Origin of the sequence: Prochlorococcus marinus XMU1419 (assembly GCF_017695955.1) — a bacterium.
Lineage (GTDB): Bacteria > Cyanobacteriota > Cyanobacteriia > PCC-6307 > Cyanobiaceae > Prochlorococcus_A > Prochlorococcus_A marinus_AD.
In genome coordinates, this window is record NZ_JAAORO010000001.1 from 401,435 (window position 1) to 458,474 (window position 57,040).

64 protein-coding genes and 2 tRNA genes (2 of these 66 cut by a window edge) are annotated in these 57,040 nt (G+C 31.9%); 32 read left to right on the top strand and 34 right to left on the bottom strand.

Annotated elements, in window-relative coordinates; genetic code table 11:
* The 5 genes in view from topA to HA151_RS02310 are tightly spaced (at most 20 nt apart) and all read left to right on the top strand, a layout consistent with a single transcriptional unit that may run on beyond the window.
* Positions 1-2,381, top strand: partial view of a type I DNA topoisomerase gene (gene topA / locus HA151_RS02290; RefSeq protein WP_209105902.1) — the 3' portion only. The gene continues 226 nt to the left of window position 1, outside the view; 2,381 of the gene's 2,607 nt are visible here — the last part of the coding sequence; its start codon lies beyond the left edge, outside the window; its stop codon occupies positions 2,379-2,381.
* Positions 2,382-2,388: 7 nt separating this feature from the next.
* Complete coding sequence (locus tag HA151_RS02295) at positions 2,389-2,892, top strand: hypothetical protein (protein WP_209105903.1); 504 nt, start codon at positions 2,389-2,391, stop codon at positions 2,890-2,892.
* Between the two features lie 20 nt (positions 2,893-2,912).
* The gene (locus HA151_RS02300; RefSeq protein WP_209105904.1) at positions 2,913-3,551 is read left to right on the top strand and encodes a DUF2232 domain-containing protein; all 639 of its coding nucleotides are present in this window, start codon (positions 2,913-2,915) and stop codon (positions 3,549-3,551) included.
* 10 nt (positions 3,552-3,561) lie between these two features.
* Complete coding sequence (gene cobT / locus HA151_RS02305) at positions 3,562-4,716, top strand: nicotinate mononucleotide-dependent phosphoribosyltransferase CobT (RefSeq protein ID WP_209105905.1); 1,155 nt, start codon at positions 3,562-3,564, stop codon at positions 4,714-4,716.
* Positions 4,717-5,715, top strand: coding sequence for a hypothetical protein (locus HA151_RS02310; RefSeq protein WP_209105906.1), 999 nt, complete (start codon positions 4,717-4,719; stop codon positions 5,713-5,715).
* Here the strand turns inward: HA151_RS02310 and HA151_RS02315 are convergent.
* Entirely contained in the window at positions 5,704-6,846 is a 1,143-nt protein-coding gene (locus tag HA151_RS02315) for an aldo/keto reductase (protein WP_209105907.1), read from the bottom strand. The two genes, HA151_RS02310 and HA151_RS02315, sit on opposite strands and share 12 nt — an antisense overlap.
* A 112-nt stretch (positions 6,847-6,958) precedes the next feature.
* On the opposite strand from HA151_RS02315, the gene HA151_RS02320 reads away from it, so the two are divergent.
* Positions 6,959-7,612, top strand: coding sequence for a riboflavin synthase (locus HA151_RS02320; RefSeq protein ID WP_209105908.1), 654 nt, complete (start codon positions 6,959-6,961; stop codon positions 7,610-7,612).
* A gap of 10 nt (positions 7,613-7,622) precedes the next feature.
* Here HA151_RS02320 and HA151_RS02325 read toward each other — a convergent pair whose 3' ends face one another.
* The 4 genes from HA151_RS02325 to coxB all read right to left on the bottom strand — a co-directional run bounded on the left by HA151_RS02325 (position 7,623) and on the right by coxB (position 11,108).
* A complete protein-coding gene (locus HA151_RS02325) occupies positions 7,623-7,976 on the bottom strand; it encodes an AbrB family transcriptional regulator (protein WP_209105909.1) in 354 nt (117 codons plus the stop codon).
* Between the two features lie 97 nt (positions 7,977-8,073).
* On the bottom strand, positions 8,074-8,676 hold the full coding sequence (locus HA151_RS02330) for a cytochrome c oxidase subunit 3 (protein WP_209105910.1): 603 nt from the start codon (positions 8,674-8,676) through the stop codon (positions 8,074-8,076).
* Between the two features lie 6 nt (positions 8,677-8,682).
* Complete coding sequence (ctaD, locus tag HA151_RS02335) at positions 8,683-10,308, bottom strand: cytochrome c oxidase subunit I (RefSeq protein ID WP_209105911.1); 1,626 nt, start codon at positions 10,306-10,308, stop codon at positions 8,683-8,685.
* Positions 10,305-11,108 (bottom strand): cytochrome c oxidase subunit II, encoded by an 804-nt coding sequence (coxB, locus tag HA151_RS02340; RefSeq protein ID WP_209105912.1) that lies wholly within the window; start codon positions 11,106-11,108, stop codon positions 10,305-10,307. Before coxB ends, ctaD begins: the two co-directional genes overlap by 4 nt.
* A gap of 262 nt (positions 11,109-11,370) precedes the next feature.
* On the opposite strand from coxB, the gene HA151_RS02345 reads away from it, so the two are divergent.
* Genes HA151_RS02345 through HA151_RS02365 form a run of 5 tightly spaced genes read left to right on the top strand, consistent with a single transcriptional unit; the run spans position 11,371 to position 15,845 of the window.
* Positions 11,371-12,297: a COX15/CtaA family protein gene (locus HA151_RS02345; RefSeq protein ID WP_209105913.1), complete on the top strand. Its 927-nt coding sequence runs from the start codon at positions 11,371-11,373 to the stop codon at positions 12,295-12,297.
* Positions 12,294-13,295 carry a heme o synthase gene (locus tag HA151_RS02350; protein WP_209105914.1) on the top strand — a complete coding sequence of 334 codons (1,002 nt, stop codon included), beginning with the start codon at positions 12,294-12,296 and terminating at the stop codon, positions 13,293-13,295. Before HA151_RS02345 ends, HA151_RS02350 begins: the two co-directional genes overlap by 4 nt.
* Positions 13,296-13,334: 39 nt before the next feature.
* Complete coding sequence (locus HA151_RS02355; RefSeq protein ID WP_209105915.1) at positions 13,335-14,351, top strand: ABC transporter ATP-binding protein; 1,017 nt, start codon at positions 13,335-13,337, stop codon at positions 14,349-14,351.
* 47 nt (positions 14,352-14,398) lie between these two features.
* Complete coding sequence (locus tag HA151_RS02360; RefSeq protein ID WP_209105916.1) at positions 14,399-15,223, top strand: ABC transporter permease; 825 nt, start codon at positions 14,399-14,401, stop codon at positions 15,221-15,223.
* A gap of 7 nt (positions 15,224-15,230) precedes the next feature.
* The gene (locus tag HA151_RS02365; protein ID WP_209105917.1) at positions 15,231-15,845 is read left to right on the top strand and encodes a glycoprotein; all 615 of its coding nucleotides are present in this window, start codon (positions 15,231-15,233) and stop codon (positions 15,843-15,845) included.
* A 4-nt stretch (positions 15,846-15,849) separates the two neighbouring features.
* On the opposite strand, the gene groL is transcribed toward HA151_RS02365, so the two are convergent.
* Positions 15,850-17,595: a chaperonin GroEL gene (gene groL, locus HA151_RS02370; protein ID WP_209105918.1), complete on the bottom strand. Its 1,746-nt coding sequence runs from the start codon at positions 17,593-17,595 to the stop codon at positions 15,850-15,852.
* Positions 17,596-17,727: 132 nt separating this feature from the next.
* Between groL and HA151_RS02375 the strand changes: the two genes are divergently transcribed.
* Entirely contained in the window at positions 17,728-17,907 is a 180-nt protein-coding gene (locus tag HA151_RS02375; RefSeq protein ID WP_209105919.1) for a hypothetical protein, read from the top strand.
* On the opposite strand, the gene fabG is transcribed toward HA151_RS02375, so the two are convergent.
* Positions 17,908-18,657, bottom strand: a complete 750-nt coding sequence (gene fabG / locus HA151_RS02380; protein WP_209105920.1) for a 3-oxoacyl-[acyl-carrier-protein] reductase — start codon at positions 18,655-18,657, stop codon at positions 17,908-17,910.
* Between the two features lie 92 nt (positions 18,658-18,749).
* Between fabG and ispD the strand changes: the two genes are divergently transcribed.
* Entirely contained in the window at positions 18,750-19,421 is a 672-nt protein-coding gene (gene ispD, locus HA151_RS02385) for a 2-C-methyl-D-erythritol 4-phosphate cytidylyltransferase (protein ID WP_209105921.1), read from the top strand.
* Here the strand turns inward: ispD and HA151_RS02390 are convergent, their stop codons facing one another.
* Positions 19,422-20,291 carry an LD-carboxypeptidase gene (locus HA151_RS02390; protein WP_209105922.1) on the bottom strand — a complete coding sequence of 290 codons (870 nt, stop codon included), beginning with the start codon at positions 20,289-20,291 and terminating at the stop codon, positions 19,422-19,424.
* 9 nt (positions 20,292-20,300) lie between these two features.
* On the bottom strand, positions 20,301-21,209 hold the full coding sequence (locus tag HA151_RS02395) for a 4-hydroxybenzoate polyprenyltransferase (RefSeq protein ID WP_373922063.1): 909 nt from the start codon (positions 21,207-21,209) through the stop codon (positions 20,301-20,303).
* Positions 21,210-21,313: 104 nt separating this feature from the next.
* Here HA151_RS02395 and HA151_RS02400 point away from each other — a divergent pair, with 104 nt between their 5' ends.
* The gene (locus tag HA151_RS02400; RefSeq protein WP_209105923.1) at positions 21,314-22,909 is read left to right on the top strand and encodes a Ppx/GppA phosphatase family protein; all 1,596 of its coding nucleotides are present in this window, start codon (positions 21,314-21,316) and stop codon (positions 22,907-22,909) included.
* On the opposite strand, the gene HA151_RS02405 is transcribed toward HA151_RS02400, so the two are convergent.
* From HA151_RS02405 to petC, 5 genes are read right to left on the bottom strand one after another with little or no spacing between them, the layout of a single operon-like run.
* Positions 22,902-23,396, bottom strand: coding sequence for a helix-turn-helix domain-containing protein (locus HA151_RS02405; protein WP_209105924.1), 495 nt, complete (start codon positions 23,394-23,396; stop codon positions 22,902-22,904). The genes HA151_RS02400 and HA151_RS02405 overlap by 8 nt on opposite strands.
* A gap of 55 nt (positions 23,397-23,451) precedes the next feature.
* Entirely contained in the window at positions 23,452-24,207 is a 756-nt protein-coding gene (gene cobM, locus HA151_RS02410) for a precorrin-4 C(11)-methyltransferase (protein WP_209105925.1), read from the bottom strand.
* Positions 24,200-25,093, bottom strand: a complete 894-nt coding sequence (gene lgt / locus HA151_RS02415) for a prolipoprotein diacylglyceryl transferase (RefSeq protein WP_209105926.1) — start codon at positions 25,091-25,093, stop codon at positions 24,200-24,202. Before lgt ends, cobM begins: the two co-directional genes overlap by 8 nt.
* A 10-nt stretch (positions 25,094-25,103) precedes the next feature.
* Positions 25,104-26,036 (bottom strand): cytochrome f, encoded by a 933-nt coding sequence (gene petA, locus HA151_RS02420; protein ID WP_373922066.1) that lies wholly within the window; start codon positions 26,034-26,036, stop codon positions 25,104-25,106.
* A 24-nt stretch (positions 26,037-26,060) separates the two neighbouring features.
* A complete protein-coding gene (gene petC, locus HA151_RS02425) occupies positions 26,061-26,597 on the bottom strand; it encodes a cytochrome b6-f complex iron-sulfur subunit (RefSeq protein WP_209105928.1) in 537 nt (178 codons plus the stop codon).
* Positions 26,598-26,720: 123 nt separating this feature from the next.
* Between petC and HA151_RS02430 the strand changes: the two genes are divergently transcribed.
* A complete protein-coding gene (locus HA151_RS02430; RefSeq protein ID WP_209105929.1) occupies positions 26,721-27,038 on the top strand; it encodes a DUF3067 family protein in 318 nt (105 codons plus the stop codon).
* Here the strand turns inward: HA151_RS02430 and tatC are convergent.
* The 3 genes from tatC to HA151_RS02445 all read right to left on the bottom strand — a co-directional run bounded on the left by tatC (position 27,007) and on the right by HA151_RS02445 (position 29,831).
* Positions 27,007-27,765 (bottom strand): twin-arginine translocase subunit TatC, encoded by a 759-nt coding sequence (gene tatC, locus HA151_RS02435; RefSeq protein ID WP_209105930.1) that lies wholly within the window; start codon positions 27,763-27,765, stop codon positions 27,007-27,009. The two genes, HA151_RS02430 and tatC, sit on opposite strands and share 32 nt — an antisense overlap.
* Before the next feature lie 75 nt (positions 27,766-27,840).
* Positions 27,841-28,101 (bottom strand): hypothetical protein, encoded by a 261-nt coding sequence (locus HA151_RS02440; protein ID WP_011376025.1) that lies wholly within the window; start codon positions 28,099-28,101, stop codon positions 27,841-27,843.
* Between the two features lie 29 nt (positions 28,102-28,130).
* Positions 28,131-29,831, bottom strand: a complete 1,701-nt coding sequence (locus HA151_RS02445; RefSeq protein WP_209105931.1) for an NFACT RNA binding domain-containing protein — start codon at positions 29,829-29,831, stop codon at positions 28,131-28,133.
* Positions 29,832-29,906: 75 nt separating this feature from the next.
* Between HA151_RS02445 and gmk the strand changes: the two genes are divergently transcribed.
* A complete protein-coding gene (gene gmk, locus HA151_RS02450) occupies positions 29,907-30,461 on the top strand; it encodes a guanylate kinase (protein ID WP_209105932.1) in 555 nt (184 codons plus the stop codon).
* A gap of 21 nt (positions 30,462-30,482) precedes the next feature.
* On the opposite strand, the gene psaJ is transcribed toward gmk, so the two are convergent.
* Together psaJ and HA151_RS02460 are read right to left on the bottom strand one after the other, a co-directional pair.
* Positions 30,483-30,617 carry a photosystem I reaction center subunit IX gene (psaJ, locus tag HA151_RS02455; protein ID WP_011862490.1) on the bottom strand — a complete coding sequence of 45 codons (135 nt, stop codon included), beginning with the start codon at positions 30,615-30,617 and terminating at the stop codon, positions 30,483-30,485.
* A 30-nt stretch (positions 30,618-30,647) separates the two neighbouring features.
* Positions 30,648-31,202 carry a Photosystem I reaction center subunit III gene (locus HA151_RS02460; protein ID WP_209105933.1) on the bottom strand — a complete coding sequence of 185 codons (555 nt, stop codon included), beginning with the start codon at positions 31,200-31,202 and terminating at the stop codon, positions 30,648-30,650.
* Positions 31,203-31,276: 74 nt separating this feature from the next.
* Between HA151_RS02460 and tsaD the strand changes: the two genes are divergently transcribed.
* The 3 genes from tsaD (at position 31,277) to HA151_RS02475 (ending at position 33,888) form a co-directional block, all read left to right on the top strand.
* Positions 31,277-32,347, top strand: a complete 1,071-nt coding sequence (gene tsaD, locus HA151_RS02465; protein ID WP_209105934.1) for a tRNA (adenosine(37)-N6)-threonylcarbamoyltransferase complex transferase subunit TsaD — start codon at positions 31,277-31,279, stop codon at positions 32,345-32,347.
* Between the two features lie 5 nt (positions 32,348-32,352).
* The gene (locus tag HA151_RS02470) at positions 32,353-32,529 is read left to right on the top strand and encodes a high light inducible protein (RefSeq protein WP_209105935.1); all 177 of its coding nucleotides are present in this window, start codon (positions 32,353-32,355) and stop codon (positions 32,527-32,529) included.
* A gap of 162 nt (positions 32,530-32,691) precedes the next feature.
* Positions 32,692-33,888: a cation:proton antiporter gene (locus tag HA151_RS02475; RefSeq protein WP_209105936.1), complete on the top strand. Its 1,197-nt coding sequence runs from the start codon at positions 32,692-32,694 to the stop codon at positions 33,886-33,888.
* 2 nt (positions 33,889-33,890) lie between these two features.
* Here the strand turns inward: HA151_RS02475 and gltX are convergent, their stop codons facing one another.
* From gltX to HA151_RS02505, 6 genes are all read right to left on the bottom strand, one after another.
* The gene (gene gltX, locus HA151_RS02480) at positions 33,891-35,324 is read right to left on the bottom strand and encodes a glutamate--tRNA ligase (RefSeq protein ID WP_209105937.1); all 1,434 of its coding nucleotides are present in this window, start codon (positions 35,322-35,324) and stop codon (positions 33,891-33,893) included.
* 17 nt (positions 35,325-35,341) lie between these two features.
* Positions 35,342-35,415 (bottom strand) — tRNA-Asp (locus HA151_RS02485).
* A 147-nt stretch (positions 35,416-35,562) separates the two neighbouring features.
* Entirely contained in the window at positions 35,563-35,757 is a 195-nt protein-coding gene (locus tag HA151_RS02490; protein WP_002807701.1) for a hypothetical protein, read from the bottom strand.
* A gap of 34 nt (positions 35,758-35,791) precedes the next feature.
* Positions 35,792-35,864 (bottom strand) — tRNA-Trp (locus tag HA151_RS02495).
* A gap of 53 nt (positions 35,865-35,917) precedes the next feature.
* On the bottom strand, positions 35,918-36,388 hold the full coding sequence (gene rplS, locus HA151_RS02500) for a 50S ribosomal protein L19 (RefSeq protein ID WP_245151551.1): 471 nt from the start codon (positions 36,386-36,388) through the stop codon (positions 35,918-35,920).
* A 32-nt stretch (positions 36,389-36,420) separates the two neighbouring features.
* Positions 36,421-36,729: a PepSY domain-containing protein gene (locus tag HA151_RS02505; protein ID WP_209105938.1), complete on the bottom strand. Its 309-nt coding sequence runs from the start codon at positions 36,727-36,729 to the stop codon at positions 36,421-36,423.
* Between the two features lie 95 nt (positions 36,730-36,824).
* Here HA151_RS02505 and map point away from each other — a divergent pair, with 95 nt between their 5' ends.
* Positions 36,825-37,664: a type I methionyl aminopeptidase gene (gene map / locus HA151_RS02510; RefSeq protein ID WP_209105939.1), complete on the top strand. Its 840-nt coding sequence runs from the start codon at positions 36,825-36,827 to the stop codon at positions 37,662-37,664.
* Here map and HA151_RS02515 read toward each other — a convergent pair whose 3' ends face one another.
* Positions 37,665-38,387 carry an SDR family oxidoreductase gene (locus HA151_RS02515; protein WP_209105940.1) on the bottom strand — a complete coding sequence of 241 codons (723 nt, stop codon included), beginning with the start codon at positions 38,385-38,387 and terminating at the stop codon, positions 37,665-37,667. It lies immediately after the preceding gene.
* Positions 38,388-38,541: 154 nt separating this feature from the next.
* Here HA151_RS02515 and HA151_RS02520 point away from each other — a divergent pair, with 154 nt between their 5' ends.
* From HA151_RS02520 to HA151_RS02540, 5 genes are all read left to right on the top strand, one after another.
* Entirely contained in the window at positions 38,542-39,651 is a 1,110-nt protein-coding gene (locus HA151_RS02520; protein WP_209105941.1) for a phosphotransacetylase family protein, read from the top strand.
* 25 nt (positions 39,652-39,676) lie between these two features.
* The gene (locus tag HA151_RS02525; protein ID WP_209105942.1) at positions 39,677-40,189 is read left to right on the top strand and encodes a DNA recombination-mediator protein A; all 513 of its coding nucleotides are present in this window, start codon (positions 39,677-39,679) and stop codon (positions 40,187-40,189) included.
* Positions 40,190-40,256: 67 nt separating this feature from the next.
* Positions 40,257-40,754, top strand: coding sequence for a YajQ family cyclic di-GMP-binding protein (locus HA151_RS02530; RefSeq protein WP_209105943.1), 498 nt, complete (start codon positions 40,257-40,259; stop codon positions 40,752-40,754).
* Positions 40,755-40,779: 25 nt separating this feature from the next.
* A complete protein-coding gene (locus tag HA151_RS02535) occupies positions 40,780-40,986 on the top strand; it encodes a hypothetical protein (RefSeq protein ID WP_209105944.1) in 207 nt (68 codons plus the stop codon).
* A gap of 107 nt (positions 40,987-41,093) precedes the next feature.
* Positions 41,094-41,897 (top strand): prohibitin family protein, encoded by an 804-nt coding sequence (locus HA151_RS02540; RefSeq protein WP_011817992.1) that lies wholly within the window; start codon positions 41,094-41,096, stop codon positions 41,895-41,897.
* Positions 41,898-41,966: 69 nt separating this feature from the next.
* On the opposite strand, the gene hemL is transcribed toward HA151_RS02540, so the two are convergent.
* Together hemL and xth are read right to left on the bottom strand one after the other, a co-directional pair.
* Positions 41,967-43,268 carry a glutamate-1-semialdehyde 2,1-aminomutase gene (gene hemL, locus HA151_RS02545; protein ID WP_209105945.1) on the bottom strand — a complete coding sequence of 434 codons (1,302 nt, stop codon included), beginning with the start codon at positions 43,266-43,268 and terminating at the stop codon, positions 41,967-41,969.
* A gap of 226 nt (positions 43,269-43,494) precedes the next feature.
* A complete protein-coding gene (gene xth, locus HA151_RS02550; protein ID WP_209105946.1) occupies positions 43,495-44,343 on the bottom strand; it encodes an exodeoxyribonuclease III in 849 nt (282 codons plus the stop codon).
* A 71-nt stretch (positions 44,344-44,414) separates the two neighbouring features.
* On the opposite strand from xth, the gene HA151_RS02555 reads away from it, so the two are divergent.
* From HA151_RS02555 to HA151_RS02570, 4 genes are read left to right on the top strand one after another with little or no spacing between them, the layout of a single operon-like run.
* Entirely contained in the window at positions 44,415-44,696 is a 282-nt protein-coding gene (locus tag HA151_RS02555; RefSeq protein ID WP_209105947.1) for a hypothetical protein, read from the top strand.
* Between the two features lie 42 nt (positions 44,697-44,738).
* A complete protein-coding gene (locus HA151_RS02560) occupies positions 44,739-45,338 on the top strand; it encodes a hypothetical protein (protein WP_209105948.1) in 600 nt (199 codons plus the stop codon).
* Between the two features lie 53 nt (positions 45,339-45,391).
* Positions 45,392-46,618 (top strand): nickel pincer cofactor biosynthesis protein LarC, encoded by a 1,227-nt coding sequence (gene larC / locus HA151_RS02565; protein WP_209105949.1) that lies wholly within the window; start codon positions 45,392-45,394, stop codon positions 46,616-46,618.
* The gene (locus HA151_RS02570) at positions 46,615-47,571 is read left to right on the top strand and encodes a lysylphosphatidylglycerol synthase domain-containing protein (protein ID WP_209105950.1); all 957 of its coding nucleotides are present in this window, start codon (positions 46,615-46,617) and stop codon (positions 47,569-47,571) included. Before larC ends, HA151_RS02570 begins: the two co-directional genes overlap by 4 nt.
* Here the strand turns inward: HA151_RS02570 and HA151_RS02575 are convergent.
* Genes HA151_RS02575 through HA151_RS02590 form a run of 4 tightly spaced genes read right to left on the bottom strand, consistent with a single transcriptional unit; the run spans position 47,558 to position 50,923 of the window.
* Positions 47,558-49,105 (bottom strand): ABC transporter permease, encoded by a 1,548-nt coding sequence (locus HA151_RS02575; protein WP_209105951.1) that lies wholly within the window; start codon positions 49,103-49,105, stop codon positions 47,558-47,560. The two genes, HA151_RS02570 and HA151_RS02575, sit on opposite strands and share 14 nt — an antisense overlap.
* Before the next feature lie 17 nt (positions 49,106-49,122).
* The gene (locus tag HA151_RS02580) at positions 49,123-50,109 is read right to left on the bottom strand and encodes a CobW family GTP-binding protein (RefSeq protein WP_209105952.1); all 987 of its coding nucleotides are present in this window, start codon (positions 50,107-50,109) and stop codon (positions 49,123-49,125) included.
* A gap of 31 nt (positions 50,110-50,140) precedes the next feature.
* Positions 50,141-50,431, bottom strand: coding sequence for a 4a-hydroxytetrahydrobiopterin dehydratase (locus HA151_RS02585; RefSeq protein ID WP_209105953.1), 291 nt, complete (start codon positions 50,429-50,431; stop codon positions 50,141-50,143).
* A 36-nt stretch (positions 50,432-50,467) separates the two neighbouring features.
* Positions 50,468-50,923, bottom strand: a complete 456-nt coding sequence (locus HA151_RS02590) for a secondary thiamine-phosphate synthase enzyme YjbQ (RefSeq protein ID WP_209105954.1) — start codon at positions 50,921-50,923, stop codon at positions 50,468-50,470.
* Positions 50,924-51,030: 107 nt separating this feature from the next.
* Between HA151_RS02590 and HA151_RS02595 the strand changes: the two genes are divergently transcribed.
* Both HA151_RS02595 and HA151_RS02600 read left to right on the top strand, forming a co-directional pair.
* Positions 51,031-52,536, top strand: coding sequence for a carboxypeptidase M32 (locus HA151_RS02595; RefSeq protein ID WP_209105955.1), 1,506 nt, complete (start codon positions 51,031-51,033; stop codon positions 52,534-52,536).
* Between the two features lie 63 nt (positions 52,537-52,599).
* The gene (locus HA151_RS02600) at positions 52,600-53,187 is read left to right on the top strand and encodes an inorganic diphosphatase (protein ID WP_209105956.1); all 588 of its coding nucleotides are present in this window, start codon (positions 52,600-52,602) and stop codon (positions 53,185-53,187) included.
* 14 nt (positions 53,188-53,201) lie between these two features.
* Here the strand turns inward: HA151_RS02600 and hemC are convergent, their stop codons facing one another.
* Entirely contained in the window at positions 53,202-54,152 is a 951-nt protein-coding gene (hemC, locus tag HA151_RS02605) for a hydroxymethylbilane synthase (RefSeq protein ID WP_209105957.1), read from the bottom strand.
* Positions 54,153-54,247: 95 nt separating this feature from the next.
* The gene (gene rpoD / locus HA151_RS02610; RefSeq protein ID WP_209105958.1) at positions 54,248-55,429 is read right to left on the bottom strand and encodes an RNA polymerase sigma factor RpoD; all 1,182 of its coding nucleotides are present in this window, start codon (positions 55,427-55,429) and stop codon (positions 54,248-54,250) included.
* A gap of 322 nt (positions 55,430-55,751) precedes the next feature.
* Here rpoD and priA point away from each other — a divergent pair, with 322 nt between their 5' ends.
* A protein-coding gene (priA, locus tag HA151_RS02615) for a replication restart helicase PriA (protein WP_209105959.1) crosses the window boundary here: on the top strand, positions 55,752-57,040 show its 5' portion. Its footprint extends 988 nt past the window's final position; only the first 1,289 of its 2,277 coding nucleotides appear in the window; its start codon is at positions 55,752-55,754; the stop codon falls past the right edge of the window.

Below are 57,040 nucleotides of genomic sequence, written 5' to 3' on the forward strand. Positions count from 1 at the left end.
AGGTTGTTAAAGAGTTAAAAGATGCATTGAAAGGTGCCACCCAGCTATTACTGGCAACTGATGAAGATAGAGAGGGAGAAAGTATTAGTTGGCATCTCCTACAAATACTTAAGCCTAAAATACCAACCAAGAGAATGGTTTTTCATGAAATTACGAAAAAGGCAATTAATAAAGCTTTAGATCAAACAAGAGAAATTGATATGGAACTTGTTCAGGCTCAAGAAACAAGAAGAATCTTGGATAGGCTTTTTGGATATGAATTATCTCCTTTACTTTGGAAGAAGGTAGCTCCCCGATTATCCGCTGGTCGTGTTCAATCAGTTTCTGTAAGACTTCTTGTTAGGAGAGAGAGAGAAAGAAGATCCTTTAAAAAAGCTAGTTATTGGGGGATTAAAGCTTCCCTAGTAAAAGATAATGTTACTTTCGAAACTAAATTATTCAGTTTAAACGGTCAAAGAATTTCTAACGGTTCCGATTTCGATGAACAGACCGGTAAATTAAAAGAAGGAAATAAATCTTTAACAATTGGAGAAGAACAAGTAAACGATTTATTGAAGATTTTCTCCTCTAAGGATTGGTTAGTCTCAAAAATTGAAAAAAAACCATCTACTCGTAAGCCAGTTCCTCCATTTACAACTAGTACATTACAACAAGAAGCAAATAGGAAGCTTCGTTTGTCTGCCAGAGAAACTATGAGATGTGCACAAGGGCTATATGAGAGAGGTTTCATAACTTATATGAGAACTGATTCAGTTCATCTCTCCGAACAAGCCACAAGAGCTGCTAGAGAGTGTGTCAGTTCTATGTATGGAAGAGAATATTTATCAAACTCACCAAGACAATTTAATTCAACTGCAAGAAATGCTCAAGAAGCACATGAAGCTATTAGGCCGGCAGGTGAGGTATTTAAAACACCAAAGGAAACTAATCTAACTGGTAGAGACTTATCACTTTACGATTTAATTTGGAAAAGAACTGTTGCCAGTCAAATGGCAGAAGCCAGGTTAACAATGATTAATGCTGAAATTAGCGTAGGGGATGGATTATTTAAATCGAGCGGGAAAAGTATTGATTTCGCAGGATTTTTCAGAGCTTATGTTGAGGGAAGTGATGATCCAAGTTCATCCCTTGAACAAAAAGAAATTATTCTCCCAAACTTAACAACTGGAACATGTCTTGAAGTTACTAATAAGGAATCTACTTTTCATGAAACTAAACCTCCTGCAAGATATACAGAGGCTGCATTAGTTAAGGTTCTTGAAAAAGAAGGGATTGGAAGACCTTCTACCTATGCCAGCATTATTGGGACCATAGTTGATAGAGGTTATGCGAATATATCTTCCAATACTTTGGCTCCAACGTTTACAGCTTTTGCTGTTACTGCTCTATTAGAAGAACATTTTCCTGATCTGGTTGATACTACTTTTACCGCAAAAATGGAATCTTCATTGGATGAGATATCTTCAGGCAATCTTGAGTGGCTACCATACCTCGAAACTTTCTATAAAGGCAAAAATGGTTTGGAGGTAAAGGTTCAGAAAACAGAGGGTGATATTGATGGTAAAGCTTATAGACAAGTTGATTTCGAAGACCTTCCTTGCGTAGTCAGAATAGGCTCTAACGGACCTTGGCTAGAGGGTACAAAAATTGATGAATCTGGTAATGAAATTCAGGCTAAAGGTAATCTTCCAATGGATATTACTCCTGGAGATTTAGACATAAAACAAGTTGATCAAATCTTGAGTGGCCCATCGGATCTTGGAACTGATCCAAAAACTGGGGAAAAAGTCTTTTTAAGATTTGGCCCTTATGGACCCTACGTTCAATTGGGAAATAATGATCAAGATAAAGCTAAACCAAGAAGAGCTTCATTACCCAAAGAGCTGAAAACTGATGATCTAACTCTAGATGAGGCTCTTGTACTTTTAAGTTTGCCTAGATTGTTAGGAGTTCATCCTGAAGGAGGAGTTGTTGAGGCTGATAGAGGAAGATTTGGCCCTTATATCAAATGGATTAAAAATGAAAATGAATCTGAAAACAGATCCCTAAAGAAAGAGGATGATGTTTTTACAGTTGATATAGAACGAGCATTAGAAATTCTTGCGATGCCAAAAATGGGTAGAGGTGGTCAAGAGGTACTTAAAGACTTTGGAAAACCGAAAGAATTTAAAGAAAAAATTCAAATATTAAATGGAAGATATGGCGTCTATTTAAAATGTGGCAAAACTAATGTTTCGATTGCCAAAGATACTGACATCGAAAAATTTACCATTGATGACGCAGTATCTCTTTTAGAAGAAAAACTAAAAGATAAAAAAGGCGCAATTTTAAAAAAAACAAAGATTAGTAATAAAAAAACTACTAGGAACAAGAAAAGTTAGAAAAAATATGATTTTTAAAAAAAAAGAATTTTTTTTATTAATTTTTTTAATTTTCTTGCAATCATGTTCTGGAGGGAGGATTGGAAATTTTCTTGAAAGTAGTTTTAATGATTTAGAAAAAACAAGCAAAAATGAAGATTTACAAAATAACTTATTAAATAAAAACGATATAAATTTAGAAAAAGAAAACAAAAAATTTGGTGATAAAAAAAATAAAAAAATTAAAAAAGTAGAAAAGCCAAAAAATGTTCCAGAAAATAAAAACGATATAAATTTAGAAAAAGAAAACAAAAAATTTGGTGATAAAAAAAATAAAAAAATTAAGAATCTTTCAAAAAAAAGAAAAATTGGGCTTCAATCTTACAAAATAATATTCATTTTAAAAGATGTAGATCCAAAAGATCCCACGGAAGAGTTAAGTTCCATATTGAGTAATTCTGAGGTAAATTTTGAAATAGAAAAGATTGAACGTATCTTGGATACAAAAAATAAAACTATGAATAAAAATTAATTAAAAATATTTAACAAAAAATGAAAATAACAACAAAAACTGAAGCATTAAATATTGTCGAGACATCTTATTTAGCATCTCTTTCGTCTTTATTATGGGTTGCATTATATTATCTGCCGATTGGGGGAGCTTTATTAAGGTTGATTTTACCCCTCCCAATGATCTTGTTGCACTTGAGAAGAGGAACTAAAATTGCATCTGAAGGACTTTTAATACAATTTCTACTTTTATTCATAATTATGGGTCCTGTTAGAGGAACTTTATTTTTATTTCCTTATGGGATCTTGGCTTTTTGGTTAGGTTGGTGTTGGTTTAAAGAAAAGAGTTGGAAACTTAGTTTAACTGGGGGAGTTATTATTGGAACCCTTGGCTTCTTACTGAGAGTAATAGCATTATCTACGTTGGTTGGAGATAATCTTTGGGTATTAATTACTAGAGCTAGTTATGGTCTAATAGAAAAGTTCATTGGATTATTTAATTTACCTCTATATCCCTCAATTTTTACTATACAATTAGGTGCAATTTTATTGATAATTTTTCAAGAAATAGTTTATGTTTTAACTGTACATGTAGTTGCCTATTCTCTGTTTCCTAGATTTAAATTAACCATCCCAGATCCTCCAAGATTATTAAATAGCTTAGTTGATTTTAATAATTAAAAAAGTAAGAATGTACAGTACAGAATTAGGGATAAATTTTTTTGGTAATGAATCCAATAAAAAAAGAAAACTTAACAAGATAGAAATACTGAAAAAGAATATTAAAAATTTAAAAATTTTTCTTATAATTGCTGGCACTAATACATCTCAAATTCCAGGAATTTCCGCAGCAGGTATTAATGCAAAATCAAGGAGAACAACTGCACTCGCAGATGCCGAATTTTTGCTTGAGGGTGCTTCAAAAGATTATAAATATAAATTACCTCTTCTCAATGCAGGAGTAACTCCTGCCCTAATCAGTCATGTTTGTTCAAAGCTTATAAATATTTATCCAGTTATTGTTCCTATAGGAATAGGAGCAAAGCCTTATTTTAATCATTTGTTTGTAGAAGATAGAAATTTAGGCCCATCAAATTGTCTTACTACTGGTAAATCGATGACTAAAGAGAGAGTTTTAAATCTCTATGAAAAAGGTCTTGCGATAGGAAAATCCTTAAAACAACCAGTTTTAATTTCTGAATCTGTACCGGGGGGCACCACAACTGCTCAGGCAGTAATGGAAGCTTTTGGTTTGAAGGTATCTAATTTAGTAGGGAGTAGTTTATTTAAAGCGCCAAGAGAACTAAGAAGAAAAGTAGTTAAAAGAGGACTTTTCAATGCAAATTTTAAGGCTGATTTCGACTCTTTTGATGTTGTCGCCGCGGTAGGTGATCCTTTCCAAGCTTTCTCAATGGGTCTATTAATTGGTGCCAGGTTAGCAAAACAACTTGTAATATTGTCTGGAGGAAGTCAGATGTTAGCGGTCATTTTGCTTGTATTAGAATTTTTAGATGAAAACAAAGATGAATTTATTGAAGATGTTTTTATTGCGACAACTGGGTGGCTTGTGAAAGATAATTCTCTAAATGATTTAGTTAATCTAATTAATGAAAAATATGATGTCAAATTATTAGGTTTAGCCAGTCCTTTAAATTTCAAATCTTCAAAATACAAAGAATTGAGGGATTATGAATTAGGTCATGTAAAGGAAGGTGTAGGTGCTGGTGGAATATCATTGCTTGCTTTCTTAGATGGATTTAAAAATGAAGAAATAGTTTCATTGTGTCAACAAAATCTAGAAATGATGAAGGGCCTAGGTCAAATTGCTTTAGAGAAGGATTGCTGAATGTTTTTAAAATTTGCAACCAGAAGAGAATTTTTAAATTGTGGTAAGCTTTCGCTTTTATTTCTTTTAAACTCTTGCAGTAATTTACCTAATAAAGTAAAAATTGCATTACAAAATTCTTTTTATCCAGAATCTTTTAAAGATACAATTCCAAAAGATTGGAAGCAGGAAAAAATTAATTTTGAAAATATTCAGCTACAAAAAAATAGAAGCACAATTTTCAATTCTGACTTTACTTTAATAAATGATGGATGGATTTCTAGTATAGATTTTTCAGAATTTGAAAAAATAAATGAATATGCACTGTTCGAAAATTTGGACAAAAGATCGATAGATTTTTTGGGAAGTTTTAAACAAAATCAGAGGACTAAATTATTTCCTATTGGCGTAGTACCCTATACAATTATCATTAAAAAAAATAAAGAATTAATAAATTCAGCCAGAACATCTTGGGATTTTCTTCTTTCTAAAAAATTAACTGGGAAAATTATTTTTCCACAAAGCCCCAGAATAATATTGTCAATTGCTCAAAAAATTAATTCATCTAATTCTTTAAAAAAACTCAAAAGCCAAGCAATGTTATTTGATGATAAAAATATGCTTAATTGGCTGATTAATTCTGATGCTATTGTCGCAATAGTTCCTTATAGTCTTTGTTCAAAATATTTAAAAATAGATCCAAGGCTTTCTTTAGTTTTTCCAAGTCAAGGCGTACCTTTGATGTGGCATTTTCTACTTAGTCGATCAAATCTAAATAATGCAACATTAATTAAATGGATTAAATCTTTAGAAAATAAATCAATAGTAGATAAATTAGTAAGCCAGGGTTGGTATCTTCCATTCAATAATGATTATTTGCAAAGCAAATATAAATCTGAGATTTTCCCAATCTCAGGACCCTCTGAGAAATGTTGGGAAAATAGTTGGTCGTTTCCTATCTTGACAAATGAACAAAAAATTTATCTTAAGAATATCTGGAATGAGTCCTTATCCCCATAATCTTTTTGTAGGATTTTCATTTAATAAGTTATGAGTTTCCTTTAATAAATTTGGTATATCTAATTTACTAGGACATTTAGGAACACATTCATTACATTCTTGACAAAATGAGGAATTTTTTTCTTCCCACCAGTGGCCAGCTTTTCCTATTAAATTGTATCTTTCTTTTGAAAATTCTAATTGGCCATAACCAATAGATATATTTCTTAAACGAAGTATTTCTGGAATAGGCACTTCATTTGGACATGGGAGACAAGATCTACATTGTTCACATTTGGTTGAGTTTAATCTTTCATTAGAAACTTCCTCAATTTTATTCAGGGCGCTTTTTTCAAGTTTTGTAAGCTTCTCGAATGAGTTTCTAAGTTTATGCGCAAATTCAAAATCTTTTTTGCTTGTCGCCCCCAAGGATAAAGTTGTAATGCCTTTTGCTAGCAAAAATCGATATGCTAATTCTAATGGATGAAAAGGCTTAGAGGCCTCTATCAAAATATCACTTGGAGAATACAATCTACCGCCTTTATCAGCAGGGGATATTGCTAAAACTCCCATACCTTTTTTTATGGCTTCCTCTGCTAAAGCAATCTTAGATTGATCTAAATAATGTAAATGAAGACTACAAAAGGTAAAAACTTCACAGTTAATTGCATCTTTAATTAGTGAATAACTTCCGTGAGAACTAAAACCAACTTGATCAACTAGATTATTCTCAAGTATCCAAGATATGAATTTTTTGCCCTCTCCAGCAAGAACCCAATCTAGATGTTGTTTTAGATTGAGTCCGTGAATTGCAAGATTATTAATTTTCTCGCGATTTAAATTTTTAAGAGACTTTTTAAAATTATTTTTTAAAAAGTCAAAATCACCCTTTGGTAAAACTTTGGAAGTAATCACCCAATTTTTTTCTTTTATATGCTCTTCTATTGCTAATTTTTTTATTGAATTTCCAATAAGTGATTCGGCATCACCATAAGAGGGAGCTGTTTCTATATGGTTAATTCCTACATAATATGCATTTTTTATTATGCTATACATTTTTTCGAGACTTTCAGTTGCTCGCATTGTCCCTAAAGTAAATAAGCTAACTTTCGCCCCTCTACCAAATGATCTTTTTTGTGAATTAATAATCATCTAAATATGATCAATTTCTTTTTGTTTACTATTTAATTTATTTATAGTTGAAAATTATTTAAAGTAAATTAAAGTAAATACAAAATTTTGCAAAAATGTCTTTCTTAAATCTATGTTTACAGGAATAATTCAATCAGTTGGAAAACTAAGACAAGAAAAAAATATTTTAGAAATTGAAATACTAGATAATTTATTTGATATGGCAATCGGTGACAGCATAGCTGTTGATGGAATTTGTTTGACAGTTAAAGAGATTTTTCAAAATAAATTTACTGTTGATGTTAGTGAGGAGACATTAAAAAAAACAACTTTAGGAATAAAGTCCAACCTGAATCAGATTGTAAATTTGGAGCCCGCTCTTAGGGTATCTGACCGTCTAGGAGGGCATATAGTCAGCGGACATGTTGATGGCCTAGGGACGGTAGAGAATATAGAAAAATTAGAGAAATCTTGGCTCTTATCAATAAAGTGGAAAAATAATAATTTTTCAAAATATGTAGTTAATAAAGGGAGTATTTGTGTAAATGGTATAAGTCTTACAATCGCAAAATATGAGCAGGAAGGAGAAATTTTCACTATTGCGATAATTCCTCATACTTGGCATAACACAAATCTAAATAAATTAAATATCGGTGACAGCGTAAACCTTGAGGCAGATGCACTAATTAAATATGTAGAGAAATTACTTTTATTTAATAAAAATAGTAATCAAGATTTATCTTCAAATAATATTTCTTCCGAGTGGCTTAAAGAAAACGGTTGGTAAAAAATATTTTTTAATTTAATGGAATCAGATAAATTGTTTTTGATTCTTTTTTAAGATCGATTTTAAATTCCTGTCCAGGTTCTAGACCTAATTTTTTGGTGTAGGCATGACCAATTAATAGGTTTCCATTACCATGAACTTTAGTTTTGAATTCTGTCTGTCTGCCTCTTGAAGCTCTATTACCATTTTTCCCCTGACGACCATTTCCTATTTTGTAACCCTTAGCTTCAATAAGAGCTTTATAAAAACTTTTTCTTAATATTCTTCCGCTAGGACCTACGTAACCACAACCTTTTGCTATCTCATCTTCAGATTTTTTACTTAATAATTTTGCTTTTTCAAGAAGTTCTTTTCCTTCTAGCATTATCTAACAAATTTCTAATTATATATTCTTACTAAAAAGGAGAACTGTGGCAATATAAATTAATAAAAAATATATTTAATTTTTATAATTTAGCTTTTTATAAAAGATACAAAATAATAAATAAAATAACCCATATTCCATCTACAAAATGCCAGTACAATTCAACAGCTTCCAAAGGGAAAATATTTTGACTAGTTATTCTTCCGCCCTTGATTCTCGATTGCCAAGCAATAATTAAAATCATTAAAGTACCTAAAGTGACATGTAATCCATGAAAACCAGTGAGAGCATAAAAAGTACTTGCAAATAAATTATCGGTTAATCCAAAAGGTAAATGAAAATATTCAAATAATTGACATATTAAAAATAAAATTCCAAGAAAAGCAGTAAAAAATAACCATTTTTGGGATTCAGAGTTTTTATCTTTTAAAAGTGCTTTGCCTGCTTTATGGAAAGTTGCACTACTAACAAGTAACAAAATTGTATTGAGTGTAGGTATTGGTAGTTCTAATTCATAAATAGCACCATCAGGTAATGGATTTACTGCTTTATAAGTTAAATAGGCAGCGAAGAATCCAGCAAAAGTCATTCCATCTGCAATTAGGAAAGTTATAAGACCAAACATTCTAAAGTCTTCATGTGTTTCAGCGGCTTCAGAATTGTTTTTTTGAATTTCTTTTGAGCTATCTAGAGTTGTCATATGTTTTTATTTTAGTTCAGAAATTTCTTTACCATAACCATATGGTTCTTCAACTAATGGAGCTTCTCCTTCCCAATTTTCAACTGGAGGTGGAGAAGATGTTAACCATTCAGGTGTAAGAGCATTCCAAGGGTTATCTCCAGCATCTTTTCCATTCCTCAAACTAAGGAATACATTTATTAAAAAAGGAATTGTACTTATAGCCATCAAAAGAGCCCCAAGGCTACTAATTTGATTAACGAACTGGAATTGAGGATCATATTCAGCAACTCTTCTTGGCATTCCATTTAAACCAAGCCAATGTTGAGGAGCAAAGCACAAGTTAAATCCAATAAAGGTAATGATAAAATGTAAAATTCCAAATTTTTCATTTAGCATTTTTCCAGTTACTTTGGGGAACCAATGATAAATTGAAGAGAAAATAATAAAAACAGTCCCTCCATAAACTATGTAATGAAAATGGGCTACAACAAAATATGTATCATGTACATGAATATCGAAAGGTACCTGTGCCAAAGCAACTCCTGTGATACCTCCAAAAACAAAATTTATAATAAATCCGCAAGAGAATAACATTGCACTATTGATGGAAATTTTACCTCCCCATAATGTTGCAACCCAATTGAAAAATTTTATACCTGTTGGAACAGCAATAAATGCCGTGGCAATAGTAAAGAACAATCTCATCCAAGGGGGCGTTCCACTCGTAAACATGTGATGGGCCCAAACTACTAAACCTAAAACTACTATCCCCATTATTGAAAAAACCATTGTTGTATATCCAAAAAGTGGTTTTCTAGCATGTACGGGAAGTATTTCACTAACTAAACCAAAGGCAGGAAGGACCATAATGTATACAGCTGGATGAGAATAAAACCAAAATAAATGCTGATAAACTACGACATTGCCACCCAAGACAGGATTGAAAAACCCTGTATTAGCTATGATATCGAAGCTGAGTAGAATTAAAGTGCCAGCTAATACAGGAGTTGATAAAACAACTAATAGACTTGTTCCAAGCATTGCCCAACAATACATTGGCAATTGCATAAGTTTTAAGCCTGGCCTTCTTAATTTGATAATGGTCGCGATAAAGTTTATTCCACCAAATATAGAACTGCCTCCAAGCAATAGAACGCTCAGAATCCAAATAATTTGTCCTGATTGAGGAGTAGTTATGCTCAAAGGTGGATAAGCAGTCCATCCAGCCTGAGCAGCACCATCAACAAAATAGCTTGCTACCAGCATCAAACCTGAAGGAGGAATTAACCAAAAAGCTACGGCATTTAATCTTGGGAATGCCATATCTCTCGCACCTACATAAAATGGAATTAAATAATTTCCAAAAGCACCGTTAACTACAGGCACTATCCAAAGGAATATCATTATTGTTCCGTGTAAAGTTAAAACTTGGTTATAAACATCTCTTGGCATGAAATCAGACATTGGGCTGGAGAGTTCAATTCTTATAGCGCTCGCTAAGGTTCCTCCTATTAAATAAAAGAGAAAACCACAAACCAAGTATTGAATACCAATTACTTTATGATCAAGGCTAAAACTAAAGTATCTAAGCCATCCTTTAGGTTGTAGACTTTCATTATTAGCTTTTTGTGGATCAATTGATATTGTCATAAATTTACCTCTGGTTTTTTGTTTTTGTTAAACCATTCGTTGTAGTCAGATTCTTCTTCAACAATTATCGAAGCTCTCATTCCTCCATGATATGGGCCACATAATTCTGCGCAAATTATCGGATATTTTCCTACTTTTGTAGGAGTGAAATTTAGGATAGTCGGTTGTCCAGGAATAATATCCTGCTTAATTCTGAACTCTGGTACCCAAAAAGCATGAATGACATCTTTGGATTCCATTTTCATTGATATTTTTTGATCAACAGGAACGTGTAGTTCTCCTGATATGAAATTGCCCTTGGGATAATTGAATAGAAATGCAAATTGCATAGCTGAAACTTCAATTGATAAATTATTTATTGCTATTTCATTATCAGAAGTCTGACTTATTCCAGCCCATATTTTTTCAGTGTTAGAACTCATCATTTCATGGTTATGATTTAGTTCTTTCATCCCTCCCATTCGGTCGTAGATGTTGTAGCTATATAGACCTATTAATAAAACAATTATTGAAGGGATAATTGTCCATACAATTTCTAAGCTTAAATTTCCCTCTAAAGCTATACCATCGCCTATCTGATCATTTCTTTTCCTAAATTTAAATAAGCTATAAATAACTGCTATTGTCATTCCTATAAAAATAATTAATCCAATAATGAAAAGAATTTTAAAAAGTTCATCGTAAATTGGTGCATTAATACTTGCTTCCGCTGGGAGCAAATTTACATTAAAACCAATCCAAAAAGATATAGCAAAAACGAGCGAAATAATTAGTATTAAATAAATGTTTTTATTTAACAATTGATTCCTTAAAAATTTGTATATATCCCCAAGATATTCAATTTTTTTAATCCTGCATCCTTTGTTAAAAGAAAAACATTTAAATTCACAACTTCTTAAGATTTACGAAATGAAAGGCGTATTATTAATAACTTTTTAGAGTTAATTGTCAGGGAAAAAAGATTAAATTAGTAAATTATTTTTTAAATTAAACATATTAATTTTTAATTAATGTTTGGTTTTTGAATCTAATTTATTATGCAAAATAATAGGTTTTATCCATTTGATTAATAACCAATTATATAAATCAAAATATCTGACAATTTTTAAAAGATTGGGAAGTCATAGCGTACTCGCACTTATCGCACTAATCGTTATTGGAGGTGCTACGAGAGTCATGGAGGCGGGACTTGCCTGCCCAGATTGGCCATTGTGTTATGGATCTTTTTTGCCTTTTAATCATATGAACCTAAGAGTATTTCTAGAGTGGTTTCATCGTCTAGATGCTTTTCTGGTTGGAATATTAATTCTTTTTAAATTTTCCCTTTCAATTATTTGGAAAAATGAAATTCCAAATTGGTTGCCTAAAACTTATTCATTATTACTTTTTCTAGTTATTGTCCAAGGATCTTTTGGAGCTTTAACAGTTATAAACCTGCTCGATTCATATACTGTTACTGGCCATCTTTTAATAGCTTTTCTACTTCTCATCACAACAATTTCAATAAATCAAAATTTAGAAAATGACGACATAGAAGAGCCATTAATTTGGTGGAGATTATTATTGCTTTTTCCTCTTTTACTTACTCTGATTCAATCTTTTATTGGAGTAAGGCTTTCATCAACTTGGTCAGCACATATTTGCTTATCTTTTAATAAACAATGTCTAATTCTAAATACTCATAAATTATTTGCTTTTCCAGTTGCTTTTTCAATTCTATTGATTATTGCTACTGCAATTTATAAGAGAAATTTGCTTAATGAAAATTGGAAATATCTTTCAGCACTTATTTTTCTCTTGTTTTCCCAAATTGCTTTGGGTGTTTTAAGTCTTAAAACAAATTTGAATGAACCTATTTTTATTATCGGTCATCAACTTAACGCCTCTTTATTTATTGCGATATTAACAACATTAATTTTTAGAAATCCTTTTACCAAAAAAGGCCTAGACCACTCCCTTAATTCTCAAATGGTTGGTATCAATTCATGAACAGTAGTAACTTAGAAAACTTTAACTATAATTCTCCAACTAGGGATGAAGTTGTACCTTCAAGAAAAAGATTAACTTTGCCACCTTGGCTTGAAGTAGCAAAACCTAGATTAATCCCGCTTTTATTGGCAACAACTTTGGGAGGAATGGCTTTAACAGAGGAATGGCCTTTGTCTTCGCCAAAACTTATCTGTACTTTAGGAGGAGGCGCTTTGGCAGCAGCAGCAGCAGGAGCTCTTAATTGTTTGTGGGAAATGGAATTAGACAAGAGGATGACAAGAACTAGCAGAAGAGCCTTGCCAGCTGGAAAGTTATCATCTGAGACTGTATTTTTAGCTGCTGTATCATGTACTTTGGCAGCTTCGATGCTTTTAGTAAGTGGTGTAAATTATTTGGCTGCGGGTCTAACTCTTCTTGGGTTATTTAGCTACGTCATTTTATATACAGTTATTTTGAAACCTCGTACAACTAAAAACATTGTTTTCGGAGGAGTTGCTGGTGCGATTCCACCCTTAGTTGGAGCATCTGCTGCCACAGGGCATGTAGGGCTTAGTGGTTGGTGGTTGTTTGGTTTAGTAATGTTATGGACCCCAGCTCATTTTTGGGCACTTGCAATTCTTTTGAAGGATGATTACGCATCTGTTGGTATCCCTATGCTCCCTTCTGTTAAAGGATCTGTTTTTACTGCCAAGGCGATTTCTCGTTACGGATGGGCAACAGTTTTAATGAGTATTTTGGGAGTCTTTGCTTTACCTGAAGGTGGTCTCTTATACGGAATTATGTTATTGCCATTTAATGGAAGACTTTTGCAATTAATAAATGAATTAAAGAAATCTCCTGATGATCTTTCAAGAGCAAAGTCTCTTTTTAGGTGGTCTATTTTATATATGTTTGGTATTTGTCTTTTGTTATTAATTTCCAGAACCCAACTATCCGTAGAATTTGAGCAGCAATCTATGCAAATATTTTTATCTATAATATCCCTGCTTAGTAATTAAATTAGATGTAAAATGTTTTTTAAGTAAGTTGTAAGTTTGATGAATTATATAAAAGTTCAAGGGCTCTCAAAATCTTATTCAGATATCAATGCATTAAAAAATTTATCGATGGAAATTGAAGCTGGCACATTATTTGGAATACTAGGTCCAAATGGTGCTGGTAAATCTACTCTAATAAAAATACTCGCTACTTTAATAGAGCCTGATAGTGGAGAAGTTTTTATAAATAATATTAATCTGATAAAAAATTCAAGGAAAATTAGAGAGTTAATTGGTTATGTTGCCCAAGATATTGCACTTGATAAAATCTTAACGGGACGAGAACTTTTGGATTTTCAATCAGATTTATATCACATTAACAAAAACAAAAAATTTGAAAGGATAAAGAAATTAATAGATCAATTAGAAATGAATGATTGGATTGATCGTAAGTGCGGAACTTATTCTGGTGGAATGAAAAGAAGAATAGATCTGGCAGCTGGACTTTTACATTTGCCCCAAGTATTAATTTTGGATGAACCTACAGTTGGTTTAGATATTGAAAGTAGAAATATTATATGGCAACTTTTGAAAGATTTGAGAAATAATGGAATGACCATCATATTAAGCAGTCACTATCTTGATGAAATAGATAAATTGGCAGATAGATTAGTAATAATTGATGATGGAAGAGTTATAGCACAAGGGACTCCTGCAGAGCTCAAAAATAAATTAGGGGGAGATAGAGTAACTTTGAAAGTAAGAGAATTTAGTAATCACGAAGAAGCAAAAAATATATGTCAAATTTTATCTTCAATAGATGGAATTAGTCAGATTATCATAAATGAAGCTCAAGGTTTCTCGATAAATTTTGTAGCAGATAAAGAAAAAGATTTACTTACGAAACTCAAAGTGGAATTGGCCTTCTCAAAGTTTGAAATTTTTTCTCTAACGCAAAGTCAGCCAAGCTTGGATGATGTATATCTTCAGGCAACTGGGAAAACATTATTGGATGCCGAAATTTCTATGGCAGGGAAAAGAGATCTTAAAAAAGAATCAAAGCAATCAATGCGATAAAAAACTTTTGGTTAACTAACTATAATGAATACTAAATACTGCTAATTATGGAATTACAACAGTATAATTTATTTTTTTTATATCAAGAAACATTTGCCTTAACAAAGAGGTTATTTATTCAACTAAAAAGAAGACCATCAACTCTTTTAGCAGGAATATTACAACCCATAATTTGGCTTTTTTTATTTGGAGCACTGTTCTCTAAAGCTCCTGAAGGTTTTTTACCAGGAGTTGATTCTTATGGGAACTTTTTAGGGGCGGGACTTATTGTTTTTACTGCTTTTAGCGGGGCCCTAAACTCTGGTCTCCCTTTAATGTTTGATAGAGAGTTTGGATTTCTTAATAGATTACTTGTGGCTCCTTTAACTAGTAGATTATCCATAGTTTTATCTTCTTTTTTTTACATAACAATCCTGAGCTTTGTTCAGAGTATTGTAATAATGGTTGTTTCATATATTTTGGGTTATGGATGGCCAAACTTATATGGTTTAGGAATTGTTTTTACAACACTAATTTTATTAGTTCTTTTTGTGACATCAATAAGTTTATGTTTAGCGTTTGTTTTGCCAGGACATATTGAATTAATCGCTCTTATATTTGTAATAAACTTACCTCTTCTTTTCGCAAGCACTGCTTTAGCTCCAATCTCTTTTATGCCAAATTGGCTAGGTTGGTTAGCCTCATTAAATCCATTAACATTTGCGATTGAACCTATTAGGACTGCTTATACAGAAACTATGAATTTAGATCTAGTGGCTTTACATGCCCCATATGGTGATTTAACTTGTAAGAGTTGTATATCAATTTTATTTTCCTTAACAGTTTTTTCCTTGGTTATCATAAGGCCTCTGTTAAATAGAAAGTTAAATTAATAAATTTATGCTTTTAAAAAATCATCTAATAGAAGTTTTTAAAAAAGCCTCTTCAGAAAATAACATTTTGCTTAAAGAAAATATTGTTCTTAAGTGGGTGCATAGATTTGGTATTGATTCTTTAAATGATTTATTAATCCATACCCCAGCTCTAAGGGAATATCAGCATGAAGAAGAAAATCAAGAACAAACTACTTTAATGTCTGAAGTCGATGAAGCAGAAAATCAAGAACAAACTACTTTAATGTCTGAAGTCGATGAAGCAGAAAATCAAGAACAAACTACTTTAATGTCTGAAGTCGATGAAGCAGAAAATCAAGAACAAACTACTTTAATGTCTGAAGTCGATGAAGCAGAAAATCAAGAACAAACTACTTTAATGTCTGAAGTCGATGAAGCAGAAAATCAAGAACAAACTAAACTTCATTCATCAAAAACTTTTGAAAACAAAGAAGAAACAAAGTTGGAATTAAATCGTCTAAAAACTTCTATTAGTGATGGAATATTTAGCAAAGATCAAAATTTTAATAATATAAAACAACTTTCTGATAACCAGAAATTACCATTGCCTAATATTAAAAATTTAAGAAAGTGGATTAATAAGGATAAAAAAGCAAGTTAAATTTTTACATCATTCCTGGCATGCCCATGCCACCCATTCCTGGCATACCCATACCGCCCATTCCTGGCATACCCATACCACCCATGCCTGGCATACCCATGCCACCCATTCCTGGCATACCCATGCCACCCATTCCGCCCATTGGATCTCCACCTGATCCTCCGGGGGCTGCGGCTTCAGGCTCTGGTATGTCAGCCATCGCAACTTCTGTTGTGAGGAGCATAGCTGCAATAGATACTGAATCTTGAAGGGCTAATCTTAATACTTTGGTTGGATCTAATATTCCTGAATCCTTTAAATCCTCATATTTTCCTGAGTTAGCATTAAAGCCTTTGTTAAGTCTTTTAATTTCAGCCACAACTACATCACCATTAAAACCAGCATTTTTTGCTATTTGTTTGGTAGGTTCCAAAAGAGATTCTTTAACTATATTTATCCCCGTTCTTAAATCATCGGAATATGTTTGACTTAAATTTAAAAGGTCGTCTGATATTTCAATTAAAGTTTGTCCTCCCCCAGAAACGACACCCTCTTCAATAGCTGCTTTCGTAGCATTAAGAGAATCTTCGATTCTCAACTTTTTATACTTCATCTCTGTTTCTGTAGCAGCTCCTACTTTGATAAGGGCTACTCCTCCGGCTAGTTTGGCTATCCTTTCGTTGATTTTATCTTGATCATACTCTGATTCAGTTATATTAACTTCTCTCTTTAATTTCTCTACTCGCGCTTTAACTAAATCTTTAGTGTCTTCGAAAGCAACAATTGTAGTTTTATCTTTTGTAATAGTTATTTTTTTTGCCTTACCTAAATCATCAATCGATACTTTATCAAGTGTCATCGATTTATCTTCGCTAATTAACTTAGCCCCTGTAAGAATTGCAATATCTTCCAGGGCCGCTTTTCTTCTCTCACCAAATAATGGAGCTCTTACGGAAGCTACATTCAAAACCCCACTATTCTTATTCAAAACCAAAGTAGTTAAAGCCTCTCCTTCGATATCTTCAGCAAGAATTAGAAAAGGTGAGCCTGACTTCTGAATTTCTTCAAGTATTGGAACTAGATCAACTAAATTTGAAATTTTTTGATCAGTAATTAATATTTTAGGGTTTTCAAGTTCACAAACTTGTCTTTCTTGGTCTGTCACGAAATATGGAGAACTATAACCTCTATCAAAAGACATTCCTTCAGTTATATCTAATTCTGTTTCTAATGATTGAGATTCTTCAACAGTTATTACACCATCAGAAGTAACAATATCCATTGCTTTAGAAATTATAGATCCAATTTCTTCATCACCTCCAGCACTAACTGTTGCAACTTTTTGGATATCAGAACCACTTAATGAAATACTTTTGGAACTTAATTTTTCTAGAACAAGAGCGAGGCCTACTTCCATACCTTTCTTTAGCTCGATAGGACTCGCACCAGACGCAATATTTTTTAACCCCTCCTGAACCATCTTCTGAGTCAAAATAGTTGCTGTGGTTGTTCCATCGCCAGCACTCTCTTTCGTCTTGGAGGCAACTTGTTCTATTAATTTCGCACCTAAATTAGAAATAGGGTTTTCAATCTCAATCTCTTTAGCGACAGTAGATCCGTCTCTTACTATATCTGGGGAACCAAATTTTCTCTCTATTACTACGTTTTTTGCTTTCGGCCCAATAGTAACCTTTACTGCATTAGCTACGAAATTTACACCTTTTTCTAGCGCTTCTCTTGATTCATTAGAAAAACTTAACTGTTTTGCCATTTTTATTGGATCTTTTATCTTATTCTAATTTCCCATAGAATCATTTTTTAGGGATATTTAATTAAGTGGGGAAAGCCGAATTTCTTTTAAATAAGACATACAAATTAATTCAAATAAGAGTATCTTAAAGATATGAATGAAACAAATAATCTTATTTTTACTCTTACCGCAATCCTCGCGATTGCTATGACACTAATATACTTTCCCTTAAGATTTTTCTTGACTTTAACTGCTAGAAGTCGAAGACTAAAACTATTACAAAAAATTAGAAGATTGAGAGATGAATTGGGTCAACCTTACGAAAGTACATAATTAAATACTCATACCTCCATCTATACTTATTGTTTGTCCTGTAATGTAACTTCCAGCATTACTAGAAACTAAGAATGATACTAAGTTTGAAATTTGAGAACAACTTCCTAATTTCCCTAAGGGAATAACTTTAAGAATATCTTCAGTATTAAGTTTTTCAGTCATCTCTGTTTCTATAAATCCTGGAGCTATTGCATTTACGTTTATACCTCTTGAAGCAAATTCTTTAGCGCAAGTTTTGGTAAATCCAATAACTCCAGCTTTGGCTGCAGAATAATTTGCTTGACCAGGATTACCAATTAATCCAACAACAGATGAAATATTAACGATGCTACCACTTCTTTTTTTCATCATAAATTTTGAAGCATATTTTGTACAAAGAAAAACTCCTTTTAAGTTTGTATTTAATACGTCGTCCCATTGTTCCGATTTCATTCTCATCAATAGTCCATCTCTTGTAATACCAGCATTGTTAATAAGGATATCAATGGTGCCATTGATTTTTATGATTTCTTCAAAAGCTGAACTGACAGAATCCTCTTTTGATACATCAAATTTTAATTTATGAGCTTTGCCTCCCGAATTTTTTATTAAATTTACAACTTCTTCAGCTTTTTCATCGGATGAAGAGTAATTAATAAAAACTTCTGCGCCTAAGCGACTTAGTTCTAAAGCAATTTCTTTACCAATTCCTCTGCTTGCTCCAGTGATTAAAGCAACTTTGCCTGATAATGAATCTGTATTGGACATTATGAAATTTTATAATTTTCAATCGTAGTACTATTTGTGTAAAGATATTGCTTTTATTTATAATTGTCTAGAAAATATTAAGACCTTTTATCGTGCACTTTTTAATACCAGCTGCAGGGAGTGGTAGCAGAATGAAAGCTGGAAAAAATAAATTACTTATTGATTTAGAGGGAGAGTCTTTGATTTATTGGACACTTAAATCTGTATTTTCTGCAAGCTCAATAAATTGGGTTGGAATAATTGGGCAGCCTAAAGATAAAGAATTATTATTAAATTCAGCAAAGGATTTTGGCAAAAAAGTTCATTGGATTAATGGTGGTGATACTAGGCAACAGTCAGTTTTTAATGGTTTAAAAGCGCTGCCAAAAGATGCTGAAAAAGTTTTAATACATGATGGTGCTAGATGTCTAATTAATCCTGAATTAATAGACCAATGTGCTAGGAAATTAGATGAAAATGAAGCTGTTATTTTGGCTACTAAGGTAACTGACACAATAAAGATAGTTGATAATGATAAATTTATTAAGGAAACACCAGATAGAAATTATTTATGGGCTGCCCAAACTCCTCAGGGCTTTTTAGTAGATAGATTAAAAAAAGCTCATTCGATGGCAATTGATAAAAACTGGAAAGTGACAGATGATGCTTCACTATTCGAAATGCTTAATTGGAAAGTAAAGATTATTGAAGGAACTTATTCAAATATAAAAATTACATCCCCTTTAGACTTGAAAATAGCAAAGCTTTTTGTGAAGAACTCTTAGTTAGTAAGGAATATCTATACTAAGAATACCATCATCGCCATTTAAGGTCGCTTCATACCCTAACGGGATGCATGCATTACCTGGTATGTGGCCTATGGGGAGGTCAAAAAGAATGGGAAAATTAAAATCTTTTAGTCTTTCAAAAATGCAGTTTTTTAACAAATCTTCCCATTCAGGGTCGCAGGAATCATTAGAAAAATTTCCGAATCCAATACCTGCAATTTTTGTCAGTATTTTTGTCATCCGAAGATAAGTCAACATGCGATCAATTTTATAAATATCTTCATTAATATCTTCAAAAATTATAATTTTCCCTCTGCAATCTGGGAAGTGATTAGTACCTATTAAAAAAGTAGCAATAGTCAAGTTTGAAACTATTATTTCTCCTTTAGCTTTTCCTCCTCTTAATGGGGTCCCTATTATGTCCTCAACATATCCTTCAAAAAGTAAATTCTTTAATCTCTTAATACTCCACTCTGGTTCTTTGAAAAGGCTTGTAACCATGGGCCCATGAGTAGAACCAATAAATCCTTGAGAATATTTAGATAGTAATAAAGAACATGTATCTGAGAATCCAAGCATTAAACCATTTCCCCAACAAGGATCTTTTTCTAATATTCTTGCCGAACCCCAACCTCCTTTTGCAAAAATGATTAGCTTACTATTTTGTGCTTTTTCCAGTTCTTCAAATCTAGTTAAATCATCACCTGCAAAATAACCAAATTTTTTTGAAAGAGAATTATTTTCATTAACTTCTAAGCCCCAGCTTTTTAAGATTTCAATGCCTTTTTGAAAATTTTCTTCATCATCAATAAAGGAGCCTGGAGCTAAAATATCGATTAGATCACCTTTTTTTAATCTAAAAACCATATTTAGAGTTTATGAGGCAATAATAATTCCTAATAAAAGGAAGCCTCCATAAATTGATTGATTTTTGAAGTGATTCCCAATATTTTTTATTGATTGCTTTTCTTCAGGAAATACCTTTAGTATATCTCTCTGCATAAAAATTGACATAGTAAGCCAAATAGGCCAAAAAATAAAATCCATTTGATTAATAAATCCGCATAATGCGAGAAAACTAGAAGTTAAAAAATAACAAATTTGAATAGTTATTCTTGTATTGTTCTGGAGATTAACAGCAGAACTATTTATCCCAATTTTGATATCATATTTTTTATCTGCTAAAGCATAAATAGTGTCAAAGCCAAAAGTCCAAAAAATAGTTGCTAGCCAGCAAAATAATAAAACAATACTATTTAAATTGCCTTCATTTGCTGCCCAGGGAATTAAGACAGCAAAACCCCAGCATATAGATAAGATTAATTGAGGATATTTAAACCATCTTTTGGCAGAAGGATAAATTAAGATAATAGGTAAAGCTAAGAAAGCAAGTGAAATGGAAATGATCCTTCCAGGTTGAGGTAGCGACAAAGTTAAAAAGAAACTACATAAAATTAAAAACAAAAGAATTAAATAAGCCGTTTTAATACCGATTTTATTTGCAGCTAGAGGTCTATTTTTTGTCCTGTAAACTCTTTGATCAATTTTTTTATCCCAAATATCATTAACCACGCAGCCTAATCCACTTACAAGTAGACCTCCCAGGATTATTCTTAGCAACATTAAAAATGTTGGATTAGAATCTGGCGTTAAATATAAACTCCATCCAGCAGGAATAAGTAAGATCATTCTTCCAGTCGGCTTATTCCACCTTAATAATTCAAAAAAAGTGCTTAATTTAATTTGTCTATTTTTATTTTGCATGTAACCTATTGTATATTTCATAACTTTAAATAATCTTACTAGTATCATGTGATTTCTATTCTTTAATTATAAATCTTGAGTATATTTATAAATGGATTAAAGATATCTGCATCTTATAAAAAGAAATGATACAGAAAAAAGATTTAAGATATTTTCAAGGAAAGCAAATTTTAGTAGCTTCGATAGATATTGGAACTAACTCTACACATCTCTTGGTAGCAGAAATTAATCTAGAGTTAAAATCATTTTCAATAAAATTCACTGATAAATCAACCACTCGTCTTGGAGAAAAAGATGAGGAGGGTAATCTTACTGAAGAATCAATACAAAGAGCATTAGTTACTCTTAAGAGATTTAAGGAATATTGTAAAAGTAATGGAGTAAAACAAATAGTAACTGCAGCAACAAGTGCAGTTAGGGAAGCTCCAAATGGTCAAGATTTTATTAGAAGAGTTCTTGATGAAACTTCTATACAAATAGAAATGATAAGTGGTTCTGAGGAAGCCAGATTAATTTACCTTGGTGTGCTGTCTGGTATGGCTTTTGAAGATCATTCTTTTGTAATTATAGACATTGGAGGAGGATCTACAGAATTAATACTTGCAGATAAAAAAGATGCAATAGCTCTTACCAGTTCGAAAATTGGTGCGGTAAGACTTAAGAATGATTTTTTAAATAAAGAGTCTATATCTTTAGAAAGATCGAGGTTTCTAAAAACTTTTATTCAAGGATCTTTAGAACCATCCGTTCGAAAAATAAAGAGTAGATCTACGGTAGATAACCCTTTATCTATGATTGCAACAAGTGGCACTGCAACTTCATTAGGAAATTTGATTTCATATGATTTAGGTGATTCTAAACAAAAGTTGCATGGTTATAAATTTAAAAGGGAAAATTTACAGAATGTATTGGAAAGACTAATTAAATTGCCAGTTTCTGAAATCAAGAAAATACCTTCATTAAGTGAGAGAAGAGCAGAAATCATTATTCCAGGCGCATTGATATTAAATACAGCAATGGAGATGTTGAACTTTAATGAATTAACAATAAGTGAGAGGGCGCTTCGAGAGGGTTTAGTTGTTGATTGGATGCTTCGTAAAGGGATTATAAAAAACGAGTTAAATATTCAAAGCAATATTAGAAAAACAACTATAGTTCATCAGGCCAGAAAGTTTGGAGTAGATAATACAAGAGCTGAGAAAGTTATCGATATTGCCTTTCAGATCTATGATCAGACTAAAAATATCTTTCATAGAGATAATGACCCTAAAGCTAAAGAACTTCTTTGGGCGGCTTCTAATCTTTATAGTTGTGGTAAATACGTAAATGTTGGTTCATATCACAAACACTCTTGGTACTTAATAAAAAATTGCAATTTGTTGGGTTATTCTGAAGCAGAAATAAACATTATTGCTTCGATAGCTAGATACCACAGAAAGACTCTTCCCAAGAAAAGACATGAGTCTTGGCAGAATTTAATATCCAAAGAAGATAAAACATTAGTTCTTGAAATGTCATTAATTCTAAGACTAGCAGCATGTCTTGATCAAAGACCTGACAAGGTAATCTCCTCAGTTCAAATAAAATTGCAGGAAAATATTCTTACATTTAAACTATTACCTTTAAATAAAGACCAGGATCTTATCCTTGAAAAATGGAACTTGGGATTATGCCGTAATGTTATAAAAGAACTAAAGAATTTGGAATTAAAAGTTATTTAGTTTTTTTAATAATTTCTTTTTTTGGATTTTGATCCTGAAGAGATTCTGAAAATAAATTAAAAATTAAAGATGAGGAAACTAGCCCAAGAATGCTTGAAATTAATATAAATATCCAGAAACCTAATGGACTTGTATCCATAGATTTTCTATTTTTATTAGTTTTTTTAGCCACTTCTTCAACTATTTCTTCTATCTTTATCTCTTGCTTCTCTGTATTGAATTCATTCATTATAAATTCTGTATCAAGTTTAAGCTTCTGTGAAATTCTACGAACCATTGCTTTAACAAATACTTTTTCAGGCAGCTCTTCTTCATTGCCTTCTTCAATGGCTTTAAGTTGATGAGATCCAATTTTTAAATCAGAAGCCAATTCTTCAATAGATTGATCTCTACTTAGCCTTGCCTCTTTAATAAAATTTCCAATTCTCTTTAATGAGGATTGTTCATTTTTTGTATTGTCTTCTGGATTAAATTTTATTTCTTTCAAAGCAAACAAATTTTTACTAATTATAGTGATTAATATTTTTCTATCAACTTTACGATTATTTATTTCTAAAGAGATGTTTATATGATGGGCTGTATAGATTAGACCTATTTTGGGAATTATTAATTGCTGGGCTAATTATGTAAATAGTTGTTCTAATTAATTTTTTTTCAACAGAAAAAATTTCCATATCTTTTAATTCTATTAATGATGTCCAACCATCATCCCAAGATACTCTAAATCCAACAATTACTTTTGTCTCTGGGGGATAAAACTCTAGTAATGTTTCTTGCGACCTTTTTACATGCCTAGCACTTAGATAAAGGCATAAAGAGGAATTGTGTTTTGCAAGCTCTTTCAGAGATTCTTTCTCGGGCATACCAGTTCTTCCTCCTGCTCTAGTTAAAATTATTGTTTGCGTTATGTCTGGGATGGTTAATTCAGCTTCATGATATGCTGCCGCGACTTGAAAAGCACTTACACCTGGAATAACTTCGATTTCTATTTTTTCTTTTTTTAAAATTTCTATTTGTTCTCTAATCGCACCAAAAAGACAAGGGTCCCCATCATGCAACCTTATAACATTTTTCCCTTCCTGAAATTTTTTTATCATAATTGAGGTGATTTGCTCTAAGTTGAGCGAACTTGTTTTTATATTTTCAGAACCTTCTTTAGAAAAATCTAAAATCTTTTCAGGAATTAGAGAATCAGTCCAAATAATAACATCTGCAATCTGTATCTTTTTTAAAGCTTTTAGTGTTAATAAATCTGGATCGCCAGGACCAACGCCAATAAAGGATATTTTTTTATTCATTCTTTCTATTCTGACCACTATATGTTCTTAATCTTAAAAAAAATATTCCAATTAATCCAGAAGAAAATAGAAAAATACTTATAAATTGTGCCATTTTTATACCGCCACTGCAGAAAGGCGGAAGCCCACCAATACATAGTGGGTCAGTTCTTAAACCCTCAATCCAGAATCTTCCAAAGCTATAACTTATTAAATAAAGACAGCTAATAAAGCCAGGTCTAAAAAAATCGGCTTTGTTCTGTTTATTAAAGATAAAAATAAGAATGATAAATATTAAAAAATTCCACAATGATTCATAAAGAAAAGTAGGGTGAAAAAAATTGTAATTAATAAATTCTAGAGGCCTATTTTCGATAGGGATAAATAATTTCCAAGGCAAATTTGTAGGAACCCCAAAGGCTTCATTATTGAAAAAATTTCCCCACCTTCCAATTGATTGTCCAAGAATAATCGAGGGTATTAATATATCTATAAAAGTTTTTAAATGAATGTTTTTCGACTTACAGAAATAGATAATAGATAATAATCCTCCAATTAGACCTCCATGGATTGCTATACCTCCTTCCCAAACTGCTAGAAAAGAAGGTATTTGAATAGTGTTATTGAATAGTTCTAAAGAAGTAAAAAAGTTCTCTCCGCTATATTGCCTCCACTCAAAAATTACGTAATAAGCTCTAGCTCCAATTATTGAAAAAATTATTAATGATGGAAGTATTTCACTAATGTACTCTGGATTAATATTCCTTGTCTTCGCAAGTTTCTTAGAGATAAATAAGCCTATTAAAACTGAAATCGAAATAAGCAATCCATACCATCTAATAGTTAAAAATCCTAAATTTAAAAAAGTTTCTCCTGGAGATTGTATAAAAGCTTGAAATATAAGCATTTAAAGAAAGTTAGATACCCTCTGCTGCTTGCACTTTTTCTACTTGTTTTTTCTTTAATACTAGAAGTATTTGAGTTAAACCTACACCAATAAAGAATGCAATTAACCCTATTACTCTATAAGGGCTCTGAAGTACAACCTCAGCGTCCAATTGCCCGAAGCCGCCGACATTGGGGTCATTAGTAAGTGGATCGCCTGCCTTAATTTTGTCTTGTGCTTTTACTATAAGTTGAGGACCAACAGGCACTGCTTCAGTCATTATCTCACCATTATCGTTTTCTATATTAACCTTATAACTACCGTCTTCAATTATGTCTATTGAATTAATAGTTCCTGAGGTGGAAGAGGTGAAAACTACATTATTACTTTTGTCTCCAGTTGGGTATACCTGACCTCTACCTCTATTGCCTCCAATATGTAGCGAGTATTTCCCATAGTGATACTCTTTATTAGTGGATGGATCAGGGGAAAGTACAGGAAAAACGATTTCTTTATTGGTATCCCCAGGTAAAGGTCCAACAATTATGATGTTATCTTTCTCTTCACTGTAGTTAGTGAAATAAACTCCTTCTGTCTCCTCTTTGATTTCCTCGGTCCATCTTTCTTGTGGAGCAAGTTTAAAGCCATCAGGGAGCATTACAACAGCACCAACTTGCAATGGGACTTCAGAACCATCAGCGCCGATCTCCTTTAAGTCATTTTTATAGGGTATTTTAACTACGGCTTTGAAAACACTATCTGCACCAACAGATTGAGGAACTTCTGCAATGGTAGGCATCTGAGCTAGATGACAATTTGCACAGACTATCTTTCCTGTAGCTTCTCTCGGGGATTCGTAGTTTTGCTGAGCCCAGAATGGATAAGCAAAAGTGATTTTAGGATAAAATACAATGCTCGAAATGAAAAGCAGAGTACAGATAAATAAACTTGTTTTTTTCATGATTTGATTTTTAAGACCTTTCATTTTTTATGCCCACCAAGGATTTTCATTTGTTCTAAAGTCAGTTTCTGACCATTGTTTGACTAATACATCATCATCATCAATATCGACATGAGCTAGTGCTAAAGATAAAGGAGCAGGCCCTCTGACTACCTTCCCATTTGTATCGTACTGACTGCCATGACAAGGACATATAAATTTATTGGCACCACTATCCCATGGGACAACGCAACCTAAATGGGTACAAATTGCATTTAAACCAAATTCTCCTATTTCCCCACCCTCATTAACTATTAAATAAGTTGGATCTCCTTTTAAACCCTGTACTAGACTTCTGTCACCTGCTTGATGGGTAGCTAACCAACCTGTCTTAGTTATTGGATTCCCTAATTCATCTTTAGCAGAAGTTCCACCACCACCACCACCTGCTCTTAAGGGCATGAAATAATTTGCTACGGGGTAAAGTGCTCCTAAAGCTACACCAGTTGCAGTACCAAATGTAAGAAGATTCATAAATTGCCTTCGACCCATTGAAGGGACATCATTGGAACTTAATTGAGTCATTCGCTACTTGGTTCTGTTATTTATTAGTTATTATGGATCAAATTGTTCAATTTCTGTTGCAAATAGATAGGACTTTTAATAATTTAAAGTAAAAATTTAGGAAGTCTTAATTAATTGATTTAAATGAACCCATTACTAGTAGATGAAGTTATCCATTATTTGATTCATCGCTGGGGGAAAAAATATGATTTTAGGCTCTTTAGAAGAGGAAATTTTGTCTATTTTCAAATGATGTGGGGATTCCTTGGACAGGAATCATTTCCTTTAAGTGAAGATGAATACAAAAAATCGATAGCGGATAAAATCGAAATTTTAAATAGATGTGGATATTCAGAGGAAGTAAGGCAATGGCTAAAGAAAGTCAATGCTAAGCCAAGGTTAGGAAGAGCTGTTAGCTTGCAATTAAATGTTAATGAGAAGATGAAAGAGTTTTTGACTTAAGATTTTCTGATAAGTAAGTTAATCCAGTACCCACAAAGAATAAAAACACAATCGATATAGATAGCAACGACATTGTCAATGGGTCTGTTGAAGGGGTAATTACTGCAGATAAGATTGCAGAGGAGATTACAACTATCTTCCAATTCGAAATCATTTTTTCTGTTGTGATTATTCCAAGAGAACCAAGAATAAATTGTAGTACTGGCAATTGAAAAGCTATTGCAGTGCTCGACATTAGTAATAGAACAAAATCAAAATATCTTTCTATAGACCAAGTTGGTTCAACAATATCAGCACCGAAAGAAATAAAGAAATTTATAGCTGCAGGAACTAATATCCACCATGAAAAAATTAATCCCAAGAAAAATAGAAGACCTGAACCAAAAACTGCAGGCAAGATTAGGCTTTTTTCTTTTTTTGTTAAACCAGGAGAAATAAATAGTATTATTTGATAAAAAATATATGGCATAGAAACTATTAATCCGCTGTAACCTGCAACTTTAATAGCGACAAATAAAAATTCTCCTGGAGCAAGTTGTAGTAAATGGATATCACTAGCTGGAATTTCTAAAAAAGATATTAATGGCTTTATGATTAGAAAACTAAAGAATATTGAAATAAGTATTGAGTAAATTGAGTTAAGTATCCTTTGACGAAGCTCCTCTAAATGATCACTAAAAGTCATTGAATCTGATAATTGATTCTTACTCACATCATTACCTTTCATTATTTTTTGATAAAGATTTTGTAAGAAAAAGGTTTAAAATTGACCACACCGAACTCCAATTTTTTATAAATTCTATTATTTGCTCAATTTAGGATTAGTTGGATCTGGTAATAAAAAAGGAGGGGCATCATTTAATGATGATTCGCCATAAGTTTCATATTCTCTATACCCACCCATTTTCCCATTTGTTTTCATCAAAGCACTTACGAAGGCAAGTAATAAGAAAACAGTAGGAGCTCCAATTATTAATGCAGCGCCAAAAAGATATCCAACAATAAATTCTGGAAAACTATGATTCCCTAAAAATTCATGAGTACCCAAAAGAAAATCAAACATTTATATTTAAAAATTTTTTTTATTATAAACTAAATTACAGTTTTAAGATTTTTTTTAATGTAATCTTCTCCTCTTGTAGGATTTCCCCAAATAATTTCTACATTTTTAAAGGAAACGCATCCCGGTCCTCCTTTTTTTATTTTTTGCAATTCTTTAATCTTTACTAAATTAATTGGAACTTTGATATTCCTTTTTGCCTTACTAAATAAAGCAGCTAAATCTGCAGCTATTTGAACATCTTGTTCAGATGCTTCTTGAGAAGAAGACTTTAAAACTACATGACTACCTGGTGATTCCTGCGCGTGAAACCAAAGATCGCCTTTTTTGGAAAACTTAAAACTTATTAAATCATTTTGCCTCATATTTCTTCCTATCTGGAGCTTCAATCCAGTAGGAGTATTAACTTGCATAGGTGCAGATTGTATCTTAGATGAACTTTTCTTATCTTCTCTTTGCCTCTTTATATTAATTTTAAACTCATTACAAATTTCTTCTATAATTTCTTCTAATAGTTTAATTTTCACAATTAGTTTTTCATGATTCAAAGAATTTAGATTTTCTAGAAGTGTATTGAATTCATCTAATCTATCTATATTGGTTTTGTAAATATTTAATCTTTCTTGTATTAATTCTCTAGATCTTTTTAGTTTTTTTGATTTTTTATATAGTTTTTGTCCTCTGATAATATCTTTTTTGTTGATCTCATTTGTTGCGAATATCTTGTCAGCTTTTTCTTTATATATTTTGTAGTTTTCTGACTTTGATAGGAGATCATATTGAATATTTAAATTTTTTTTCTCATTATTTGCTTGTTTGAAAATTATCCCTTCAATTTTCTTTACTAATAATTCAAGTTTCCTTTGTTTTAAATGACGATCATAATAATTTTCTAAACCGGTGCATAAATCAATTTTATTTTCACAGTTAATTTCTTTATCTAAAAACCAAACGGAATAAAAATAATTATTAAATATCGAAAAATTAAAGTTTTTGTTTTTAAATCTACTTATCCATATTTTCCAACTTTTAAATATCTCCTTTAAGTTTTCATTGCTAATAAAATTAATATTTTTTTCCATTATTTCCGAGTCGTTAGTATTACTAAATTTCTCTAATTGTTTCGTAAGGATAGGGCTTACTCCTTGATAGGTATTTATTAAACAACATTTCAAAGACTCAGGTACTGTTGAAATTGAATCTTTCCATGATTGAAAAGACTCCTCTTCTGTAGGTCGTTTTTTAAGATTTACTGGAGGGTCAGAATAAATTGATCCTGTTGAAATTGTTCTAAAACTAGATTGATTTGATTTAATTTGTTTACCAACTGCGATAATTTTATGTTTATTATCCAAATAAAAAATATTACTATGTTTTCCCATTAACTCAAAAATTAAATACTTACTAATTTCATCTCCTGGCTTTTTTGCAAAACCAAATTTTATGACTCTTTCGAAATCATCTTGATTAATCGAAATTAAAGCCATATATTTTAATCCGTATCTTATTTGTTTAGAGAGTGTGCTTTCACTCCCAATCTTTTCCGGCTTGTTTATCTTTAGTATTCTGGGAGAGTCACCATTCCATGAAACCTCTAACCAAGTTTGAGAATCAACTCCTCTGAAACATAATTGAATAGTATTAGGCTCTGGTTGCTGGGCAGTTTCAAACTTTGTAGGTAAAATATTTGTTGATAAATAATGCAACACAGATCTAATCGATGTAATATCCATTATTTGAGGCACCCCTTTTTGCATTATTTCTTTTTTTAATTCTCAAGAATTTTATTTTACTGTAAAAAATTTAATATGAAAAATCTAAAAAAACTCTTTATACTTACTGGCCCTAGCGGTGTGGGAAAAGGAACTGTAGTTAAAGAAATATTAGGTAAAGATAAAAATATTTGGCTTTCAATATCTGCAACTACTAGAGAACCTAGAGAGGGAGAAAAGGAAGGAGAAAATTATTACTTTTTGAGTAAAAAAAAGTTTAAAGAAATGATTGAACAAAACCTTTTTCTCGAATGGGCTCAATTCGCTGGAAACTACTATGGAACTCCTTTATCCTCTGTAAATGAGAAAATCAAAAAAGGATTCACCGTATTTCTTGAAATTGAAGTCGAGGGTGCAAAGCAAATCAAAGAAAAGTTTCCTGAGTCTATTTCAATTTTTTTACTCCCTCCTGACAAAGCAGAGTTAGAGAGAAGGATAAGAAATAGAGGTACAGAAAAAGAAGAGTCAATTAAAAAAAGACTCTTAAGAGCTAATTATGAAATTTCAGAATCAAATGAATTTGATTTTGCATTTACAAATCATAATGTTGATGAAACTGCGAAAAAAATAATCAAGTTAATACAAACTTGATTATTTTATCTATGTATTTTCTCAGCTCATTGGATGGAATAACAAGTCTGGGAAAAACCTATTAAATTCAATAATTATTCCAGCCGTAAGGCTAAGCCAGATCGCCGCAACTACGGGTGCAGATCGAACAAATTTTGTGTTTAGAATTTTAAACATTTGATTTTATGAAAGTTTTTTTAAAGAAAATTAACGAGGACCGTTAAGTGTAATATTGTTATCTTTTTCTCTTAAATCACCATTCCTGCCTTGTTTATTAGCAAGTAGAGGCCATTGTGCACCTTTTACAAGACATTTTCTAGCCAAGTCTAGATCAATAATGATCTCAAGATCTGCAGGATTTTTGGTCTTTTTTGATTCAATCAAATACTCTCTTCCTGACCAGCCTATTATTCCTGCAATATAAATAAACAAAACTCCTGGTATAAGTAAATCGCCTTCATGACCTCTATTTAAAAGAGCTCCCCATGGCTCAAGTGGAGGTCCAATAATTAAATGTGGAAGACCGTCATCTCCGCATGATGCTTTCCCGTACCTTTCGAATCTTGCGATGTCTTTTTGTGTTGTTGCAGAACTTGCTCTCTCAATGAATTTAGGGTTTTCAGAGCATAACGTGAGGGCTGAAGCTGTAAATTCAGTGCTTGCTCTGTCTGCGTTTAATGCCGGTCCATTAGCCGCTAGAGCAATTGGAGTAATTCCTAGAAACAGAAAAACTGATGTAATGATTGAGAAAAAGAATTTCATAAGTTGCAATCTTTAATTCCTTATAATGTGTTTAGAAAGAAATTAATACTAAAATAGAACAAGTTGATTCAAATATGCATAAAGTTTTAGCTATTGAAACAAGTTGTGATGAGACATCTGTCTCAATAGTTTCTAATTTTGGCGATACTTTTGAAATACATTCAAACATCATTGCATCTCAAATTGAAGATCATTCAAAATGGGGGGGAGTTGTTCCTGAACTAGCAGCTAGAAAACACCTAGAGTTATTACCTTTTGTTTTAGAAAAGGCATTAAAAGAATCAAAAATTAAAATTGATGAAATTGACTATATTGCATCCACTGTAGCCCCCGGATTAGTTGGGTGTTTAAGAGTTGGTTCTATTACTGCGAGATCACTTTGCATGTTATATTCCAAGCCATTTTTGGGAATTCATCATTTGGAGGGGCATTTATCTTCTATTCTATTTTCAGAAAACTATCCAAAAAAATCTTTTCTTACATTACTCGTTAGTGGTGGACATACAGAATTGATAAAGGTTGATGAGAGAAGGATAATGCGAAGACTTGGAAAGAGTTTTGATGATGCTGCTGGAGAAGCCTTTGATAAGGTCGGGAGATTATTAGGTCTTAGTTATCCGGGAGGGCCAGCAATTGAAAAGATTGCTAAAAATGGGGACCCTTTGAAATTTAATTTACCAAAATGTAGGATTTCAGATAGAAAGGGTGGGTTTCTTAAATATGATTTTTCTTTTAGTGGTCTAAAAACTGCAGTATTAAGATTGGTTGAGAAAATAAATTTAGATGGAAATACCGTCCCAGTTCCTGATATAGCTGCAAGTTTTGAGAGAGTTGTGGCGGAGGTATTAGTAGAGAGAACAATAAGATGTGCTATTGATCATGGCTTGGATAATATTGTTGTGGTTGGTGGTGTGGCTGCAAATAATACATTAAGAAAAATGATGATTAATGAAGCAAGTAAAAAATCTATTAAAGTTCATCTAGCTCCTCTCAATCTTTGTACAGATAATGCAGCGATGATTGGAGCAGCAGCGTTGTTCAGAATTAAATTTAAGGATCATTTAAGTTCTCTTAAACTAGGTGTATCAGGAAGACTATCAATTGAACAAGCACACACCCTATATGGAGAAAATCCTCCTTTCTGACTCTAATGAATAAGCAACCTAAAATTGAGATTAAAGAAACAAAAAATTTAGTTGATAAAAAGGAACTGAATTTATGGAAAAGAGGTTTTACTCCGCAAGCAGAAATATGGAATGGAAGGATGGCAACTATCGGTATAGGTATTATATTTATTATTTTTGCTTTAATTAGTCAGTTTTCATAACAAAGGTTCCTTTGCCTTAACTGTTAGGCAGTCTAAAAAATTACAAAAATTTTGTTTAGTTAAGTTGATTAATTAAATTAAAAATTATTGTCTTTAATGGACTTGCTATGAGATTATTGATTTAATCAAATTAATCGATAGTTTTATTTTTAAAAAGATTATATGACGCCCGAAAGGCTTGGATTACTCTGGGGAATAACAGTATTTGCAGGTGCTTGTGCTCGATTATTTTCTTCTATTACAGGATTTCCAAGTGTCGTTATTCTATTGCTTTCTGGATTATTTATTGGAAGATCAGGTTTAGGACTGGTTGAGCCTTTAGATCTTGGGCAAGGGCTTGAAACTATTGTCGGACTTTTAGTCTGTTTAGTTCTATTCGAAGGAGGACTAAATTTAAAACTGCCTGAGGGGAATATAAGAAATACTGTTTTGAAAATTTCATTGATAAGGCTATTTATTTCATTATCAGCTGGAATTTTTATTTCTCATTGGTTGGCTGGTCTTTCATGGCAAGTTGCAGGAATTTATAGTGCCATAGTTCTAGCTACTGGACCAACTGTTGTCTCTCCTTTGGTTGAACAAATAAAATTAGCTTCCCCTCTTTCGGAAGTTTTGAAAGCTGAAGGTTTATTACTCGAACCAATTGGTGCAGTACTAGCATTATTACTTTTAGAACTAACTTTAGGAGACCTACGTGGGATTAACGAAGTATTTATTGCATTGATGCAAAGATTAGGAGGAGGAGTTTTAATTGGATTAAGTGCAGGATGGTTACTATCAGAAATCTTAAAAAAAATAAAAAATGAAGCCTCATTTGGTGTAGAGCTTCAAGTCACTCTAGGATTTATTTTTCTTGTATATGGAATTTGTGAATATTTTCTACCAGAGTCAGGTCTACCTGCTTCTGTAGCGGCAGGTTTTATTGTGGGCAAAAGAGAAGTAATAGATAAGGAGAAGTTGGATAATCTAATAAGCGAATTAGCACAATTAGCAATAACAGTTCTTTTCCCTCTCTTGGCCGCTGATGTTTCTTGGGGTGAATTGAGTCCCCTAGGCTGGGGAGGGGTTGTTTGCGTTTTTATGTTGATGGTAATTGTTCGTCCTATTTCTATCTGGATAGCAACAATGGGAAGAGAATTAGGATTAAAAGAAAAAGTATTTTTAGCCTGGTTAGCCCCAAGAGGTATTGTTACTGCAGCGGTAGCCTCTCTTTTTTCTATCAGATTAGAACAGGCTGGCATCCTTGGAGCTGGACGACTTCAAGGTTTGGTGTTTCTTACTATATTAATGACAGTAGGAATCCAAGGTCTTACTGCTAAACCTTTGGCGAATCGGCTAGAATTAGGTCAAAAAAATTAGATTTATTTAATACATCTTTCAATTCTTGTGATATCACTTTTACTCTCTGAGAAAAGTTCCCAACTTTGAATTAAATCTGGCCCACTGAGAGAACCAAAAAAGGCTACTCTTAATGATTTCATTAAAATCCCTTTTTTAATATTATGCATTTTTGAAATATCGTTTATTATTTCTTTTGCGTTCTCTTTGTTTAGTTTTACATTATTCCTCTCAATTAAATAATTTAAGATAAGTTTTAGAGATACTTTACTATCAACGTTTTCGAGAAAATCTTGACCCTCTTTTTGAATTGGAGGTAATAAGAAAAATGGTTTTGATTGATCAATGGCGTCTTTTAAAATAGTCATTGAGTCTTTAATTAAAACTACTAATTTTAAAGCCCACTCCTGGGATGGAGGTTCCCACTCCATTTTTTCCCAGTATTTACAAATGATCTTACTTAACTTCACTGATTCCATTTTTTTTATGTATTGAGAATTAATCCAGTTAAGTTTTTCCCAACTGAATTTAGCTCCAGATTTATTTATATCTGATAATTCAAAAATTTTTGATATCTCATCAAGTGAAAGTATTTCACTATCGGAAGATTTTGGTGACCAACCTAGAAAGGCCATATAGTTTGCTAAGGCTTCAGGTAAATATCCCATATCTCTAAATTCGTCGATTGAAGTAACGCAATCTCTTTTGGATAATTTTTTCCCTTCACTATTAAGTATCAGGGGTGTATGTGAAAAAGTTGGCAGTTTGAAATTTAAAGCTTCATAAATCAATATTTGTTTTGCAGTATTAGAGATATGGTCTTCACCTCGAACTACATGAGTGATATTCATGAAGTTATCATCAACTACAACTGCAAGATTATACAAAGGATCTCCAATCTCGTATCCCATAGCCCTTCTTGATAAAACTAAATCACCACCCAAGTCCTTCCCTAGCCATTTGATTTCACCTCTTACCTGATCTATCCATTTGATTTGTTTCTTTTCATCAATTTTAAACCTTATTACGGAAGTCCTTCCTTCAGATATGAATTTTTCTATTTCTTCTTTCGAAAGATTTCTGTGCCTATTATCATGCCTTGGAGGTAATCCTTTCTTTTTTTGTTCTTCCCTTAACTCAAGTATCTCATCTTCTGTTGTAAAGCATCTATACGCAGAGCCAGAATCTAAAAGCTTTTTGATGTATTCTTTGTGAATTGATATTCGGTCACTTTGCTTCAAAGGTTCTTCTTCCCATTCAAGTCCGAGCCATTTCAAGCCTTCTAATATATTTTTTGTGTATTCAGATTTAGATCTAAGAAAATCTGTATCTTCTATTCTGATGAGAAACCTTCCACATATTTTTCGTGCGTACAACCAGTTAAACAATGCTGTTCGAGCAGTACCAATATGAAATAAACCCGTTGGACTTGGGGCTAATCTTAAACGTTTTTCCAAATTTTTCTTAGAAAAAACGGGACCGACGGGATTCGAACCCGCAACTTCCGCCGTGACAGGGCGGTGCTCTAACCAGTTGAACTACGGTCCCAGATTTTTGCTCTATATTTAATTAGAGCGTCATTCTTAAAATTATCAGATCATAATACTTAATTAGTGTTGTTGTAATAAAAAAATTTTATAAATTTAAGGATTTAGAGAAATTGTTAGTTTTAGATGATAAAAACATAGAGAACATTTACTTTTGTGGTCTAAAGCCAGCAGGTTCTATTAACCTAACTTGGTTACCTCTAGCAGTAAATTCTCTTCCTTGATCACTTTGTACAACAACTCTACCACCAGACTTAACTCTGATAACTCTTGCACGAACCCATCCTAAAGCTGCTGATTCAAGGACTTTAACTACGTCCCCAGGTTGAAGATCTAACTCCATCTTATGAAAAATGATTTACATAATGTTGGTCAAACGCGTCGTGGAGGACTTGAACCCCCGACATCAGGTTTTGGAGACCTGCGTTCTACCAACTGAACTAACGACGCATTTAAATGATTATAAGCGCCTTTGTGACCAATAGGTTGGTTACTTTACAACTTTATCGATCAAAGCGTTGTTTAACGCGAGTAGCTTTACCTACTCTATCTCTAAGATAGAATAACTTAGCTCTTCTTACTTTACCTCTACGTTCAACTTTTAGAGAGGCAACTTGTGGACTATGTAGCATAAATACTCTTTCAACACCTATGCCTTGGAAAATTCTTCTAACTGTAATCGTCTGATGGAGACCTCCGTGCCTTTTTGCAATAACAACACCTTCATAAGGTTGAACTCTTTCTTTGTTGCCTTCTGTGATCCTCACACCAACTTTGACAGTGTCCCCTACATAAATTTCAGGTAATTCTTTTTTTAACTGTTCACTTTCAAAATCCTTAATAAGGTTAGATGCACTTAAGGTTTGCTTAATTTCAGAAACCATTTTTTTTTCTTTTTGTTCAACTGCTACATCAACTGATGCGTCAGCTTTAATACCGGTTTCTAATTCCTTCTCTTGTTTCTCTTTGGCCATTTTGGTCTTTTTTGTCCTACAAGTTCTATATCTTAACCTTTTGACTCGCCTTTAGTAACCTTTTTGGTAAATGAAATTGTTTTTGAAAACATTTGGAATCCTGTAAAGAGCATCCATAAAACTCCGAAGGAATTCAATATTACGTATATTAATTCTCCATTATCGCCAAGCCATTCGCCCTCATGGAGAGACATTAACCAATGAACTTGTTCTCTTGAGTAACCTAATAAATCTTTTGAAATCCTGTATAGAAGACCTGTAATTGAAGATAATAATAATGGAAGAAAAACCCAAGGCGCCAAAGCCTTATGAAATTGCCTAGAATTAGATAAAATTTTCATTTTTGTTTCTTTACCATTGTTATTGATAGATTTAAGGTAGCCAAGACCATAATGGCTATTTTGAACATATTTACCTATTACTATTATTTATTCCAATGAGACATTTTGCAGATCTTTTGTTAAATAAAAATAATTCCAAGGCTGTTGATCAAGTTCCTTTTATTCAGAGAAGGAGAGGAATAGAAATAAAGTCTTCACGTGAAATAAATTTGATGAAAAAATCTAGCAGGATTGTAGCAACTGTTTTGAGGGAGATTAATGACTTAATTAAACCTGGAATGAGCACTAAAGACTTAGATGATTTCGCGGAAAAGAGAATAAAAAGTTTTGGAGCTGTGCCAAGTTTTAAGGGTTACCATGGTTTCCCTTCTAGTATTTGCTCTAGCATTAATAATGAAGTTGTTCATGGAATACCAAATAAAAATAAAATAATTAAAAATGGTGACTTAGTAAAAATTGATACAGGAGCATATTTAGACGGCTTTCATGGAGATAGTTGCATATCAATTTGTGTTGGAGAAGTCAGTCAAAAGGCTCAAAATCTTAGCGATGTAGCTCATAAAGCATTGTATGCAGGGCTTTCGAAAATCAAAGCAGGGAACACACTTTTAGATGTGGCCGGGGAGATCGAAGACATTGTTTTAAAAAATGGCTTTAGTGTTGTGGAAGACTATACAGGACATGGAGTTGGAAGAAATCTTCATGAAGAACCATCAGTATTTAATTTTCGGACAAAAGAATTGCCTAACGTCGTCCTTCGTGAAGGAATGACGTTAGCTGTGGAACCTATTGTTAATGAAGGGACTAAATTTTGCAAAACATTAAGTGATAAATGGACTGTTATAACGAAAGACGGAAAATTATCAGCGCAATGGGAGCATACAATAGTTGTTTTAAAAGATGGGATTGAAATATTGACGGATAGAGATTTCTAACTACTTGGATTTGTATTTATAAATAATTAGACAATATAAAAAGTTAAAGAATTCTTTCAGTGGAAAAAGTATATATGTTAATGGGTTTGGACTAATTATTACTAAATAACGATTTGAATTAGCTAGATCATAAATTTTTCTAGAGACAAATTTGGGACTCATAATTCCGATAGGATTAAGCTCTGATTTAAAAGGTCCTAAGATGATTTTTTTGATAATTAATTTTTTCTTTATATCTTTGTTGAGAAGATTTTTTTTAAAGGAAACTAATTGCCCAATAAGGGATTTACTTATCTCATATGATGGATTCAAGGCAGGTAATATCTCAGCTTCAGATGTATTTATCCAAATCTCTTTTTTTATTAATGACTCATTTGTTAATGCGATATCTTCAAATAAATTTAAAAATTTGAATTTACTTAATGCATTAATTTCTATTGAGTTTTCATAATTGGAATTTTCTCTGCTCAAATTATAAATGCCATGGTTCAATATTAAAATATCAATTTTTTTTAGATGATTTTTTAGTATCGATTCCTTCCCACATTCCCATTTAATCCATTCATTAGGAGTTTCAAGATTTATGTCAGTATTAGTCTTACTATGTGTAAAACCAATAACTCTATATCCTTTCTGACGAAACAATTTTGTTAGTTCTTTCCCTAGTGCACCTGAAGCTCCAGTAATCCCTACAGTTTTTTCTTTTTTTATTGAATTTTTCATTTTGGTTGATTTTGATGAAATATCAAATTACTAAAATTAATGTACATGAAAAAAAATATCAATATATTTATTTGATTAAAACTCATAAATAAATAATTGTTTAGTTCAAAAAAAATATTATCTTGAACCTATTGATAAAAATTTTTTCTAAATTATGAGCGATATATTATTAATTGGTTCATGTGAGCCATTTAGTGGTAAGTCTGCATTAGTTCTTGGGATAGCAAAAAGACTTTTACAGAATAAAAAAAAAGTTCGAATTGGGAAACCATTAGCAACATGTATTGAACTCACTAATCTTCCCTCAATGTCTTATGAAGGACTAATAGATGATGATGTTAAGTTTATTGGTTCTACATTAAATTTAGAGGAAGAGAATTTAATTTCTTCAGTAGGATTATTGGATGATATTTCAGCTGAAAAAAGAATTTTTAATAAAGACTTGCATCCAGGAAAAGGTTTTGATCAAATAAAGGAATTGGTTAATGATGATTTTGAAGGATTGAATATTTTAGAGGCCGCTGGAAGTCTTTATGAAGGAATGATTTATGGTTTAAGCTTACCCCAATTAGCTGAGAGTTTAGAAGCGAAAGTCTTAATTGTGAATTTATGGGAAGATTGTAAAAGCGTAGATGCATTACTTGATGCGAAAAAACAATTAGGAGAGCATTTGGCGGGAGTGGTGCTGAATGCAGTTTTGCCTCAAGAAGTCGAAAAAGTTAAAAATGAAATAATACCTTGTCTTAAGGAAATGAATATTGAAGTGTTTGGAGTATTACCTAAATCCCCACTTCTCAGAAGTGTTACAGTAGGCGAGCTCGTAAGGAGATTAGATGCCCAAGTAATTTGCTGCCCCGAAAAAGATCAATTACTTGTTGAGACACTCAGTATTGGTGCAATGGGCGTAAATTCCGCAATGGAATTTTTTAGAAGAAGGAGAAATATGGCAGTAGTTACTGGCGCTGAAAGAACTGATATCCAGCTTGCAGCCTTGGAAGCATCTACTCAATGTCTAATTTTAACTGGCTTGGGCGAACCACTATCACAATTAATTCATAGGGCGGAGGAATTGGAGGTACCAATTTTAAAAGTGGAATTAGATACTCTTTCTTCCGTAGAAATAATTGAACAAGCTTTTGGACATGTAAGAATACATGAATCAATCAAAGCTTCTTATGCCTTTCAATTAGTACAGGAGCATGTAAATCTGAAAAGAATTCTTGAAAAGATTGATTTTCCCTGCAATTTTTCAGAAAAATGCTAATTTCAAATATAGGAACAATTTTATTTTGAGTCGCTCTTTAGATCTACCAGCAACCGAAGGCGTTGATACCTTAGCTCAAGAACTCGCAAAACTCCAAGATAATGGGAAAAGGAGAATTGCTTTTTTGGGCAGTAGACATGTTCCAGTCGTAGATATCCACTTAATTGAATTGATAGCAAGATCTTTAGCAGAGGAGGGCAATGATATCCTTACATCTGGATCTCAGGGTGTAAATGCAGCGGTAATTCGAGCTGTCTTAGATATTAATCCATCATTATTGACTGTCTTATTACCACAAAGCCTTGATAAACAAATACCTGAAATTAAGCTTCAACTTGAAAGAGTTATGCATTTGGTTGAAAAAAGTGAAAATGATGAATTACCTTTACCTCTTGCAAGTAGCCTGTGTAATCAAGAAATTATTACTAGGTGCGATCAATTAATATGTTTTGCTTTTCACGATAGTGAAACTTTACTAAATAGTTGTAGATGCGCCGAAGAAATGGGAAAAATGGTAAGTTTATTATTTTTTGATTAAAAAAATCAATTTGCCATTTATTTAAACTAATTTATGGTATTAGTATTCATGCGTTTAAAAAATTACGATGGCAGAAAGTTTTTCATTTGATGTAGTTTCTGATTTTGAGAGACAGGAATTAGTTAATACTTTGGATCAAGTAAAAAGGGAAATTTCTCAACGTTACGATCTTAAAGGAACCGATACAGCAGTTGATTTAGATGATAATAATATTTTTATTACTACTAATAGTGAACTAACCTTAAACGCTGTTATCGATATAATTAGACAAAAGGCAATAAAGAGAAAATTATCTTTAAAAATCTTCGATTATGGTGAAATTTCAACAGTTAGTGGTAATAAAGTAAGGCAAACAATTCTATTAAAACAAGGTATTAAACAAGAAATAGCCAAAAAAATAAGTAAAAGTATTAGAGATCAAATAAAAAAAGTTAATGTAAGTATTAACGGAGAGACTTTAAGAGTCTCAAGCAAGAGTAAAAATGATCTTCAGTTAGCTATTAGATTAGTAAGTGAATTGGAAGAGTCTTTGAACATTCCTCTGAAACCTAATAACTTTAGATAAGATCTTCAGTAAGATTTTTTTATTCATGGCTGATTATTCAGATTCTTTAATTTCATCATTGATTAAGAAAGTAAAAGAGTATCCTCGTTTTTCAAAAGAAGAAATAGAGAAATTTTGTTGGATGGCCGTTCATGAGCATAAGCATGGTGTTCTACCATCTGAATATGATATTAGGGAGATAGATGAGGACCTTTATTTACAACTTTTGGAAGAATTAAAATCGAATATTTAAAAATTAAATTTTATATTTCGCAATTATTAAAAAAATATTTTAATTAAATGCCTTATTAATGCACTAATTAGTCTATTTAAATATGATTAATTAAAAGAAAAAATTTAATGTCAACATCCTTTAAAAATGTCACACCAACAGGTCCTGGTGGCACTGCAACATTATTGATTGTATTGTCTTTTACCGGCTTTCTTTTACTTACCCAATCTCTTTTTGTTGTTCCCTCTGGACAAGTTGCAGTAGTTACAACATTAGGGAAAGTAAGTGGCCCCTCAAGAAGAGCTGGTTTAAACTTTAAACTCCCATTCATTCAGTCTGTATACCCATTTGATATTAAAACTCAAGTTCAACCAGAAAAATTTGAAACTTTAACTAAAGATCTTCAGGTTATTAGGGCTACAGCTACTGTTAAGTATTCAGTGAAACCCAACGAAGCAGGTAGAATTTTTGCAACAATTGCAAGTAGAAATAGCGATGTTTATCAAAAAATTGTTCAACCATCATTACTTAAAGCTTTAAAATCAGTTTTTTCTCAATATGAGCTAGAAACAATAGCAACTGAATTTGCAGTAATATCTGAAAAAGTAGGAGATACGGTAGCACAAGAACTTAATTCATTCGATTATGTAGATGTTAAAAGCTTAGATCTAACGGGATTAGAGATCGCTGAAGAATACAGAGCTGCTATTGAACAAAAGCAAATAGCTGGGCAGCAATTACTTAGAGCAAAAACAGAAGTGGAAATTGCAGAACAAGAAGCGCTTAGGTATGAGACATTAAATAGAAGTCTCGACGATCAAGTGCTTTTCAAATTATTCCTTGATAAATGGGATGGTAGTACACAGGTTGTTCCTGGCCTACCAGGTTCAGAGGGAGGTAGCCCACCGGTAATAGTTGGTGGTAGAAGATAATTATTCAAATTAACTTTTCTTAGGAATTTATCATTTACTCATTTTTATTAAACTAATTTCAGTAAATGATTATTTTTTTATTGCATTAAAAGATTGATCAAAAGCCTCAATAGTTTTATCAATTTCTTGTTCGCTATGAGCCAGTGATGTGAAACCAGCTTCAAAAGGACTAGGAGCTAGGTAAATTCCTCGTTGAAGCATCTCTCTATGCAACTTACCAAAAAGTTCAGCATCATTTGTTTTAGCCTCAGCAAAGTTTCTAACTGGCCCATCACATAGAAAAAATCCAAACATAGCGCTTACATTCCCCCCGTTAATAGCAACACCATTATTTTCGGCAGAATCAATTATTCCTTCGATTAATCTAGAGGTTGTTGCATCAAGTTTTTCATAGGTACCTTCTTGTTTAAGAAGTTCAAGAGTTTTTATTCCAGCAGTCATTGCGAGTGGGTTTCCGCTCAAAGTGCCTGCCTGATAAACGGGTCCTGATGGAGCTACCATTGACATTATTTCTTTCTTGCCTCCGTAAGCTCCAACAGGTAGGCCTCCACCAATTACTTTTCCAAGTGTGGTTAAATCGGGAGTAACCCCAAATTTTTCTTGAGCTCCTCCATAACTTATTCTGAAACCAGTCATTACTTCATCAAAAACTAATAAAGATCCATTCTCAGTTGTTAATTCTCTTAATCCTTCCAAGAATCCTGGTTCTGGAGTAATAAATCCTGCATTACCAACAATAGGCTCAAGAATAACGCCAGAAATAGCATCAGGATTTTCAGAAAATAATTTTTTTACTGCTTCAAGATCATTGTAGGGAGCAGTAAGTGTGTTGGCAGTTGTTGTTCGTGGAACACCTGGAGAATCAGGTAAACCTAAAGTGGCCACCCCTGATCCTGCCTTGACTAAAAACATATCTGCATGGCCGTGGTAGCAACCGTCGAATTTAATGACTTTATCTCTTCCAGTAAATGCACGCATGAGCCTCAAAACAGCCATGCAAGCCTCAGTTCCACTATTGACAAATCTAACCATCTCTACAGATGGAACTGCATCTATTACCATTTCAGCAAGCTTATTCTCTAAAACGCATGGAGCACCAAAGCTAGTTCCTTTTTCAATTGCTTCTTGTAATGCAATTATAACTTCAGGGTGGGCATGACCACATATAGCCGGCCCCCAACTTCCTATATAGTCGATATATCTATTTCCATCAATATCCCACGCAAAGGGCCCTTTGACTCTATCAAAAACAATGGGCTGGCCCCCCACAGATTTAAAAGCCCTTACTGGTGAACTAACTCCTCCAGGCATTAATTCTTGGGCGGCAGAAAAAATTTCTTCTGAATTGGGGCAATTTAATATGTCAGTCACAATTTAACTAAATGATGTTTTGAGAAAAATCTTGTCATGTTCTAAATTAGAAATAAGTAAAAATTTTGTCAATCAGATTGAAATTCTACATTATGATATTTTTATTGCGATAGTTTGGATTGTAAATAATTAATTTTTAGGAAATCATGATCGAAATCAAGATCTTCTTAGATAACTCTCTATTAATAAGCGTTTTCAAGCATTAGAAAAATTCATTTTATTTTATTTATATTTCGAAAAAATCATCCTCGTCCTCAAAAAAATCTACATTTATGTCGTTCAAATTAAGATCTATCATTACTGGGGCATGATCACTTGGACGTAAATTCCCCCTAGGTGAACAGTCTATGACACAACTTTTAAGTTTTGATGACAGTTCTTGACTGATGAATATATGGTCTATTCTCCAACCTTTATTTAATTCATATGCGTTGTTACGGTAATCCCACCAACTCCAATGGCCAGTATTTTTTTCAAATATTCTGAAAGAATCTATTAATCTTTCTTTCAGAACATTATCAAGCGCATTTCTTTCAATCTCGGATGCCATTATTCCTCCTTCATATTTCTTTGGATCATGAATATCTAATTTAGATGGAGCAACATTAAAATCACCTACAAGGCATATTAATGCCCCTTTTTTTTCTTGCTCATCTAAAAATGAAGCTAAACAACTTAACCAACTAATCTTATATTCAAATTTATCAGATTCAAGTGAAGATCCATTTGGAACATAGACATTTACAATCTTAATACCATTAATGTCAGCAGAAATTAATCTTTTCTGATCTTGGAAAATTTCTGAATTTTGATCAGAGTCACCGATAGAACCATAAAATCCTTTTTGAACATTGTCCCCCTTTATTTTTGAAATAATTGCAACACCATTGTATGATTTTTGTCCGTAAACCTCCACTGAGTATCCTAAATTTTCAAAAGGTTCAAATGGGAAACTATCATCAATTACTTTTGTTTCCTGCAAACATAGAATATCTGGATTGACTTGATTAATCCAATCTATAATTTGAGAGAGTCTAGTTCTAATAGAGTTAACATTCCAAGTTGCTATTAACAAATTTCTACTTAATTATGTAAAATTAAATTAGCAAGAATTTCTTACATTAAAGAATTTTGAAATTAAATAAAATGAAAATTTATTTTTGCAAAAAAATTTTTAAACCAATACCTTTAATTATTATTTTAATTTCCTTAATTTCCTTTAAAGGTAATTCTTTAAGTGCTGAATATCTTTTAGAAGAAAAGAAAATCGATTATTCAACTAAAACAGAAAATGATAGCTCTGTTATTCCAACTAATCCATTTGAAATTGTTGAAATGATTAGAAGATATAATAGCTTGAGTGAAGCGACTAATCCCTCTGATGCAATAGACGATGCTTTAAAGTCATTTAATGGATTGGAGGAATAATAAGAAAATAATAATGAAAACTCGTCATTTAAAAATTTTAATATGTTAAAAAATCCTATCCCTAAAGTTACTAATAATAAGCAGTTCAGAGCAATTGGTATAGTTAACGGTATATTTGTTCCACATGATAATAAGCAAATAAATAGAGGCTTTTTAACTGACAATAAAGGTGAAAAAATTGAAACAGTTGTACTAGGAAAAGCACTATCTCTTTTAAAAAAGCATATTGATCTAAAGAAAAGTTATTTTTGGATTGTTTATCCCAAAAATAAAAATACACACAACTTACATTTGCAAGTTGCTGGTATCTGGGAACCTTATCAGCTAAATGATTTTCCAAATAATTCTTCAAAAACAAACTTTGCGAAATTACTGGAGGAATTAGATTTAAAAGATAATTATTTTTCTGTTAGAGGAGAACTAGTTTTTGTGAACATTCAAAAGAAAGAGATAGTAATTAAAATTTGTCCTGCTTCAAAGCTAAAAAATTCAAAAAACAAAAATTTTAAATTAGTCCTAAAAGGAGAACTCTCTCTAGAACTGTTGAATAGTTTTGTAAGCTTAGATGTAGTCAGGAATGGAAATTCTCTAGAATTAATAAGTTATGAAGTTATTGAGAAGAATTTCTCTAAAAATACTTAAAAAGAAAATTTGGGCTCCATTGTAATTTTGAACAATCAAGAAATCTAAGATTTATGGAAGATTTTTATATTGAATGTTCTCCAGGCATCTCTGGAGATATGTTGCTAGGAGCTTTTTATGATTTAGGTGTACCTAAAAAAGTAATTGAAAAACCACTTATTGACCTTGGATTAAAGGATTTATATCATTTAGAGTTTAAAGAATCAAAAAGTTGTTCAATTCGAGGGATCAAGGCGAAGGTTGAAAATATTGAATATAGTCCTATCAAAAGAACTTGGAAAAGTATTAAAGAACTTATTTTAAATGGAAACTTAGAAGAAAAATTAAAGCAAAAAATTGTTGAAGTATTTGAATCTTTAGCGGTTGCAGAAGGAAACGTTCATGGTATCAAGCCTGATGATGTTCATTTTCATGAAATTGGAGCTATTGATTCATTAGTGGATATCATAGGAGTATGTGCTGCACTGAATTACTTAAACCCAAGGAAGGTTTATTGTAATGAACCTATGTTGGGGAGAGGTTTTGTTCAAACTGAACATGGAAAATTATCTGTACCACCTCCTGCTGTAATAGAGTTAATAAGACAAAACAATATTGAGGTTTTATCAAGCTTTGACTCAATAGAGGGTGAACTATCTACACCTACAGGCATTGCTTTACTCTCTAATTTAGTCGACCATCTGAAACCTCCTTCAAAATATTCTATTAACTCTTATGGAGTTGGTATTGGTAATTTACAATTTGTATTTCCTAATTTAGTTAGGGTTTATAAAATATCTTCAATTGAGTATCGTTCTTTAAATCAACAAATTAATCCAAGGTTTGAAGAGATATCTATTCAAGAAGCATGGATTGATGATCAAACACCTGAAGATATAACTAATTTTGTAGAGAAACTGAGAATTGAGGGAGCATACGACGTTTCTTATCAAGCTATCAATATGAAAAAAAATAGAATTGGATTTTCTATTCAAGTAATCTTGCCAATAGATAAAAGAGAGTACTTTAGGCAATTATGGTTTAATTATTCCAATACTATTGGAGTTCGTGAAAGAACTCAATCAAGGTGGATATTACTTAGAAGGAGGGGAGAATGTTCAACAACTTTTGGGAATGTAAAGGTTAAACAGATTTTGAAACCAGATGGATCAATAACTATGAAACCAGAAAATGACGAAGTTTTGAGATTAGAAATAGAGCATAAAATATCAACTGGAGAAATAAGAAAAATAATACAAGAGTCAAGTAAAAAATTTAAAGCATTTGAAAACTGGAAATGAGATTTAATATAAGCAATCAACCATATTGGAAATTTCTTAAAAAGATTAATTTTGGTGGTTTAAAGAGTGTTTTTTTTATTTCAAGCTTGTTATATTTTTGCATCTATTTTGTTCATAACATTAATCAAATTTCTTTTGATTACAATTTAGAAAAAAATGGAATTAATCTATCTTTATCATTTTTATTTTGTGTTTTAAGTATTTACCTTAACGCTTATGCATGGAAATATATAGTTAAATGGTTCGGGAAAGAATTTAAAAGTAAAAATCTAGTATCTTTTTATGTTTTAACCAACATTCTTAAATACGTTCCTGGAGGAATTTGGCATTTTGTTGAAAGATTTAATTTTATAAAAAAAATCAGTAATCCTCAAATCGCTTTGTATTCGACGCTAATAGAGCCTTACTTTATGTTAAGTGGATCTTTTCTGTTAGCATCGCTGGGAGTGATTTTGTCGCCACTTTACTTTTTTTTTATTTTTCCTTTAGTATTTTTAAATAGGAAGCTAATTTATCTTGTATTAAAAAGATTAGGGTCCCTTAAGGGGAAAGTACTCGAAGTTTTGAGGCTTGCAAATTCAAAGGATCAATTTGAAAAGAAAATAAATATAATTTCTTTTTTACCTATCAGAGCGTTATTACTTGAAGTTGGATTTGTTTTATCTAAATTTATTGGATTTTATATTTGTTTAAATACTTTTTATACAGGTGATAATCTTAACATCATTTTTTTATTAGTAATTTTTTCTTTATCATGGTCACTAGGTTTAGTAATCCCAGCAGCTCCAGGGGGAGTTGGGGTTTTTGAAGCTAGTCTCCTTTTATTAGTTGGAAAAAATATTCCACAAAATACAATTTTTATTACATTAATTTACTTTAGGGTTATATCTACCTTAGCTGATTTGTTGTTAAGCTTTCCTTTCTTAATTACGAAACTGTTTAAAAAGAATTAGTTTTTTTCTCTAAACTTGGTATCAATGTTATTGCTGCAATAAGACCAAAAGTCATGATAAGAATGGCTGGTAATATTGCCTCTACCATTCTTTCATCTCCAGCATATTGATATATTCTCACAGATAATGTATCAAAATCGAATGGTCTTAAAATAAATGTTATTGGTAATTCTTTTATCGTATCTACAAAAACTAAAAGTGATCCTACAAATATTGGTCCTTGAAGTAGAGGTAGATGGATTCTTTTGATGATTCCCAGCCAGTTCTCTCCAAGTCCACTTGCCGCTTCATCAATACTAGGTGAAATTCTCTCAAGACTTGAATCAATAGAACCCTTTGAAATAGTAAGAAATCGGACAATATAAGCCCAAATTAGCGAGCAAATAGCAACGAAATTGAATTTTGAAGAAGAAACACTTATTAAAGATAAAGCTAATACCGCGCCTGGAATTGCGTAACCTATTCCCGCAAGATTTGTAATTACTCCAAGTAGAGGGCTTTTATTTGGGCGTCTAGCTAAGGAAATTATTAAGGAGAATAACATCGTTATTAATGCAGTAAAAAGTCCAAGACTAATAGTCCTTAACGATAGGGTAAGTAATTCCATAGATAACCCTTTTTGAATTTGATCGATATTTAACAAAACCCAAAAACATGGAATTCCAAAAGAGAAAATTGGAGGAAATAAGGATATGGTTAGTGCCAAAAAAGCTCTAGTTTTTTTTAATTTCCATACTTGAGAATCTTTTGATGCAGGATTTTCACTCCACCTCCTTGATTTTCTTCTTGAGAATTTTTCAAAAATAATTAAAGAGAAAATAATTAATAAAGCTACCAAAGATAATCCAATAGCATTCCTTGGATTACCTTCAATTATCCAATTTTCAGCTATACCTGTTGAAATACTAGGAATATTTAATAATGCAAATGTCCCTAATTCATTCATGACTTCCATACACATTAAACTTATTCCTGTTATTAGTGCTGGTAACGCCATTGGGATGGCGATTTTAAAGAAGCTTTTCCAAGGCCCAACTCCTAATCCCCTGCTTGCATTAATTTGATTAACTCCAAATTTATTAAAACTTTCGTTTGCGAGAATGAATACATATGGATAAGTAGAAATTGAAAGTATTAGAACCCCCCACCATAAACCTGTTACTTGATACCCAAAAATACTTCCTAAGTCCTGCAAAACAGCGGTTATAAGATATGCTGGAGCAGCTAATGGAACCAGCTGACAAATACGTAGAGCTTTTCTGAACTTAAAATCACAGTTTGAAAGTAACCATCCATTTAAGGTTCCTAAGCCACCTCCAAATAAACTTGTGAGTGCTAAAACTTTTAACGTGCCTAGTACTTCTTCTCCTCCTGCAATACCTAATGAAAAATTTCCGCTTAAAACATATTTAACTCCTTCAATTAGAAAATTGAATATTGGAGTGATTATTAAGATTGCAGCAATAAACGAGGTGATATAAAAAAGTTTTAATTCGCTTATTGTTTGTTTTAATCTTTTAATAAGTATTTTCAAAAATTAATTAAGTCCTACTATGTATTCTTATGTGAATTAAATCTACATGATGAAAGTTGATCTTTAATAGTTTGATGATCTAAGTTTTTGCCAATTAATACTATCTTATTAGATCTTTCTTTTGTCCATTCATCATCATCTAGAGAAAACCTTTTTCCAGATAGGTGAAAAATATGTTTTCTTTCACTTTCCATAAACCATAATATTCCTTTTGCTCTAAATACATTTTGTGATATTTGATTATCTAAGAAATATTGAAATTTCCTCAAAGAAAATGGTTCAGATGTCTCATATGAAACTGATGTAAATCCCTCGATATTATTGATCAAATCGTGCGAATGAGAGGAGTGATCGTGTGAATTCTCTTTTACATTTTTCTTCTCGAATTGAAAAGTATCTGTTTCAAAAATACCAACACTCATTATAGTTTGTAAGCTTACTTCACTATTAGTTGACCTTAAAATCCTAGGCTCTTTTTTTATATTATTTATAAAAGTTTCTACTTTCTTTAATTGTTCTTCTTTCACTAAATCACATTTATTTAGAAGGAGGATATCTCCGTATAAAATTTGAGAATATGCAACACTTGTATTATTTATTTCAAAATCAAAATTTTCCCCATCAATAACAGTGATGATCGAATCTAATCTTACTTTTTCTCTCAGATCACCAGCCGCAAAAGTCATAGCTACTGGTAATGGATCTGCTAGCCCAGTAGTCTCAACAATTAAATAGTCTATTTTCTCAGCTCTTTCTAAAACTTTGGCTACTGTATTTAATAATTCACCATTGATAGAGCAACATATACATCCATTATTTAATTCGATCATATCTTCTGAGCCCTCTATTATTAAGTCATTATCTATTCCGATCTCTCCAAATTCGTTAACCAAAACAGCTGTTTTAATACCAACTTGATTTTTTAAAATATGGTTTAAAAGTGTAGTTTTGCCAGATCCTAAAAATCCACTAATAATCGTAACAGGTAATAACTTTTTAGACATTTTGAGTATTTAAAAAAACAAGTTTGTAAATTTATTGATCGAAAATTTTGTTTATTTCTGAGGCTAATGTTTGATCCAGATTTGTAACACCTCCCAAATCATGCGTATATAATTTTATTAATACTTTTGCATAAACATTTTCCCAGTTAGGATGATGGTTATATTTTTCACACATTAAAGCAACCTTAGTCATAAAAGCGAAAGCTTCAATAAAATTTGAGAAATTAAATTCTCTTTGGATTTGTGTAGGTTTAATTTCCCAGCCAGGTATTTTGAAAACTAATTCATTCAATTCTCCATCCTGCAAAAGGTAGGGTTCCATTAAAAAACTAATATCATTTATCACATTATAAATATCTTATATTTTGTCACCAATTATATGTACATTTATAATTCTTTCCTTTTGATCAAATCTATGTTCCCATAAATAAACTGCTTGCCATGTACCAAGAATTATTTTGCTGTCTTGAAAACTTAAAGACAAACAAGTGTTTGTTAGGGATGTTTTAATATGTGCTGGCATATCGTCGGAACCCTCTTGATAATGCTTATATGATATTTCTTCTCTTTCTTTTGTTAGGGTTAAGTAGGAATCATAAGGAACTATAGATTGCATATATTTTTTTAGATCCCTTAGTACGTTTGGATCTGCGTTTTCATTAATAGTTAAGCTGCAACTAGTGTGAAGTGAGGTTAAATTAAGGATACCAGAATGAAAATTATTTTTTTTAATATAAAAATTTAAATCATTTGTGATATCTATAAAACCTTCACCGTGGGTTATGAATTTTAATTTTGAAAATACTTGTTCCATATAATTTAAAACTTAGTTAATCAATATCCTATTATGGATAAAGATGTATGGTTTTATGCAGACATTAAAATTTTTATCTTAAAATAAATGTAATTAAGATTTAAATTTTGGCTGAAACTCAATGGAATAAGCTGGGTGCTTATCTTAAAGAAACACAAATATTAGGTTCAATCCAAAATTCACTTTATTGGGATCAAAATACTGGTATGCCTAAGAAAGGAGCTTCTTGGAGGTCTGAACAACTTACTTATATTGCAAAAGTATTGCATAAAAGAAATTCTTCAGAGGAATTTTCTAACTTAATTCAATCTGCTAAAAAAGAACTATTAGATATTGAACGAAATTCCGATAATCAACTTTTTATTCAAGATAAAGAAAGGAATATTAATCTTTTATTGAAGGAATTTAATAGAGAAAGAAATTTAGATCCTAAATTAGTTGAGTCTTTGGCAAAGGCAAAATCTAAAGGGTATGAAAGCTGGCAAGAAGCTAAGAAAAAATCCGATTTTAAAATTTTTCTTCCATTCTTTGAAGAATTAGTCAAATTGCGCATTGAAGAGGCAAAACAAATATCTGATCAATATTCTCACTGGGAGACATTAGCTCAACCCTTTGAACCTGAACTAACTTTGAAATGGCTAAATAAAATGTTTCAACCATTGAAAGAAACTATCCCAGACTTGATAAGAGGAATTAAAAAGTCAAAAAAAAGTCATTGGGATTTAAGTCCAGAATCTCAACAAAATTTATGTTCTAAATTACTTGATGAGTTTGGGAGAGATAAAGATCTTGTCGTTGTTGATAAATCTCCTCATCCTTTCTCGATTACATTAGGACCTAATGATTTTAGAATTACTACAAGAATTGTTGAAGGTGAACCATTATCAAGTTTTCTAGCAACTGCACATGAGTGGGGACATTCAATTTATGAGCAGGGTTTGCCATCTCAAAGTCATCAATGGTTTGCTTGGCCTTTAGGTCAAGCAACTTCTATGGGAATTCATGAAAGTCAATCTTTATTTTGGGAAAATAGAATAGTCAAATCCAAATCTTTTTCAAAAAGATTTTTTAAAAAATTTGTTTCGGCTGGATGTTCTCTAAATAATTATTTAGAGCTCTGGAAGTCCATTAATCATTTGGAAGCAGGCTTAAATAGGGTTGAAGCAGATGAGTTAACTTATGGCTTACATATATTAATAAGAACCGAACTTGAAATAGATTTAATAGAGGGAGGGTTACCTGCTGAAGATATCCCAACAGAATGGAATAAAAGATATCATGATCTCTTAGGAATAAAACCATCTAATGATTCAGAAGGTTGTCTTCAAGATGTTCATTGGAGTGAAGGAGCGTTTGGATATTTCCCCTCATATTTGTTAGGGCATCTTATAAGCGCACAAATTTCAAATCAAATGGAGAGAGACGTTGGGTTGATTGATAACTTAGTTGAAAATGGTGAATATCAAAAAATCATCTTCTGGTTAAAAAATAATATACACAAATATGGCAGATCAGTAAATTCTATGGAGTTGGTTAGATCTGTAACTAATGAAGAACTGTCTCCTAAGTATTTTATTAACCATTTAAGGTCTAAATTAGATGATTTTTGCTAAAACATTACTTTTAAAGAATTTGGTTGGGTATGAGGATGTAAGATAAACAAAAATAATTTCTTGATGGCAAATCTTAATCAACCTCCAAGTAGGGTTACACCAAATCTATTACATATACTAAATGCTTTCACTGATAGCTCAAATTCAATAGTTAATACTATTGTTGAATTGAATTCTAATACCATAAATAAATATGAATTAATTACAGAAACGGGTCATCTTAAACTTGACAGAGTGGGTTATTCCTCACTTGCGTATCCATTCGCTTATGGATGTATACCAAGAACTTGGGATGAAGATGGCGATCCACTTGATATAGAAATTGTTGGAGTAACTGAGCCATTGATTCCTGGATCTATTGTCGAGGCAAGGATTATTGGGGTGATGAAATTTGATGATGGTGGAGAAGTAGATGATAAGGTAATTGCAGTTCTGGCAGACGATAAAAGAATGGACCATATCTCAAGTTTTGAAGACCTTGGAGAGCATTGGTTAAAAGAAACTAAGTATTATTGGGAACACTACAAAGATCTAAAAAAACCAGGAACATGTACTGTTAATGGTTTTTTTGGGATAAAAGAAGCTGTTGAAGTAATAAAAGATTGTGAAGATAGATATACAAAAGAAATTGATCCTATGCTAATACACTAACTAATTATCTAATTTTAGTTTTCTCTAAATTGTTCAAATATTTCGTTCAGTATTTCTTCGGCACCTTGGAGCTTTAGTCTTTTAGCGAGTTCTTTGCCTACTTCTTCAGGATCATTAATATTGCCGATATATTCATCTTTAATTAGCCTTTCTCCATCGAGAGATGCAACCATTCCAGTAAGGCAAAGTTGTTCATTTTGAATTTTACTATTCACACCTATTGGGACCTGACATCCCCCTTCTAGCTCTCTTAAAAATGATCTCTCTGCTAAGCATCTTTGACTAGTGGGTTTATCTTCTAAGACATTTATAATTTCTAAAACCTTTTTATCATCAGATTTACATTCAATACCCAGTGCTCCTTGACCAACAGCATGAAGGGAAATTTCATCTGGAATAATCTGATGGATTCTTGATTCAAAGCCTAATCTCTTTAATCCAGCTGCAGCAAGAATTATGCAATCAAATTCTTCTGCATCTAATTTTTCTAGCCTTGTAATAACATTTCCCCTTATATCTTTAAATACAAGATGTGGATATTTATTTCTTAATTGTGCAAGTCTTCTAAGAGAGCTTGTTCCAACAATTGAACCTGCTGGTAAAGTTTCTAATTTATAACAATTATTTTTTTTGTTTACTACTAATGCATCAGCAGGGTCTTCTCTTTTTGTTATACATCCTAATGTAAGGCCACTGGGTAAATTTGTTGGTAAATCTTTTAGAGAATGTACTGCTATATCTGCACGGCCGACAAGCATTTGTGATTCAAGTTCTTTTGTAAATAAGCCTTTGTCACCGATTTTTGCTAATGCTACATCAAGGATTTTGTCACCTTGAGTTGCCATTGCCTCAACTAGTACCTCTAAATTAGGAATATTCTTTTCTAGTTGATCTTTAACCCATAATGTTTGAACCATTGCTAGTTTACTTCTTCTACTAGCTATTTTCAGCTTAAATTTAGTCATTAAATATTATTTTGAATTTGAATAAAATTACGTCGAATTTATTTTAAGCTATTCTTTTGCAAGTTTCTAAAGCTGAAAATTATATTTAACTTTTTTTATTTTATATATTCTTTTAAAACCCCATTTCGATTTGGATGTCTCAGCTTTCTAAGAGCTTTTGCTTCTATTTGTCTGATTCTTTCTCTTGTTACATCAAATATCTGTCCAATTTCTTCGAGAGTTTTCATTCTTCCGTCATCAATTCCATATCTCAACCTAAGCACATCTCTTTCTCTTGGACTTAAAGTCGCTAAAACGCCTTCTAAATCTTCTCTTAATAAAGTTTTAGAAACATCTTGCTCTGGATTTTCTATATCAGCCTCTATAAAGTCTCCAAGTCTTGAGTCTTCTTCTTTACCTATTGGAGTCTCTAAAGAAATAGGTAGCTGGGCACTTTTAGCTATGAATCTTAATTTTTCAATTGTCATTTCCATACTCTCAGCTATTTCTTCTTCGCTAGGTTTTCTCCCAAATTCTTGGCTAAGAACCTTTGTGGTTTTTTTAATTCTAGAAATTGTCTCATATAAGTGAACAGGCAGTCTAATAGTCCTACTTTGGTCTGCTATTGCTCTAGTAATAGCTTGGCGAATCCACCAAGTAGCATAAGTAGAGAATTTATAACCTTTTTCATGGTCAAATTTTTCCGCTGCCCTGATAAGACCTAAACTTCCTTCTTGTATTAAATCTTGAAATGATAATCCTCTATTCATATATTTTTTTGCTATCGAAACAACTAATCTTAAATTTGATTGAACCATTTTTTCTTTTGCTCTTCTTCCTAAAAGAAGTCTTCTTCTGAATTTTGGAAGAGGCATATCTATTAATTCAGCCCATTCTCTTACTGAAGGGAAATGGCCTTTTTCTGATTCATATTGAGTTGCTAGTTCTTCAAGTTGGAGTAAGTCGGCGATTTTTCGTGCAAGTTCAATTTCTTCATCTGGTCTTAATAGCCTAATTCTGCCAATTTCTTGTAAATAAACTCTTATTGAATCTTCTGTGTATATACCTTTAGGGCCAAGCTTTATGTTCCCAAGGCCTTTATCTTCATCATCAGAATCACTAAATTCACTATTAGTTTCTATTTCGCTTTCGCTTGAATTAGAGGATGTCTGCAAATTTTGGCTAATGATATTACTTTCTTCTTCAACTTCTCTTTCAAGATTGGTATTAATTTTTTTATTAATCTTTTTTTTTGAGCTTGGCTTGGAATTCTTTGATTCTGCTGCTACTGGACACATGATTAACTCCTTTCTACGGTGAATTTAACTAGATAAAATTTTATTTAGGGCTAATTTGTACATTTAGTAGTAAATTTACCCTTTCTTTGTAAAAGAACTTTTCAGGATTTTTAAAAAAAAGTTTTTTTAAAATTGTTGAAAAATTTAAATAGTGCTATAGATTACCTAAAGTAAAAAGTCTTGGGATTTCTCAGACAGGCAGATCATTTTTTGAATTTTCAGTCATGATCAAAGCTTCATGTCTCCCTTAAGAGCAGGATACTTACATTGTGCAAAAAAACACTTTGTGGAATGTTCAACAATCCAATACTAAGAAAAAGTTTTGAAGCCGGCAAGTAATCAGTTATTAAATATCTCCTATAAATTGGAAATTTTGCTTGATGTAGGTAGTAGTAATGAAAGCTTTTATTATTTAGATGGAAATAATCTTGGGGCAGAAGTTGGAGATATTGTAACTGTGAGACTAAGAGGGAGATTATTAAATGGGTTGGTGATCTCCAAAAAAAACTTTTCGACAATCAATAATGATGAAGTAAATATTACCGAAGGAAAAAGTATAAGATATTTGTCTGTTGAGAGTATTTTGCAGAAAAAAATAATTGATGACTCTTGGAGAGAATTGATAGAGTCCCTGGCCTCTTTTTATATGGTTAGTAATTTAAAAATGTTTAAAACTGCATTTCCTCCTGGCTGGATTGGTAAATATAAAAATTTTTCTAAAGGTTTAAAAGAGCAAATTTGGATTGAAACTAAAAAAGAATTTGATATTAAGAAAAATAGATTAACCAAAAAACAATTTTTTTTAATGAATACTTTGCCTGAAAAAGGTAATTGGCAAAGTGAATTAATAAAGTCTGGTTTTAATTACACTCTAATCAACTCAATGGTCAGTAAAAAATACCTTGTTAAATCTAAAAGAATAAAAAATATAAATATTAAGTTAAATTCCTTTTTAAATGATCATATTGCAACGAAAAAACCAAATCTTACTAATGAACAAAAAATTGCATTTCACGAATTTCAAACAATGAAACCAGGAGATGTTTTACTTCTATGGGGCGAAACAGGTTCTGGTAAAACAGAAGTTTATATGAGAATTGCAGAAGATCAATTTCTTAAGAAAAAAAGTTGTTTGATACTAGCCCCAGAAATCGGACTAATTCCTCAACTTATTGATAGGTTTAGTCGTCGATTTAATAATGTCGTTTACGAATATCATAGTAATTGTTCTCCCAATCATAGAACTGAGGTTTGGAAGAAAATTAATAATGCTAATGAACCTGTAATAGTAATAGGAACAAGGTCCGCAGTTTTTCTTCCAATGAAAAATCTAGGATTACTAATCATGGATGAAGAACATGATGCTTCTTATAAACAAGATAGTCCTATGCCTTGTTATGACGCAAGAGAGATCGCTATTGAAGTAGTAAAAAGGAATTCTGCAAAGTTAATTTTTGGGAGTGCAACTCCATCAATGAAGACTTGGAAAAAATGTATTTTTGACAAGAATTTTAAATTGGTAAGAATGATTAAAAGGATATCTAGTAATGAGATTCCTGAAATAAAAATTGTTGATATGCGCGATGAGTTTAAGAAAGGAAATATGAAAAT

Excerpts from the sequence above, each read along its gene's own strand:
- HA151_RS02295 (WP_209105903.1), top strand. The coding sequence starts at position 2,389 with ATGATTTTTAAAAAAAAAGAATTTTTTTTATTAATTTTTTTAATTTTC.
- HA151_RS02300 (WP_209105904.1), top strand. The coding sequence starts at position 2,913 with ATGAAAATAACAACAAAAACTGAAGCATTAAATATTGTCGAGACATCT.
- cobT (WP_209105905.1), top strand. The coding sequence starts at position 3,562 with ATGTACAGTACAGAATTAGGGATAAATTTTTTTGGTAATGAATCCAAT.
- HA151_RS02310 (WP_209105906.1), top strand. The coding sequence starts at position 4,717 with ATGTTTTTAAAATTTGCAACCAGAAGAGAATTTTTAAATTGTGGTAAG.
- HA151_RS02315 (WP_209105907.1), bottom strand. The coding sequence starts at position 6,846 with ATGATTATTAATTCACAAAAAAGATCATTTGGTAGAGGGGCGAAAGTT.
- HA151_RS02320 (WP_209105908.1), top strand. The coding sequence starts at position 6,959 with ATGTTTACAGGAATAATTCAATCAGTTGGAAAACTAAGACAAGAAAAA.
- HA151_RS02325 (WP_209105909.1), bottom strand. The coding sequence starts at position 7,976 with ATGCTAGAAGGAAAAGAACTTCTTGAAAAAGCAAAATTATTAAGTAAA.
- HA151_RS02330 (WP_209105910.1), bottom strand. The coding sequence starts at position 8,676 with ATGACAACTCTAGATAGCTCAAAAGAAATTCAAAAAAACAATTCTGAA.
- ctaD (WP_209105911.1), bottom strand. The coding sequence starts at position 10,308 with ATGACAATATCAATTGATCCACAAAAAGCTAATAATGAAAGTCTACAA.
- HA151_RS02350 (WP_209105914.1), top strand. The coding sequence starts at position 12,294 with ATGAACAGTAGTAACTTAGAAAACTTTAACTATAATTCTCCAACTAGG.
- HA151_RS02355 (WP_209105915.1), top strand. The coding sequence starts at position 13,335 with ATGAATTATATAAAAGTTCAAGGGCTCTCAAAATCTTATTCAGATATC.
- HA151_RS02360 (WP_209105916.1), top strand. The coding sequence starts at position 14,399 with ATGGAATTACAACAGTATAATTTATTTTTTTTATATCAAGAAACATTT.
- HA151_RS02365 (WP_209105917.1), top strand. The coding sequence starts at position 15,231 with ATGCTTTTAAAAAATCATCTAATAGAAGTTTTTAAAAAAGCCTCTTCA.
- groL (WP_209105918.1), bottom strand. The coding sequence starts at position 17,595 with ATGGCAAAACAGTTAAGTTTTTCTAATGAATCAAGAGAAGCGCTAGAA.
- HA151_RS02375 (WP_209105919.1), top strand. The coding sequence starts at position 17,728 with ATGAATGAAACAAATAATCTTATTTTTACTCTTACCGCAATCCTCGCG.
- fabG (WP_209105920.1), bottom strand. The coding sequence starts at position 18,657 with ATGTCCAATACAGATTCATTATCAGGCAAAGTTGCTTTAATCACTGGA.
- HA151_RS02390 (WP_209105922.1), bottom strand. The coding sequence starts at position 20,291 with ATGGTTTTTAGATTAAAAAAAGGTGATCTAATCGATATTTTAGCTCCA.
- HA151_RS02395 (WP_373922063.1), bottom strand. The coding sequence starts at position 21,209 with ATGAAATATACAATAGGTTACATGCAAAATAAAAATAGACAAATTAAA.
- HA151_RS02400 (WP_209105923.1), top strand. The coding sequence starts at position 21,314 with ATGATACAGAAAAAAGATTTAAGATATTTTCAAGGAAAGCAAATTTTA.
- cobM (WP_209105925.1), bottom strand. The coding sequence starts at position 24,207 with ATGAATAAAAAAATATCCTTTATTGGCGTTGGTCCTGGCGATCCAGAT.
- lgt (WP_209105926.1), bottom strand. The coding sequence starts at position 25,093 with ATGCTTATATTTCAAGCTTTTATACAATCTCCAGGAGAAACTTTTTTA.
- petC (WP_209105928.1), bottom strand. The coding sequence starts at position 26,597 with ATGACTCAATTAAGTTCCAATGATGTCCCTTCAATGGGTCGAAGGCAA.
- HA151_RS02430 (WP_209105929.1), top strand. The coding sequence starts at position 26,721 with ATGAACCCATTACTAGTAGATGAAGTTATCCATTATTTGATTCATCGC.
- tatC (WP_209105930.1), bottom strand. The coding sequence starts at position 27,765 with ATGAAAGGTAATGATGTGAGTAAGAATCAATTATCAGATTCAATGACT.
- HA151_RS02440 (WP_011376025.1), bottom strand. The coding sequence starts at position 28,101 with ATGTTTGATTTTCTTTTGGGTACTCATGAATTTTTAGGGAATCATAGT.
- HA151_RS02445 (WP_209105931.1), bottom strand. The coding sequence starts at position 29,831 with ATGGATATTACATCGATTAGATCTGTGTTGCATTATTTATCAACAAAT.
- gmk (WP_209105932.1), top strand. The coding sequence starts at position 29,907 with ATGAAAAATCTAAAAAAACTCTTTATACTTACTGGCCCTAGCGGTGTG.
- psaJ (WP_011862490.1), bottom strand. The coding sequence starts at position 30,617 with ATGTTTAAAATTCTAAACACAAAATTTGTTCGATCTGCACCCGTAGTT.
- HA151_RS02460 (WP_209105933.1), bottom strand. The coding sequence starts at position 31,202 with ATGAAATTCTTTTTCTCAATCATTACATCAGTTTTTCTGTTTCTAGGA.
- tsaD (WP_209105934.1), top strand. The coding sequence starts at position 31,277 with ATGCATAAAGTTTTAGCTATTGAAACAAGTTGTGATGAGACATCTGTC.
- HA151_RS02470 (WP_209105935.1), top strand. The coding sequence starts at position 32,353 with ATGAATAAGCAACCTAAAATTGAGATTAAAGAAACAAAAAATTTAGTT.
- HA151_RS02475 (WP_209105936.1), top strand. The coding sequence starts at position 32,692 with ATGACGCCCGAAAGGCTTGGATTACTCTGGGGAATAACAGTATTTGCA.
- HA151_RS02490 (WP_002807701.1), bottom strand. The coding sequence starts at position 35,757 with ATGGAGTTAGATCTTCAACCTGGGGACGTAGTTAAAGTCCTTGAATCA.
- rplS (WP_245151551.1), bottom strand. The coding sequence starts at position 36,388 with ATGGCCAAAGAGAAACAAGAGAAGGAATTAGAAACCGGTATTAAAGCT.
- HA151_RS02505 (WP_209105938.1), bottom strand. The coding sequence starts at position 36,729 with ATGAAAATTTTATCTAATTCTAGGCAATTTCATAAGGCTTTGGCGCCT.
- map (WP_209105939.1), top strand. The coding sequence starts at position 36,825 with ATGAGACATTTTGCAGATCTTTTGTTAAATAAAAATAATTCCAAGGCT.
- HA151_RS02515 (WP_209105940.1), bottom strand. The coding sequence starts at position 38,387 with ATGAAAAATTCAATAAAAAAAGAAAAAACTGTAGGGATTACTGGAGCT.
- HA151_RS02520 (WP_209105941.1), top strand. The coding sequence starts at position 38,542 with ATGAGCGATATATTATTAATTGGTTCATGTGAGCCATTTAGTGGTAAG.
- HA151_RS02530 (WP_209105943.1), top strand. The coding sequence starts at position 40,257 with ATGGCAGAAAGTTTTTCATTTGATGTAGTTTCTGATTTTGAGAGACAG.
- HA151_RS02535 (WP_209105944.1), top strand. The coding sequence starts at position 40,780 with ATGGCTGATTATTCAGATTCTTTAATTTCATCATTGATTAAGAAAGTA.
- HA151_RS02540 (WP_011817992.1), top strand. The coding sequence starts at position 41,094 with ATGTCAACATCCTTTAAAAATGTCACACCAACAGGTCCTGGTGGCACT.
- HA151_RS02555 (WP_209105947.1), top strand. The coding sequence starts at position 44,415 with ATGAAAATTTATTTTTGCAAAAAAATTTTTAAACCAATACCTTTAATT.
- HA151_RS02560 (WP_209105948.1), top strand. The coding sequence starts at position 44,739 with ATGTTAAAAAATCCTATCCCTAAAGTTACTAATAATAAGCAGTTCAGA.
- larC (WP_209105949.1), top strand. The coding sequence starts at position 45,392 with ATGGAAGATTTTTATATTGAATGTTCTCCAGGCATCTCTGGAGATATG.
- HA151_RS02570 (WP_209105950.1), top strand. The coding sequence starts at position 46,615 with ATGAGATTTAATATAAGCAATCAACCATATTGGAAATTTCTTAAAAAG.
- HA151_RS02580 (WP_209105952.1), bottom strand. The coding sequence starts at position 50,109 with ATGTCTAAAAAGTTATTACCTGTTACGATTATTAGTGGATTTTTAGGA.
- HA151_RS02585 (WP_209105953.1), bottom strand. The coding sequence starts at position 50,431 with ATGGAACCCTACCTTTTGCAGGATGGAGAATTGAATGAATTAGTTTTC.
- HA151_RS02590 (WP_209105954.1), bottom strand. The coding sequence starts at position 50,923 with ATGGAACAAGTATTTTCAAAATTAAAATTCATAACCCACGGTGAAGGT.
- HA151_RS02600 (WP_209105956.1), top strand. The coding sequence starts at position 52,600 with ATGGCAAATCTTAATCAACCTCCAAGTAGGGTTACACCAAATCTATTA.
- hemC (WP_209105957.1), bottom strand. The coding sequence starts at position 54,152 with ATGACTAAATTTAAGCTGAAAATAGCTAGTAGAAGAAGTAAACTAGCA.
- rpoD (WP_209105958.1), bottom strand. The coding sequence starts at position 55,429 with ATGTGTCCAGTAGCAGCAGAATCAAAGAATTCCAAGCCAAGCTCAAAA.